Source organism: Streptomyces apocyni, assembly GCF_009739465.1.
Lineage (GTDB): Bacteria > Actinomycetota > Actinomycetes > Streptomycetales > Streptomycetaceae > Streptomyces > Streptomyces apocyni.
This window is the reverse complement of record NZ_WHOM01000067.1, coordinates 340,035-388,015: the sequence shown is the minus strand read 5'-3', so window position 1 is coordinate 388,015 and position 47,981 is coordinate 340,035. Positions and strand designations below refer to the sequence as shown.

The 47,981-nt window shown below is 70.9% G+C and carries 45 protein-coding genes (1 of these 45 only partly in view); 20 read left to right on the top strand and 25 right to left on the bottom strand.

From position 1 onward, the window contains the following. Positions 1 to 386 precede the first annotated feature (386 nt). Entirely contained in the window at positions 387 to 2,144 is a 1,758-nt protein-coding gene (locus GCN81_RS23855; RefSeq protein ID WP_156723246.1) for an acetyl/propionyl/methylcrotonyl-CoA carboxylase subunit alpha, read from the top strand. 144 nt (positions 2,145 to 2,288) lie between these two features. Further along, on the top strand, positions 2,289 to 2,894 hold the full coding sequence (locus GCN81_RS23850; RefSeq protein WP_231626497.1) for a TetR/AcrR family transcriptional regulator: 606 nt from the start codon (positions 2,289 to 2,291) through the stop codon (positions 2,892 to 2,894). An 82-nt stretch (positions 2,895 to 2,976) separates the two neighbouring features. Here GCN81_RS23850 and GCN81_RS23845 read toward each other — a convergent pair whose 3' ends face one another. Next, positions 2,977 to 3,936 (bottom strand): DeoR/GlpR family DNA-binding transcription regulator, encoded by a 960-nt coding sequence (locus GCN81_RS23845; protein WP_156723244.1) that lies wholly within the window; start codon positions 3,934 to 3,936, stop codon positions 2,977 to 2,979. Between the two features lie 157 nt (positions 3,937 to 4,093). Next, positions 4,094 to 5,542, bottom strand: coding sequence for an NAD(P)H-quinone dehydrogenase (locus GCN81_RS23840; RefSeq protein ID WP_156723242.1), 1,449 nt, complete (start codon positions 5,540 to 5,542; stop codon positions 4,094 to 4,096). A gap of 158 nt (positions 5,543 to 5,700) precedes the next feature. Between GCN81_RS23840 and GCN81_RS23835 the strand changes: the two genes are divergently transcribed. The 3 genes from GCN81_RS23835 (at position 5,701) to GCN81_RS23825 (ending at position 8,916) form a co-directional block, all read left to right on the top strand. After that, a complete protein-coding gene (locus tag GCN81_RS23835; RefSeq protein WP_156723240.1) occupies positions 5,701 to 6,138 on the top strand; it encodes a gamma-glutamylcyclotransferase in 438 nt (145 codons plus the stop codon). A gap of 180 nt (positions 6,139 to 6,318) precedes the next feature. Continuing rightward, positions 6,319 to 7,149, top strand: coding sequence for a purine-nucleoside phosphorylase (locus GCN81_RS23830; RefSeq protein WP_156723238.1), 831 nt, complete (start codon positions 6,319 to 6,321; stop codon positions 7,147 to 7,149). 102 nt (positions 7,150 to 7,251) lie between these two features. Beyond that, complete coding sequence (locus tag GCN81_RS23825) at positions 7,252 to 8,916, top strand: phospho-sugar mutase (protein WP_156723237.1); 1,665 nt, start codon at positions 7,252 to 7,254, stop codon at positions 8,914 to 8,916. A 435-nt stretch (positions 8,917 to 9,351) separates the two neighbouring features. Here the strand turns inward: GCN81_RS23825 and GCN81_RS23820 are convergent, their stop codons facing one another. From GCN81_RS23820 to GCN81_RS23810, 3 genes are all read right to left on the bottom strand, one after another. After that, a complete protein-coding gene (locus tag GCN81_RS23820; protein ID WP_197287528.1) occupies positions 9,352 to 9,732 on the bottom strand; it encodes a PIN domain-containing protein in 381 nt (126 codons plus the stop codon). Then, the gene (locus GCN81_RS23815; protein WP_156723235.1) at positions 9,729 to 9,986 is read right to left on the bottom strand and encodes a hypothetical protein; all 258 of its coding nucleotides are present in this window, start codon (positions 9,984 to 9,986) and stop codon (positions 9,729 to 9,731) included. Before GCN81_RS23815 ends, GCN81_RS23820 begins: the two co-directional genes overlap by 4 nt. A gap of 64 nt (positions 9,987 to 10,050) precedes the next feature. Beyond that, positions 10,051 to 10,638 (bottom strand): PH domain-containing protein, encoded by a 588-nt coding sequence (locus GCN81_RS23810; protein WP_156723233.1) that lies wholly within the window; start codon positions 10,636 to 10,638, stop codon positions 10,051 to 10,053. A gap of 90 nt (positions 10,639 to 10,728) precedes the next feature. On the opposite strand from GCN81_RS23810, the gene deoC reads away from it, so the two are divergent. Genes deoC through GCN81_RS23795 form a run of 3 tightly spaced genes read left to right on the top strand, consistent with a single transcriptional unit; the run spans position 10,729 to position 14,107 of the window. Continuing rightward, the gene (gene deoC, locus GCN81_RS23805; RefSeq protein WP_156723231.1) at positions 10,729 to 11,703 is read left to right on the top strand and encodes a deoxyribose-phosphate aldolase; all 975 of its coding nucleotides are present in this window, start codon (positions 10,729 to 10,731) and stop codon (positions 11,701 to 11,703) included. A 5-nt stretch (positions 11,704 to 11,708) separates the two neighbouring features. After that, entirely contained in the window at positions 11,709 to 13,205 is a 1,497-nt protein-coding gene (locus GCN81_RS23800; protein ID WP_156723229.1) for an aldehyde dehydrogenase family protein, read from the top strand. Beyond that, positions 13,202 to 14,107: an aldehyde dehydrogenase family protein gene (locus GCN81_RS23795; RefSeq protein WP_156723227.1), complete on the top strand. Its 906-nt coding sequence runs from the start codon at positions 13,202 to 13,204 to the stop codon at positions 14,105 to 14,107. Before GCN81_RS23800 ends, GCN81_RS23795 begins: the two co-directional genes overlap by 4 nt. A gap of 143 nt (positions 14,108 to 14,250) precedes the next feature. Here GCN81_RS23795 and GCN81_RS23790 read toward each other — a convergent pair whose 3' ends face one another. Further along, positions 14,251 to 14,682, bottom strand: coding sequence for a hypothetical protein (locus tag GCN81_RS23790; RefSeq protein WP_156723225.1), 432 nt, complete (start codon positions 14,680 to 14,682; stop codon positions 14,251 to 14,253). Between the two features lie 112 nt (positions 14,683 to 14,794). On the opposite strand from GCN81_RS23790, the gene GCN81_RS23785 reads away from it, so the two are divergent. Then, a complete protein-coding gene (locus GCN81_RS23785; protein WP_156723223.1) occupies positions 14,795 to 15,463 on the top strand; it encodes a uridine kinase family protein in 669 nt (222 codons plus the stop codon). A gap of 258 nt (positions 15,464 to 15,721) precedes the next feature. Here GCN81_RS23785 and GCN81_RS23780 read toward each other — a convergent pair whose 3' ends face one another. Continuing rightward, the gene (locus tag GCN81_RS23780; RefSeq protein ID WP_156723221.1) at positions 15,722 to 16,492 is read right to left on the bottom strand and encodes a SigE family RNA polymerase sigma factor; all 771 of its coding nucleotides are present in this window, start codon (positions 16,490 to 16,492) and stop codon (positions 15,722 to 15,724) included. A 178-nt stretch (positions 16,493 to 16,670) separates the two neighbouring features. Between GCN81_RS23780 and afsQ1 the strand changes: the two genes are divergently transcribed. The 5 genes from afsQ1 (at position 16,671) to GCN81_RS23755 (ending at position 20,764) form a co-directional block, all read left to right on the top strand. Further along, positions 16,671 to 17,348 carry a two-component system response regulator AfsQ1 gene (gene afsQ1 / locus GCN81_RS23775; RefSeq protein WP_197287538.1) on the top strand — a complete coding sequence of 226 codons (678 nt, stop codon included), beginning with the start codon at positions 16,671 to 16,673 and terminating at the stop codon, positions 17,346 to 17,348. Further along, positions 17,345 to 19,123 carry an ATP-binding protein gene (locus GCN81_RS23770; RefSeq protein WP_197287527.1) on the top strand — a complete coding sequence of 593 codons (1,779 nt, stop codon included), beginning with the start codon at positions 17,345 to 17,347 and terminating at the stop codon, positions 19,121 to 19,123. The genes afsQ1 and GCN81_RS23770 overlap by 4 nt, the downstream gene beginning before the upstream one ends. Further along, positions 19,120 to 19,749, top strand: coding sequence for a hypothetical protein (locus tag GCN81_RS23765; RefSeq protein ID WP_156723215.1), 630 nt, complete (start codon positions 19,120 to 19,122; stop codon positions 19,747 to 19,749). Before GCN81_RS23770 ends, GCN81_RS23765 begins: the two co-directional genes overlap by 4 nt. A gap of 123 nt (positions 19,750 to 19,872) precedes the next feature. Further along, positions 19,873 to 20,490: a VanZ family protein gene (locus tag GCN81_RS23760; RefSeq protein ID WP_156723214.1), complete on the top strand. Its 618-nt coding sequence runs from the start codon at positions 19,873 to 19,875 to the stop codon at positions 20,488 to 20,490. Between the two features lie 67 nt (positions 20,491 to 20,557). After that, positions 20,558 to 20,764, top strand: a complete 207-nt coding sequence (locus GCN81_RS23755) for a PspC domain-containing protein (RefSeq protein WP_156723212.1) — start codon at positions 20,558 to 20,560, stop codon at positions 20,762 to 20,764. Positions 20,765 to 20,879: 115 nt separating this feature from the next. Here GCN81_RS23755 and GCN81_RS23750 read toward each other — a convergent pair whose 3' ends face one another. Both GCN81_RS23750 and GCN81_RS23745 read right to left on the bottom strand, forming a co-directional pair. After that, a complete protein-coding gene (locus tag GCN81_RS23750; protein ID WP_156723210.1) occupies positions 20,880 to 21,191 on the bottom strand; it encodes an ATP-binding protein in 312 nt (103 codons plus the stop codon). A 148-nt stretch (positions 21,192 to 21,339) separates the two neighbouring features. Beyond that, positions 21,340 to 22,515: an adenosine deaminase gene (locus GCN81_RS23745; protein ID WP_156723208.1), complete on the bottom strand. Its 1,176-nt coding sequence runs from the start codon at positions 22,513 to 22,515 to the stop codon at positions 21,340 to 21,342. 123 nt (positions 22,516 to 22,638) lie between these two features. On the opposite strand from GCN81_RS23745, the gene GCN81_RS23740 reads away from it, so the two are divergent. After that, positions 22,639 to 23,538 (top strand): alpha/beta hydrolase family protein, encoded by a 900-nt coding sequence (locus GCN81_RS23740; protein WP_156723207.1) that lies wholly within the window; start codon positions 22,639 to 22,641, stop codon positions 23,536 to 23,538. Between the two features lie 13 nt (positions 23,539 to 23,551). Here GCN81_RS23740 and GCN81_RS23735 read toward each other — a convergent pair whose 3' ends face one another. Then, a complete protein-coding gene (locus GCN81_RS23735; RefSeq protein ID WP_156723205.1) occupies positions 23,552 to 24,586 on the bottom strand; it encodes a LysR family transcriptional regulator in 1,035 nt (344 codons plus the stop codon). Between the two features lie 62 nt (positions 24,587 to 24,648). On the opposite strand from GCN81_RS23735, the gene GCN81_RS23730 reads away from it, so the two are divergent. The 3 genes from GCN81_RS23730 (at position 24,649) to GCN81_RS23720 (ending at position 27,610) form a co-directional block, all read left to right on the top strand. Continuing rightward, entirely contained in the window at positions 24,649 to 25,971 is a 1,323-nt protein-coding gene (locus GCN81_RS23730) for an MFS transporter (protein ID WP_156723203.1), read from the top strand. A gap of 18 nt (positions 25,972 to 25,989) precedes the next feature. Beyond that, on the top strand, positions 25,990 to 26,544 hold the full coding sequence (locus GCN81_RS23725; RefSeq protein WP_156723201.1) for a methyltransferase domain-containing protein: 555 nt from the start codon (positions 25,990 to 25,992) through the stop codon (positions 26,542 to 26,544). A 79-nt stretch (positions 26,545 to 26,623) separates the two neighbouring features. Next, positions 26,624 to 27,610: a sigma-70 family RNA polymerase sigma factor gene (locus GCN81_RS23720; protein WP_156723199.1), complete on the top strand. Its 987-nt coding sequence runs from the start codon at positions 26,624 to 26,626 to the stop codon at positions 27,608 to 27,610. Here the strand turns inward: GCN81_RS23720 and GCN81_RS23715 are convergent. The 12 genes from GCN81_RS23715 to GCN81_RS23655 form a co-directional block, all read right to left on the bottom strand. Beyond that, the gene (locus GCN81_RS23715) at positions 27,515 to 27,865 is read right to left on the bottom strand and encodes an STAS domain-containing protein (protein WP_231626495.1); all 351 of its coding nucleotides are present in this window, start codon (positions 27,863 to 27,865) and stop codon (positions 27,515 to 27,517) included. The two genes, GCN81_RS23720 and GCN81_RS23715, sit on opposite strands and share 96 nt — an antisense overlap. Before the next feature lie 60 nt (positions 27,866 to 27,925). Then, complete coding sequence (locus GCN81_RS23710) at positions 27,926 to 29,206, bottom strand: thymidine phosphorylase (protein ID WP_156723196.1); 1,281 nt, start codon at positions 29,204 to 29,206, stop codon at positions 27,926 to 27,928. Positions 29,207 to 29,432: 226 nt separating this feature from the next. After that, the gene (locus tag GCN81_RS23705; RefSeq protein ID WP_156723194.1) at positions 29,433 to 29,828 is read right to left on the bottom strand and encodes a cytidine deaminase; all 396 of its coding nucleotides are present in this window, start codon (positions 29,826 to 29,828) and stop codon (positions 29,433 to 29,435) included. Beyond that, on the bottom strand, positions 29,825 to 31,087 hold the full coding sequence (locus GCN81_RS23700; protein WP_156723192.1) for an ABC transporter permease: 1,263 nt from the start codon (positions 31,085 to 31,087) through the stop codon (positions 29,825 to 29,827). Before GCN81_RS23700 ends, GCN81_RS23705 begins: the two co-directional genes overlap by 4 nt. Next, the gene (locus tag GCN81_RS23695) at positions 31,087 to 32,223 is read right to left on the bottom strand and encodes an ABC transporter permease (RefSeq protein ID WP_156723190.1); all 1,137 of its coding nucleotides are present in this window, start codon (positions 32,221 to 32,223) and stop codon (positions 31,087 to 31,089) included. Before GCN81_RS23695 ends, GCN81_RS23700 begins: the two co-directional genes overlap by 1 nt. Beyond that, positions 32,220 to 33,815, bottom strand: a complete 1,596-nt coding sequence (locus GCN81_RS23690) for an ABC transporter ATP-binding protein (RefSeq protein ID WP_156723429.1) — start codon at positions 33,813 to 33,815, stop codon at positions 32,220 to 32,222. The genes GCN81_RS23695 and GCN81_RS23690 overlap by 4 nt, the downstream gene beginning before the upstream one ends. A gap of 279 nt (positions 33,816 to 34,094) precedes the next feature. After that, positions 34,095 to 35,159, bottom strand: coding sequence for a BMP family lipoprotein (locus GCN81_RS23685; protein ID WP_156723188.1), 1,065 nt, complete (start codon positions 35,157 to 35,159; stop codon positions 34,095 to 34,097). A gap of 214 nt (positions 35,160 to 35,373) precedes the next feature. Further along, positions 35,374 to 36,657: an amidohydrolase gene (locus GCN81_RS23680; RefSeq protein ID WP_231626493.1), complete on the bottom strand. Its 1,284-nt coding sequence runs from the start codon at positions 36,655 to 36,657 to the stop codon at positions 35,374 to 35,376. 136 nt (positions 36,658 to 36,793) lie between these two features. Beyond that, positions 36,794 to 37,957, bottom strand: coding sequence for a hypothetical protein (locus GCN81_RS23675; protein WP_231626491.1), 1,164 nt, complete (start codon positions 37,955 to 37,957; stop codon positions 36,794 to 36,796). A 24-nt stretch (positions 37,958 to 37,981) separates the two neighbouring features. Then, positions 37,982 to 38,923 (bottom strand): N-acetylneuraminate synthase family protein, encoded by a 942-nt coding sequence (locus tag GCN81_RS23670; protein WP_156723184.1) that lies wholly within the window; start codon positions 38,921 to 38,923, stop codon positions 37,982 to 37,984. Positions 38,924 to 39,001: 78 nt separating this feature from the next. Continuing rightward, the gene (locus GCN81_RS32545) at positions 39,002 to 40,441 is read right to left on the bottom strand and encodes an acylneuraminate cytidylyltransferase (RefSeq protein ID WP_231626524.1); all 1,440 of its coding nucleotides are present in this window, start codon (positions 40,439 to 40,441) and stop codon (positions 39,002 to 39,004) included. A 100-nt stretch (positions 40,442 to 40,541) separates the two neighbouring features. Continuing rightward, positions 40,542 to 41,855: a DUF6716 putative glycosyltransferase gene (locus tag GCN81_RS23655; protein ID WP_156723183.1), complete on the bottom strand. Its 1,314-nt coding sequence runs from the start codon at positions 41,853 to 41,855 to the stop codon at positions 40,542 to 40,544. A gap of 243 nt (positions 41,856 to 42,098) precedes the next feature. Here GCN81_RS23655 and GCN81_RS23650 point away from each other — a divergent pair, with 243 nt between their 5' ends. After that, the gene (locus GCN81_RS23650; protein WP_156723181.1) at positions 42,099 to 43,304 is read left to right on the top strand and encodes an acyltransferase family protein; all 1,206 of its coding nucleotides are present in this window, start codon (positions 42,099 to 42,101) and stop codon (positions 43,302 to 43,304) included. Between the two features lie 12 nt (positions 43,305 to 43,316). On the opposite strand, the gene GCN81_RS23645 is transcribed toward GCN81_RS23650, so the two are convergent. Beyond that, on the bottom strand, positions 43,317 to 44,900 hold the full coding sequence (locus GCN81_RS23645; RefSeq protein ID WP_156723178.1) for an acyl-CoA mutase large subunit family protein: 1,584 nt from the start codon (positions 44,898 to 44,900) through the stop codon (positions 43,317 to 43,319). A gap of 194 nt (positions 44,901 to 45,094) precedes the next feature. Between GCN81_RS23645 and GCN81_RS23640 the strand changes: the two genes are divergently transcribed. Next, complete coding sequence (locus GCN81_RS23640) at positions 45,095 to 46,021, top strand: L,D-transpeptidase family protein (RefSeq protein WP_156723176.1); 927 nt, start codon at positions 45,095 to 45,097, stop codon at positions 46,019 to 46,021. A 169-nt stretch (positions 46,022 to 46,190) separates the two neighbouring features. Here the strand turns inward: GCN81_RS23640 and GCN81_RS23635 are convergent, their stop codons facing one another. Together GCN81_RS23635 and GCN81_RS23630 are read right to left on the bottom strand one after the other, a co-directional pair. Beyond that, positions 46,191 to 47,330 carry a hypothetical protein gene (locus tag GCN81_RS23635; protein ID WP_156723175.1) on the bottom strand — a complete coding sequence of 380 codons (1,140 nt, stop codon included), beginning with the start codon at positions 47,328 to 47,330 and terminating at the stop codon, positions 46,191 to 46,193. Further along, a protein-coding gene (locus tag GCN81_RS23630) for an RNA polymerase sigma factor (protein WP_156723173.1) crosses the window boundary here: on the bottom strand, positions 47,330 to 47,981 show its 3' portion. 23 nt of this gene lie beyond the right edge of the window; 652 of the gene's 675 nt are visible here — the last part of the coding sequence; the start codon falls outside the window, past its right edge; the stop codon is at positions 47,330 to 47,332. The genes GCN81_RS23635 and GCN81_RS23630 overlap by 1 nt, the downstream gene beginning before the upstream one ends.

The following is a 47,981-nucleotide window of genomic DNA, read 5'->3' as shown; positions in this document are numbered from 1 at the left end:
CGCCACGGCGCTCCACCCTCTTTCGACTGATTCCGCTGCTTTGGCCGCCATGGTGAGTGCGTGGGGACAGCCCAAACGTTACTAACGGGTAAACCTTCGGACAAGGGGCAGCCGCGTGGCAAAGACTGAGCTGCTGATTCGTCGACTCCCCACAAAGAATCGTGAACAGCCGCTGACCTCACCGACAGAGACCTTCACCACACCGGAGAGTTACTCTGCACTTCCAGAAGCCCGCGTACGGTGGGGCGACAAGGGATTTCGCGGGTTCGGCGAACCCGAACCAAGCGCAGCCCAAGCCAGTGTGGGCAAACTCACCGCAGGGGACGGGTCGTGGTGCCGTGTCGGCAGTCCCTAAACTCGGCTTGTTTCAAGGAGAGGGAGCCATCGTGCGCAAGGTGCTCATCGCCAACCGTGGCGAAATCGCTGTTCGGGTGGCCCGGGCGTGCCGGGACGCGGGGATCGCGAGCGTTGCCGTATACGCCGACCCGGACCGGGACGCGCTGCATGTACGGGCCGCGGACGAGGCGTTCGCGCTGGGTGGTGACACCCCCGCCAGCAGCTATCTGGACATGGCCAAGGTGCTGGCCGCGGCGAAGGACTCCGGGGCGGACGCGATCCACCCTGGTTATGGATTCCTTTCCGAGAACGCGGAGTTCGCGCAGGCCGTGCTGGACGCGGACCTGATCTGGATCGGCCCGCCGCCGCAGGCCATCCGCGACCTGGGCGACAAGGTCGCCGCCCGGCACATCGCGCAGCGCGCCGGTGCCCCGCTGGTCGCCGGTACGCCGGACCCGGTGTCGGGTTCGGACGAGGTGGTGGCCTTCGCCGAGGAGCACGGGCTGCCGATCGCGATCAAGGCCGCCTTCGGTGGCGGCGGCCGCGGCCTGAAGGTCGCCCGCACCCTCGAAGAGGTCCCCGAGCTGTACGACTCGGCGGTACGCGAGGCGGTGGCCGCGTTCGGCCGTGGCGAGTGCTTCGTGGAGCGCTACCTGGACAAGCCGCGCCACGTCGAGACCCAGTGCCTGGCCGACACGCACGGCAATGTGGTGGTTGTGTCCACCCGTGACTGCTCGCTGCAGCGCCGCCACCAGAAGCTGGTGGAGGAGGCTCCGGCGCCGTTCCTGTCCGCCGAGCAGAACGCCGAGCTGTACGCGGCGTCCAAGGCGATCCTCAAGGAGGCCGGGTACGTCGGTGCGGGCACCGTGGAGTTCCTGGTCGGCGTGGACGGCACGATCTCCTTCCTGGAGGTCAACACCCGCCTCCAGGTCGAGCACCCGGTCACCGAGGAGGTCACCGGCATCGACCTGGTCCGCGAGATGTTCCGCATCGCCGACGGCGAGGAGCTGGGCTACGGCGACCCGGCCATCCGCGGCCACTCCATCGAGTTCCGCATCAACGGCGAGGACCCCGGCCGCAACTTCCTCCCGGCTCCCGGCACGGTGACCACGTTCGCCCCGCCGTCGGGACCGGGTGTGCGCCTGGACGCGGGCGTGGAGTCCGGTGCGGTGATCGGCCCGGCCTGGGACTCGCTGCTGGCCAAGCTGATCGTCACCGGCGCGACGCGTGAGCAGGCGCTGCAGCGCGCGGCACGTGCCCTGGCCGAGTTCAAGGTCGAGGGCATGGCCACGGCCATCCCGTTCCACCAGGCCGTGGTGGTCGATCCGGCCTTCACCGCCGACCCCTTCAGGGTCCACACCCGCTGGATCGAGACCGAGTTCGTCAACGAGATCACCCCGTTCGCCGCTCCGCCCGCCGACGCCGACGCGGAGGAGGAAGCGGGCCGCGAGACGGTCGTCGTCGAGGTCGGCGGCAAGCGCCTGGAGGTCTCGCTGCCGTCGTCGCTGGGCATGTCGCTGGCCCGTACGGGCCTGGCGGCGGGCGCCAAGCCCAAGCGGCGGGCGGCCAAGAAGTCCGGCTCGGCCGCGTCCGGTGACACCCTCGCCTCGCCGATGCAGGGCACCATCGTCAAGGTCGCGGTGGAGGAGGGCCAGGAGGTCAAGGAAGGCGACCTGGTCGTCGTCCTGGAGGCCATGAAGATGGAGCAGCCGCTCAACGCGCACAAGTCGGGCACGGTCAAGGGCCTGTCCGCCGAGATCGGCGCGTCGCTCACCTCGGGCGCCGCCATCTGCGAGATCAAGGACTGACGTCCGGTACGCCTACGGATGCCGGGGCCCCGCTGAGACCTCTCGGCGGGGCCCCGTCCGTTGGTGGACTGGGTGGACGGGCGTGGCCCTTGGTGCGGCGGTGGCATGCTGGAGGGACGCGCAGGCCCAGAGAGGACGGCGGCGATGACCACCGATTCAGCGCGGAGCCCGGCACGCCCCATGCGCGCCGACGCCCGGCGCAACTACGAGCGACTGCTCGCCGTGGCCCGGACCGCCTTCGCGGAGCACGGCACGGACGCCTCGCTTGAGGACATCGCACGCCGCGCCGGGGTTGGTATCGGCACGCTGTACCGGCACTTCCCGAACCGGCACGCGCTGATGAGCGCGATCTTCGAGGACGCGGTGAGCGATCTGCTCGCGCGCTCCCGTGAACTGCTCGACGCTCCGCAGCCGTGTGCCGCGCTGGTCGCGTGGCTGCGGGACATCATCACGCATGCGAGCGAGTACCGGGGTCTGTCCCGGGCTCTGATGTCCGTGTCGAGCATGCCGGTGTCGAGCAACGAGAGTTCGGCGCTCTCGCGGTGCAGCATGCCGATGCGTGAGGCGGGTGGGGCGCTGCTCGCGCGGGCGCAGGAGGCTGGATCTGTCCGGTCCGATGTCACTATCGGTGACCTGCTTCAGCTGACCAACGCGATCGCGTTGGCCGCCGAAGAGACGCCGTCGGACCCGGGGTTGGCCGACCGCCTGCTGACGCTGACCCTTCAGGGTCTGGCGCCACGGTGCGAGTAGCCGGGTAGGCGGCTAGCCACCCACGGCCCTGCCGTGCCCCGCCTTGCCCTGCCGTGCCCCGCCTTGCCCCGCCGCGCTCCGCTCAGCGGCGGCGCAGGTCCGCCACGCGTACCCGCTCCGGACCGGGCGGCTGCTCGGTGAGCGAGGTGGCGCTACGCAACTGGGGCGCGGTGCCACGGCGTTGACCTGGGAGGGGGACGTCCCGGCGTGGCTGACGCCCCGCCGGGACCGGATCACCGCCCGCCCCCTGTCCGGTAGGACCCGGCCCCGCGGTCACGACCTGGACGCCCTGGTCGGCCAGCGCCTGGAGCTCCGTCGCGGCCCGCTCGTCGTGCGCGGGCGGCTCGTCGGTGACCAGCCGGGTGATCACGTCCGTGGGCACCGTCTGGAACATCGTGTCGGTGCCGAGCTTGGAGTGGTCGGCTAGGACGACGACCTCCGCGGCGGCCTGCACCAGTGCGCGGTCGACGCTGGCCGAGAGCATGTTGGACGTGGACAGACCGCGCTCGGCGGTGAGTCCACTGCCGGAGAGGAAGGCACGGGACACCCGCAGCCCCTGGAGGGACTGCTCGGCACCGCTGCCCACCAGGGCGTAGTTGGACCCGCGCAGGGTGCCTCCGGTCATCACGACTTCCACCCGGTTGGCATGGGCCAGCGCCTGGGCCACCAGCAGGGAGTTCGTGACGACCGTGAGACCGGGTACCCGCGCGAGCCGGCGGGCCAGCTCCTGGGTGGTGGTACCCGCTCCGACCACGATGGCCTCGCCCTCCTGGACGAGACTCGCGGCCAGGTCGGCGATGGCGGTCTTCTCGGCGGTCGCGAGATGGGACTTCTGCGGGAAGCCGGACTCCCGCGTGAAGCCACCCGGCAGTACCGCACCGCCATGTCGGCGGTCGAGGAGTCCTTCTGCCTCCAGCGCCCGCACGTCCCGCCGTACGGTCACTTCGGAGGTCTGGACGACGCGGGCGAGCTCACGGAGCGATACAGCTCCGTTGGCGCGCACCATTTCGAGGATCAATTGGCGACGTTCTGCAGCGAACACGAAACTGACAGTAACCCCAACGACCGTCTGCTTTCAGCAGTTTGCGCCGAATAGCGGAAGTTGTTCGCACGGAGATGCCTGAAGTGGTATAAGCGCGCCCAGCCTTCCGGTCACTCCCGGAAACCTGGGCCACGAGCGCCTCACCAGGCACTTTTCCTCACGCGTCGCCGGTGGCCTTGCGCGTGTGCAACTGCCGTGCGACCTCGGCGATCGAGCCCGACAGAGACGGGTACACGGTGAACGCGTTCGCGATCTGTTCCACCGTCAGATTGTTGTCGACGGCGATCGACATGGGGTGGATCAGTTCCGAGGCGCGCGGCGAGACGACCACACCGCCGACGACGATGCCCGTACCGGGGCGGCAGAAGATCTTGACGAAGCCGTCCCTGATGCCCTGCATCTTGGCGCGCGGGTTGCGCAGCAGCGGCAGCTTGACCACGCGCGCGTCAATCTTGCCCGCGTCGATGTCGGCCTGGCTGTAGCCGACGGTGGCGATCTCCGGGTCGGTGAAGATGTTCGCCGACACGGTCTTGAGGTTCAGCGGCGTCACCGTCTCGCCCAGGAAGTGGTACATCGCGATCCGGCCCTGCATGGCCGCGACGGAGGCGAGCGCGAAGATCCCGGTGACGTCACCGGCCGCGTACACGCCGGGCGCGGAGGTCCTGGACACCTTGTCGGTCCAGATGTGGCCCGAGTCCTTCAGCCTGACCCCGGCCTCGTCCAGGCCCATGCCCGCGCTGTTGGGGATCGCGCCGACCGCCATCAGGCAGTGCGAGCCGGTGATGACCCGGCCGTCGGCGAGGGTGACCTCGACGCCGTCGCCGACGCGCTTGGCGGAGGCGGCACGGGAGCGCGCCATGACGTTCATGCCGCGGCGCCGGAAGACGTCCTCCAGTACGGCGGCGGCGTCCGGGTCCTCGCCCGGCAGCACCCGGTCGCGGGACGAGACCAGGGTGACCCGGGAGCCCAGCGCCTGGTAGGCGCCCGCGAACTCGGCGCCGGTGACACCGGAGCCGACCACGATCAGCTCTTCGGGGAGCTCGTTGAGGTCGTAGACCTGGGTCCAGTTGAGGATGCGCTCGCCGTCCGGCTGGGCGTCGGGGATCTCGCGCGGGTGGCCGCCGGTGGCGATCAGTACGGCGTCCGCGGTGAGGGTCTCCTCGGTGCCGTCGGCGGCGCGGACGACGACCTTGCGCGAGCCGTCCATGGCCTGCTGGCCCTCGAGCCTGCCGCGGCCGCGCATGACGCGAGCACCGGCGCGGGTGACCGAGGCGGTGATGTCGTGCGACTGCGCGAGGGCGAGCCGCTTCACGCGTCGGTTGACCTTGCCCAGGTCGACCCCGACCACCCGGGCGGCCTCTTTGTCCGGGGGTGTGTCGTCCGCGACGATGATGCCCAGTTCCTCGTACGAGGAGTCGAAGGTCGTCATCACCTCGGCCGTCGCGATCAGGGTCTTCGACGGTACGCAGTCGGTGAGCACCGACGCCCCGCCCAGACCGTCGCAATCGACGACGGTCACCTCCGCGCCGAGTTGAGCCGCCACCAGGGCCGCTTCGTATCCGCCGGGTCCGCCACCAATGATCACGATCCGAGTCACGTACTCCATTGTCCCGCACCGCTCGGTGCGGTTCGCCCCGGGGGCTCCGTCCGGCCGCGTCAGCGTCCGGTCCGGGGGCACGGAGGGCGCGCGGAGGCCTCACGGAAGGCGCTTCGTGCGGGTTTGTACAACAGGGCCACCACGAGCCACTGACGTACCCTCGACCCATGTCGCTCTACGCCGCGTACGCCGGCAATCTCGACCCGCGGCTCATGTCCCGCCGCGCCCCTTACTCGCCGTTGCGTGCCACCGGATGGCTCAGCGGGTGGCGGCTGACCTTCGGTGGCGAGCACATGGGCTGGGAAGGCTCGCTCGCCACCGTTGTCGAGGCCCCGCGCGCGCAGGTCTTCGTCGCGCTGTACGACATCGCGCCGATGGACGAGGACTCCCTGGACCGGTGGGAGGGCGTCGGCCTGGACATCTACCGGCGGATGCGGGTCCGGGTGCAGACCCTGGAGGGCGAGATGCCCGCCTGGACGTACGTGCTGAACGGCTACGAGGGCGGCCTGCCGTCGGCCCGCTACCTGGGGGAGATCGCCGACGCGGCGGAGTCCGCGGGCGCACCGCACGACTATGTGATGGAGCTCCGCAAGAGACCCTGCTGAGGTGCCGACTGAGGCGCGACCGAGGCGCGGCTGAGGGCCAGCTGGGGCAGCTGAGAGGTCGGCCGAGGAGGCGACCGCGCCTCATCGGACCCCGTTTGGCGGAACACACAAGACAACGATCCAGGCACTGTAGCCCTCAATGTCTACGCGCGTAGGCCAAGAGCGGCTACGCTCGTCCGCGTGAACGCAACTCTTACTCCGGGCATCGACGGCGGATTCGCCGACCCGTACTCCGCCGCCGACGCCGCAGCCGCCCGCCTGCGCGAACTGACCGGCGCCGAGACCCACGACGTCGCCCTGGTGATGGGCTCCGGCTGGGCCCCCGCCGTGGACGCGCTCGGCGAGGCCGAGGCCGAGTTCGCCGTCACCGAGCTGCCCGGCTTCCCGCCGCCGGCGGTAGAGGGGCACGGCGGCAAGGTCCGCTCGTACCAGATCGGTGACAAGCGCGCCCTGGTCTTCCTCGGCCGCACCCACTACTACGAGGGCCGCGGCGTCGCCGCCGTCGTGCACGGCGTGCGTACCGCCGTCGCCGCGGGCGCCAAGACCGTCGTCCTCACCAACGGCTGCGGCGGTCTGCGCGACGGCATGCGCCCCGGCCAGCCGGTCCTGATCAGCGACCACCTCAACATGACGGCCACCTCGCCGATCGTCGGCGCGAACTTCGTCGACCTCACCGACCTGTACTCGTCGCGGCTGCGCGCGCTGTGCAAGGAGGTCGACGAGACGCTGGAGGAGGGCGTGTACGCCCAGTTCCCCGGCCCGCACTACGAGACTCCGGCCGAGATCCGGATGGCCCGCACACTCGGTGCGGACCTGGTCGGCATGTCGACCGTGCTCGAGGCGATCGCGGCCCGCGAGGCCGGAGCCGAGGTGCTCGGGATCTCCCTGGTCACCAACCTGGCCGCGGGCATGACGGGTGAGCCGCTCAACCACGAGGAGGTCCTCCAGGCGGGCCGCGACTCGGCCGCCCGGATGGGCTCCCTCCTGACGCGGGTCCTGGGCCGCATCTAGGCCCGGCCGGGGTGGGGCACGCACCCGCGTCCACCCCACCCCGCCCGCCCCACAACAACGCATCGCAGTGCGACCAGTGCAACACGAGAGGCTGAGGACACGGTGCAGCAGCACGACGACCTGATCGCTCGGGCCAAGGCATGGCTGGCCGAAGACCCCGACACGGAGACCCGCGACGAGCTCGCCAAGCTCATCGACACCGAGGCCACCGACGAACTCGCCGACCGCTTCAGCGGCACCCTCCAGTTCGGCACCGCCGGCCTGCGCGGCGAACTCGGCGCGGGCCCCATGCGGATGAACCGCGCCGTCGTGATCCGCGCCGCGGCCGGTCTCGCCGCGTACCTGAAGGGGCAGGGCAAGAACGGCGGCCTGGTCGTCGTCGGCTACGACGCCCGCTACAAGTCCGCCGACTTCGCCCGTGACACGGCAGCCGTGATGATCGGCGCCGGGCTGCGAGCCGCCGTACTGCCCCGCCCCCTCCCGACCCCCGTGCTCGCCTTCGCCATAAGGCACCTGGGCGCCGTCGCCGGAGTCGAGGTCACCGCGAGCCACAACCCGCCGCGCGACAACGGCTACAAGGTCTACCTCGGCGACGGCTCGCAGATCGTGCCGCCCGCGGACGCCGAGATCGCCGCCGAGATCGCCGCGATCGGCGCGCTCTCCGACGTACCCCGCCCGGACAGCGGCTGGCAGACCCTCGGCGACGAGGTCCTGGACGCCTACCTGGAGCGTACGGACGCGGTCCTGGCCCCGGGCTCCCCGCGCACCGCCCGCGCCGTCTACACGGCCATGCACGGCGTCGGCAAGGACACGGTGCTGGCCGCCTTCGCCCGCGCCGGGTTCCCCGCGCCGGTGCTCGTCGCCGAGCAGGCCGATCCCGACCCGGCGTTCCCGACGGTCGCCTTCCCCAACCCGGAGGAGCCGGGCGCGATGGACCTGGCCTTCGCCACGGCCCGCCGTACGACCCCCTCCCCCGACCTGATCATCGCCAACGACCCGGACGCCGACCGCTGCGCGGTGGCCGTGCCGGACGCGCGCGTGGCGGGCGACGGCGGCTGGCGGATGCTGCGCGGCGACGAGGTCGGCGCGCTGCTCGCCGCGCACCTCGTGCGCCGAGGCGTCACCGGCACCTTCGCCGAGTCGATCGTCTCGTCCTCGCTCCTCGGCCGCATCGCCGATGCCGCCGGTCTCGGCTACGAGGAGACGCTCACCGGCTTCAAGTGGATCGCCCGAGTCGAGAACCTGCGCTACGGCTACGAAGAGGCGCTCGGCTACTGCGTCGACCCCGAAGGCGTACGCGACAAGGACGGCATCACCGCGGCGCTGCTGGTCGCCGAGCTGGCCTCGGAGCTCAAGGAGCAGGGCCGCACGCTCCTCGACCTCCTGGACGAGCTCGCCGTCGAACACGGCCTGCACGCCACCGACCAGCTCTCGGTACGGGTCGAGGACCTCTCGGTGATCGCGGACGCGATGCGCCAGCTGCGCGCCCAGCCGCCGGTGTCCCTCGCGGGCCTCGCGGTGACCCGCGCCGAGGACCTGACCCAGGGCACGGACGCCCTGCCTCCCACGGACGGCCTGCGCTACACGCTGGACGGCGCGCGCGTGATCGTCCGCCCGAGCGGCACCGAGCCCAAGCTCAAGTGCTACCTGGAGGTCGTGGTCCCGGTCGCGGGCAGCGAGCCCGCGGCACTCGACGCGGCACGCGCGCAGGCGACGGACCGCCTGGCGGCACTGAAGCGCGACCTGGCGGCTGCGGCAGGCATCTGACGCGATTGCGGTACGGCGTACGGCACACGGCCCCCTCCCCGGAGCACACTCCGGGGAGGGGGCCGTACGCACAACTCCGCAAGATCCTCGCCGAACAGCGATGAGTCCACGCCGCCCACAAGGTCTGCATCACCAGCAACGGATCGCAGCCTCACGGACTCGGAGCCCTCATGGCCACGCACGGAACAACAAGCACGCCGCACTCACTCCAGGTGCCCGGGGCACGCCTGCACTACGAGGTACGGGGCAGCGGCCCGCTCCGCGTGCTGGTCGGCGCCCCGATGGACGCCGCCGCCTCCCGCGCCTGGCCAAGCTCCTGGACGCCGACCCCACCCTGTTCCCCGGCGACCACATCGGCTTCGTCAACGACCCCGCGGCCTTCGCCACGCGCCTACGCACGGTGCTCGCGGCGACCTGAGGACGTGGGACGCCCTGTCAGGGGTTGAGGTCGATCACGCGAACGGGCTGCCCCTTCCACACCTGCGGGGCCGCGGTAGCGATGACGGCGCCGTCGGTTCGCTCCGGGGTGGGCTGTGCCGCGTACCGGGCGTGTGCCGTGGCCCAGGTGGCGTCGCGGGCGAGGGCGAGAGCGGCAGGCAGGTCGAGGCCGAGGATCGTGACGCCGGGCAGTGCGGCGATGTGCTCAGCCGTACCCGGGCGGGCACGGTCCGCCTCAATCAGCGCGCATGTCGGGGCGTAGAGGAACCAGCCCGGCTCGGCTTGTGCTCGGTGAATCAGACGGGAGGCCAGGACGTTGCCGGTTCCGGCGGCGACCATGGCCGTGTCGTCGAGGACCACGTGTAAGGCGTTGCTCACCGGGCTCCCGCCTCGCCTAGGCGCCGGTCCAGCTCCGCGTCCAACTCGGCCTGCTCGTCCTGCGTGGGGTTGTAGCCGTTCCACGCGTGGAGCGCGGCACGTGTCTGCTCGGCCCGCTCGGCCCGCTCGGCGGGAGTCAGCAGCGAGTCAGCGAGGCGCGAGAGGTAAGCGCGCAGCGAAAGCCCCTCACCGGCCGCTATCTCGGCGAGTCGGTCCCGGGCTTCGGTGGGGATGCGGACGTTCGCGTCAGACATGACGAGGCTCCTTCGGCTCACCCTCACAGGGTACGGGTACGCACCCGTACCCACGCAAGAAGTCCTAACCGATCAGCAGCAGCGCGCCCAGCAGCGCCGCGCCCGCCGCCGCCGGGATCAGGATCTCGTACGCCCAGCGGATCTCCGGGTCGCCCTGGGCCGTCGGGCTCTTCGCCTCACGTTCGGCGATTTCGTTGAGCTCGGTGACCGCCTCGTCGGACGGGGCCTTGTCCGCCCCCGCCCCCGCCTTGCGGGCCTTCTTGCGGGCCCGGATGGATACCGGGATGGCCCAGACCTGGTACTTCGTACCGCCCTTCGCGTACACCTCGGTGGTGTAGCCGGACCGCAGCCCCTCGACCGACGCCCAGGGCAGGGTGATCACCCGGAAGGGGTTACGGACCCGGAGCCGGTCGTTGTTCGCGAAGACCGCGGGCCGCACGGTGTACGCGACCACCAGCGGCACCGCGAACACCAGGGCCGCGAGTGCGACCCAGGGCACCCGGCCCTCGCCACGGATGAGGGCGTCGCCGCCCAGCCACGCTCCGAGGGCCAGGATCAGGACGCCACCGACGATGCCCCCACCGGAACGGTAGGCGCGGTCGGCGTACGCAGGCTCGGCAGGCTCGGTGGGCTGCCGGTCAGAGCTCGTCATGGAATCGATTGTCCACCACCTCGGTTTTGAAGAAGGAGAGCCCAGGGCTTCACAAGCCGCTACGCGCGTAGATATGCTCCCCTCGTGACCATGCCCACCACTGCACCCGCAGCATCCGCAGCACTCGCCGCGCCCGCGTTCGCCGACGCCACCGCGTCGGACCGCGCGCTGCGCCGCTTCCTGCACGGACTGCCCGGCGTCGACACGGTCGGACTCGAAGCCCGCGCCGCCTCGCTAGGCACCCGTTCGATCAAGACCACGGCGAAGGCGTACGCCATCGACCTGGCCATTTCCATGATCGACCTGACCACGCTGGAAGGCGCGGACACCCCGGGCAAGGTCCGGGCGCTCGGCGCCAAGGCGGTCAACCCCGACCCCACCGACCGTACGACCCCGAGAACGGCCGCCGTCTGCGTCTATCCGGACATGGTGGCCGCCGCCAAGGAGGCCGTCGCCGGTTCCGGCGTCAAGGTCGCCTCCGTGGCCACCGCCTTCCCGGCGGGCCGCGCCGCGCTCGACATCAAGCTGGCGGACGTACGGGACGCCGTCGCGGCCGGTGCCGACGAGATCGACATGGTCATCGACCGTGGCGCCTTCCTCTCCGGCCGGTACCTCAAGGTGTACGAGGAGATCGTCGCCGTGAAGGAGGCCTGCGGCGAGGCCCGGCTGAAGGTCATCTTCGAGACCGGCGAGCTGTCGACGTACGACAACATCCGCCGCGCCAGCTGGATCGGCATGCTCGGCGGCGCCGACTTCATCAAGACCTCGACCGGCAAGGTCGGCGTGAACGCCACTCCGGCGAACACCCTGCTGATGCTGGAGGCCGTACGCGACTTCCGCGCCCAGACGGGTATCCAGATCGGTGTGAAGCCCGCTGGCGGCATCCGCACCACCAAGGACGCGATCAAGTTCCTGGTGCTCGTGAACGAGACCGCGGGCGCGGACTGGCTGGACAACCACTGGTTCCGCTTCGGGGCGTCCTCGCTCCTGAACGACCTGCTCATGCAGCGTCAGAAGCTGAGCACCGGCCGTTACTCCGGCCCTGACTACGTGACGGTGGACTGATCACCATGGCATCCCAGACACCACAGGCCGCGGCACAGGCAGCAGCCCAGGCCTTCGACTACGCGCCCGCGCCCGAGTCCCGCTCCGTCGTCGACATCGCCCCCTCCTACGGGCTCTTCATCGACGGCGAGTTCAGCGACGCCGCCGACGGCAAGGTCTTCAAGACCGTCTCGCCCGCCACCGAAGAGGTTCTCTCCGAGGTCGCGCAGGCTGGCGCCGACGACGTCGAGCGCGCCGTGAAGGCCGCCCGTAAGGCCTTCGAGATGTGGTCCGCGCTGCCGGGCGCCGAGCGCGCCAAGTACCTCTTCCGGATCGCCCGGATCATCCAGGAGCGCTCGCGCGAGCTGGCCGTCCTGGAGACCCTCGACAACGGCAAGCCGATCAAGGAGACCCGCGACGCGGACCTCCCCCTGGTCGCCGCGCACTTCTTCTACTACGCGGGCTGGGCCGACAAGCTGGACCACGCTGGCTACGGGGCGGCCCCACGGCCGCTCGGCGTCGCGGGCCAGGTCATTCCCTGGAACTTCCCGCTGCTGATGCTCGCCTGGAAGATCGCGCCAGCGCTCGCCACCGGCAACACGGTCGTCCTGAAGCCCGCCGAGACGACCCCGCTCTCCGCGCTCTTCTTCGCCGACATCTGCCGCCAGGCCGGACTGCCCAAGGGCGTCGTCAACATCCTCACCGGCTACGGCGACAGCGGCGCCGCGCTCGTCGCGCACCCGGACGTCAACAAGGTCGCCTTCACCGGCTCGACCGCCGTCGGCAAGCAGATCGCCCGCACGGTCGCGGGCACCGACAAGAAGCTCACACTCGAACTGGGCGGCAAGGGCGCCAACATCGTCTTCGACGACGCCCCGATCGACCAGGCCGTCGAGGGAATCGTCAGCGGCATCTTCTTCAACCAGGGCCAGGTCTGCTGCGCGGGCTCGCGGCTGCTGGTCCAGGAGTCGATCCAGGACGAGCTGCTCGACTCGCTGAAGCGGCGGCTCTCCACGCTGCGCCTCGGCGACCCGCTCGACAAGAACACCGACATCGGCGCCATCAACTCCGCCGAGCAGCTGGCCCGGATCACGGCCCTGACCGAGACCGGTGAGGCCGAGGGCGCCGAGCGCTGGTCGGCGCCGTGCGAACTGCCCTCCGCTGGCTACTGGTTCGCGCCGACGCTCTTCACGAACGTCACCCAGGCGCACACCATCGCGCGGGACGAGATCTTCGGCCCGGTGCTGTCGGTGCTGTCCTTCCGTACGCCCGACGAGGCGGTCGCGAAGGCCAACAACAGCCAGTACGGCCTGTCGGCGGGCATCTGGACGGAGAAGGGTTCCCGCATCCTCTCGGTGGCCAGCAAGCTCCGCGCCGGGATCGTCTGGGCCAACACATTCAACAAGTTCGACCCGACCTCGCCGTTCGGCGGCTACAAGGAGTCGGGCTTCGGCCGCGAGGGCGGTCGGCATGGCCTGGAGGCGTACCTCGCCCCGTCGAGCCCGAAGGGTGAGCGCAAATGAGCACAGTTGATTCCTCTTCCTCGCGACTGAGCGTCCTCAAGACCTACAAGCTGTACGTCGGGGGCAAGTTCCCCCGCTCCGAAAGCGGCCGGGTGTACGAAGTGAGCGACTCAAAGAACAAGTGGCTCGCCAACGCGCCGCTCTCCTCCCGCAAGGACGCGCGCGACGCCGTCGTGGCCGCGCGCAAGGCCTTCGGCGGCTGGTCGGGGGCGACCGCGTACAACCGCGGCCAGGTGCTCTACCGCGTCGCGGAGATGCTGGAGGGCCGCCGGGACCAGTTCGTGCGCGAGGTGGCCGACGCCGAGGGTCTGTCGAAGTCCAAGGCCGCGGCGGTCGTGGACGCGGCGGTCGACCGCTGGGTCTGGTACGCGGGCTGGACCGACAAGATCGCCCAGGTGGTCGGCGGTGCCAACCCGGTGGCTGGACCGTTCTTCAACCTCTCCACGCCCGAGCCGACCGGTGTCGTCACCGTCGTCGCGCCACAGGAGTCGTCGTTCCTGGGGCTGGTCTCGGTGCTCGCCCCGGTCATCGCGACCGGTAACACCGCCGTCGTCATCGCCTCCGAGCAGGCACCGCTCCCGGCGCTGTCACTCGGCGAGGTGCTGGCCACGTCCGATGTGCCCGGCGGCGTCGTCAACATCCTGTCCGGCCGTACGGCGGAGCTCGCGGCCCCGCTGGCCGCGCACCAGGACGTCAACGCGATCGATCTGACGGGCGTGACGGACGACGCACTGGCGAAGGAGCTGGAGATCGCGGCCGCGGACAACCTCAAGCGCGTCCTCCGTCCACAGCCTGTGGATTTCGCCGCCGACCCGGGCACTCACCGCCTGACGGCGTTCCTGGAGACCAAGACGGTCTGGCACCCGACGGGGTCGCTGGGCGCGTCGGGCTCGGCGTACTGACCGGCTGACGGGCTGACCGGCTGACCACGTACTGGCCGGACGCCCAAAGACCAGCCCCGCCTTCCTCCGTCCAGGAAGGCGGGGCTCCTGTCATTCCGGGGCACCCCGGCCGCACCCGGTCGCACCCGGCCGGGCCCCTGGCGTCACCCAGGCAGCACGCCCAGCACGTCGCCCGTCACCGGCAGGCTGCCCAGGGACCCGCCGTCGGTCAGCGGCCCCGTCGCGGCGGCCGTGGAGACCGGCTGGAAGTCGGCCACCTGGGTGCCCGCGGCGTTGTCCAGCGGGTCGACGCCCGTGTTCGCCAGGGGGTCCAGCTGGAGGTTCTTCGCCGGGGCCAGGGCGCTGGCCGCCGTGTCCGTGACGGTCTTGGTCAGCGGCTGGTCCGGGCTGGTGGAGACGATGCCGTCGAGCGGCTCCGCGTTCGCCGCGCCGCCGCCCACGCCGAGCGCCGCGCCCGCGGCCGCCAGGGTCAGTCCCGTACGCAACAGGGCGCGGGCCTGCCTCCCGGGCGCCGCGTGCCGTGCCGTGCGTCCTGCCGCCTGCCCCGCTGCCTGCCCTGCTGCCTGTCGTGCCATGGGTGCGCCACCTATCCGACTCTGATCCGAACCTGCCCTGCGGTAACCGAGTGCGCACGGATAGTAGTTGTCGTGTGACGCTGGTTTCAAAGGCTGTCCCCCGGGGTCGCCCATGCGGCCGAATGCCTCACACTGGTGTCCCGTGAGCTCCCATCCCTCGATACCGACCCGGGTCGTGCTGCTGACCGGCCCGTCCGGCTCCGGAAAGTCGTCACTCGCCGCCCGTTCCGGGCTGCCCGTGCTCTGCCTCGACGACTTCTACAAGGAGGGCGACGACCCCTCCTTGCCCCTGGTCAGCGGCAGTACGGACATCGACTGGGACTCCCCGGCGGCCTGGGACGCGAACGCCGCGGTCACCGCGATCGAGGAGCTGTGCCGCACGGGCCGCACCCGGGTGCCGGTGTACGACATCGCCACCAGCGCGCGGACCGGTACCGAGGTGCTCGACATCGAACGCACGCCGCTGTTCGTCGCGGAGGGGATCTTCGCCGCGGACATCGTGGGGCGCTGCCGCGAACTGGGCGTCCTGGCCGACGCCCTGTGCCTGCGGGGCCGCGCCAGCACCACCTTCCGGCGGCGGCTGCTGCGGGACCTCAAGGAGGGGCGCAAGTCAGTGCCGTTCCTGCTCCGCCGCGGCTGGCGGCTGATGCGCGCCGAACGCGCCATCGTCAGCCGCCAGGCGGCACTCGGCGCACACCCGTGCGGCAAGGCCGAGGCCCTGGGCCGCCTCGCCGCGGCGGCGGCGGGCCGCTGTGTAAAGGCCCGCGCCTCAACGCCGTAACCCACCCACACCACATCACCGCAGGCACCACAGCACCGCACCCAGCGCACCTAGCGCACCCACCGCACGCGACAGCGGGACCGTAGGCCCCCAGCCTCCGATCCCGCTGTGCGTTTTCCCCTTAATCCCCCGTGGGGCCCCCACAGGGGACCTGTGGTCCCCCGTTTCCCCACTCCCCCCGATCCCCCAGTCCCCCCACTCCGCCGCCTCCCCCGAAGCGACGCCCCCCTGCTCCCCGTTCCCCCAGCCTTCGGCGTGTTACGCGACCAGCTCGCCGAAGGACTCCTCAAGGTCGCGGCCGAGGCTGAGCGCCTCGTCCTCGCGCAGGCGGCGCAGTGACCGCCAGATGCTCGACTTGACCGTACCGACGCTGATGTCGAGGATGTCCGCGATCTCAGGGTCGGTACGGCCCTCGTAGTAGCGCAGCACCAGCATGGTGCGCTGCAGCTCAGGCAGCCGGGCCAGGGCCTGCCAGAGGACCGCGCGCAGCTCGGTGCCGCGCATCGCGTCCGTGTCGCCCACCGTCTCCGGGAGCTCCTCGGTCGGGTACTCGTTGAGCTTGCGCCGCCGCCAGGCGCTGATGTGCAGGTTAGTCATCGTCCGGCGCAGATAGCCGCCGACGGCCGCCTTGTCGCTGATCCGGTCCCAGGCCCGGTAGGTCGAGAACAGCGCGCTCTGCAGCAGGTCCTCGGCCTCGAACCGGTCGCCGGTCAGGTGGTAGGCGGTGGCGTACAGCGAGGCGCGGCGCTCCTGGACGTAGGCGGTGAAGGCGGCTGCGGCCTCCGTCGCCTGGTCCTGGACCTGGGCCTTACGCTCCCCCGTCGCGGCGGCGCCCCCGTCGCCCGCCACGGCCTGACGTGCGTCAACCACCTTCAGGTACGTGGTGTGCTGACGCCCGGTGCCGCGAGCGCACCCCCGCCCGCTCACAGCACCGGACTTCTCATTCCGCTCATTCCGATCACCCCGTACGACGTCGTGCAGACGCGTGACAACTGCGCTTGAGCTGGTGCGGTGCTGCAGCGTGTTCATCTCGCGCCCCCCGTCGTGGAGTCTGTGTGCGGCTTCGAGAAAAAGACTCTCGCCGCGACTTCATGACGGTGTCCGTCGACTGTCACAGACCTGTCACAAGGTCTCCTTGCCTGGGTGGGAATGATGGGAGCGCTCCAACTGTCGATACCGCACCGCACCATGGGTCAGAATGACCCCTGTGCCTTCCCTGTTGCTGATCGAGGACGATGACGCCATCCGCACGGCCCTGGAGCTGTCGCTGACGCGCCAGGGGCATCGTGTTGCCACCGCCGCCACCGGCGAGGATGGTCTGAAGCTGCTGCGCGAGCAACGGCCCGACCTGATCGTGCTGGATGTGATGCTGCCCGGTATCGACGGTTTTGAGGTGTGTCGTCGCATTCGGCGCACCGACCAGCTGCCGATCATCCTGCTGACCGCGCGTAACGACGACATCGACGTGGTGGTCGGCCTGGAGTCCGGCGCCGACGACTACGTGGTGAAGCCGGTGCAGGGGCGGGTGCTCGACGCCCGTATCCGCGCGGTGCTGCGGCGCGGCGAGCGGGAGGCCAACGACTCGGCGGTCTTCGGCAGCCTGGTCATCGACCGTTCCGCGATGACGGTCACCAAGGATGGCGAGGACCTCCAGCTGACGCCCACCGAGCTGCGGCTGCTGCTTGAGCTGAGCCGCAGGCCGGGGCAGGCGCTCTCCCGCCAGCAGCTGCTGCGGCTGGTCTGGGAGCACGACTACCTCGGGGACTCCCGTCTGGTGGACGCCTGTGTGCAGCGGCTGCGCGCGAAGGTGGAGGACGTACCGTCCTCGCCCACGCTGATCCGTACGGTGCGCGGGGTCGGCTACCGATTGGACAGCCCTCAGTGACACGGGCGGAGACTCAGGCGGAGTCACGGGCGCGGACACCGGCGGACGACGTCGAGGACGGCGACGGCGGCGGCGCGCGGCGCGGGCCACGTAGGACGGTGCTCGCCCGGCTGCGGTTCACCAGCCTGCGGCTGCGGCTGGTCGTGGTGTTCGGCCTGGTGGCGCTGACCGCCGCGGTCTCCGCCTCGGGTATCGCGTACTGGCTCAATCGCGAGGCCGTGCTGACCCGCACGCAGGACGCGGCGCTGAACGACTTCAAAGAAGAGATGCAGAACCGCGCGGCGTCGCTTCCGAAGGACCCGACGAAGGACGAACTGCGGCGTGCCGCCGTCCAGATGTCGCTCGGCAGCCAGCGCTACAGCGTGCTGCTGATCGCCAGAGACGCGGACGGCAAGACGGTGGTCGGCAACTCCGACCTGGACACCTTCACCCGGGACGACGTCCCGAAGTCCCTCCGGGACACGGTGAACAAGCGGCAGCCCGTCGGCGGCGGCAACAAGGACGAGTACCACGTCTTCTGGCAGCGGATCGTCACCGACGGCACGCCCTATCTGGTGGGCGGGGCGCGGGTGATCGGGGACGGCGGGCCGACCGGGTACATGCTCAAGTCCCTGGAGGCGGAGGAGCAGGACCTCAGTTCGCTGGGCTGGTCGCTGGGGATCGCCACCGCGCTGGCACTGGTCGGCGCGGCGCTGCTGGCGCAGGCCGCGGCGACGACGGTGCTCAAGCCGGTGCACCGGCTGGGGGTCGCCGCGCGGCGGCTCGGCGAGGGCGAGCTGCACACCCGGCTGCGGGTCTCGGGCACCGACGAACTGGCCGAGCTGTCCCGTACGTTCAACAGCACGGCGGCCGCGCTGGAGAAGAAGGTCGCGGACATGAGCGCGCGGGAGGAGTCCAGTCGGCGGTTCGTCGCGGACATGTCGCACGAGCTGCGGACGCCGCTGACCGCGATCACGGCGGTGACGGAGGTCCTGGAGGAGGAAGAGGACAGCCTCGACCCGATGATCGCTCCGGCGGTACGTCTGGTGGTCAGCGAGACGCGACGGCTGAACGACCTGGTGGAGAACCTGATGGAGGTCACCCGCTTTGACGCGGGCACCGCGCGGCTGGTCCTGGACGACGTGGACATCGCGGACCAGATCACCGCGTGTATCGACGCCCGTGCCTGGCTGGACGCGGTCGACCTGGACGCGGAGCGCGGGATCATGGCGCGGCTCGATCCGCGGCGCCTCGACGTCATCCTGGCGAACCTGATCGGCAACGCGCTCAAGCACGGCGGATCTCCGGTGCGGGTGTCCGTACGGGAGACCCGTTCCGCGGCACGAGGAGCGGAGCTGACCATCGAGGTGCGCGACAACGGCCCGGGTATTCCGCAGGACGTACTGCCGCATGTCTTCGACCGTTTCTACAAGGCGAGCGCGTCCCGGCCGAGGTCTGAGGGCAGCGGGCTCGGGCTGTCCATCGCGCTGGAGAACGCGCATATCCACGGCGGTGAGATCACCGCCGCCAACTCGCCCGCGGGGGGCGCGGTGTTCACCCTGCGGCTGCCACAGGACCCGTCGGACGGGGAGGCGGACGGCGAGGACGGCTGCGACCGTGCGGGTCGCGAGGGTCGCGAGGGCGGCGGCGGGGGCTTCAGGGGGCGCCCCGGTGACCGCGTCGATGTCGATGTCGACACTGACGCCGATACCGCGGGCGGTACCACTGGCGGTACCGCTCACGACAGCACTCACGACAGCGCTCACGACGCCGCGACCAGGGGGGCCGACCGATGAGCCGGTGGCGCGTGCGGCGGGCGGGTGCGGTACTCGCGGGCTGTGGGGTCCTGCTGCTCGCCGGGTGCGGGATCAGGGCGACGGAGGTGCCGACCGACTTCGGGCCCGCGCCCTCGCGGGTGGCGTGTGTGACCACGGCGCAGGGCGTCGAGGCGCGCGCGGCGGGGGGCACGCTGGCGCAGGTCTTCCTGGTGTGTGGTTCGCAGCTGGTGGCGGTGGACCGGACGGTGGAGCTCCCCCAGGCCCCGGACGGGGACGCGGGAGCGGGTGAGAACGAACGCGTACCGGTGGCGCAGGCGCTGCTCGACGCGTTGCGGCAGCCGACATCCGAGGAGGAGGCGCAGGCGGGTTTCGCCACGGACCTGCGCGCTCGGGCGACCGTCACGGGCCCGCGCGAGGGCGACCCGAAGACCGCGCTCCGGCTGAGCACACCACCCGAAGGGCTCTCCCCGTTCGCCCTGGCCCAGGTCGTCTGCACCTTCGCGCACAGCGCGGTGGCGAGCGGCGAGGACACCGTGATCCTGGGCGGCCGTGGCTCCGACCCCCTCCGCAGCTACGCGTGCACGGACGCGCTCCGCGCCCGCCCCGGCACGGTGCCCGTACCGACGGAGACAGTCGGCGGTTAGGGCTGCCCGCCGGACAGGCCCTAACGCTTGTCTCCACAGCCGCGCCAGGGCGCGTGGTGGGCGGAGATGGAGCGCGTGGGGGCACGCGGAACCGATCCTGGCCGTGCTGGCGTCTTGGGGGACGTGCAGCGTCATGGCTCGCGCGGCGGCAACGTCGCCACTCGCTTCCGTGCGGCAGGAGTGCTCCTCCTGGCCGTACACCTTCTGCTCGTCGGCTGGCTCACCCTGCGTCCCCTGGACGTGCCGTGGATGAGCGCCGCCAATTTGCAGCCCCTGGCCGGGATCAAGGCCGACCTCGCCCTGGGACCCGAGGCGGCCGTGCGCAGTCTGGGCCGGGAACTGCTGCTGCTCGCCCCGCTCGGGGTGCTGCTTCCGATGGTCGGCGGGCGGCTTCAGGTGTCGCCGCTGGCGTCGCTGACCCGTACGGTCGCCGCCGGTGCGCTGCTGTCGCTGGGTATCGCGCTGGCGCAGACCGGGGTGCCGGGCCAGGTCGTCGATGTGGACTCGCTGTTCCTGAACACCGTGGGCGTCGCACTGGCCCATCTCGCCGTGGTGCCAGCCGCCAGGGCCCGGCTGCGTCGTCGCGTACGTGTGGGTCATCGCGTGCGTGATCGCGTGGGTGATCGTGTGCGTGGCGGGGTCGGTGAGGTCGGGATGCGGCGGCTGTCCGTGCCGCCGCGGGACGAGGCCGCTTCTCAGGGGTCGACCCCGACGATTCCCAGGGTCGGGATCGCCCCCTAGCGGGACGCTTTGGCCCCCTTCGCGCTCGTACGGTGGAAAACATCAGACACCGCGTGAAGGAGCGACCATGACGGCACTTGCCCGCCCCCAGAACGGACGGATGATTGGCGGAGTGTGCGCGGCGCTGGCACGGCGCTTCGGCACCTCGGCGACCACGATGCGGGTGATCTTCGTGGTGTCCTGCCTGCTGCCAGGACCACAGTTTCTGATCTACCTCGCGATGTGGATCATGATCCCGAACGAGAAGCCGGAGCCGGCCGCCGCGAGCTGGTGAACCGCCAACCGCCGCGTACACGGCGAACGGGGTGCGCACCGTGTGGTGCGCACCCCGTTCGTGTGCCGGGTGCCGGTCGCCCGTACGCCGGGTGCCGATCGGTCTACCAGGGAGGTCAGCCGAGGGGGAGACCGGTCCCGACGGGGAGACCGCCCGGCGCCACACCCTCCAGCGGGAGGCCGCCGAGCAGGCCGGTGACCGGGTCAGTGCCCTTCGCCAGCGCGTCCTGGCCGACACCCAGGGCCTCGGGGGCACCGGCCGGGAGCGTCCCAGCCGTGTCGCCGATCGGCAGTACGCCGGACACGGGGCCGAGCCCCTGCGCGACGTCCGGGATCGCCGGGGCGGCCGTTGCGGTACCGGCAGCGGCGGCGGCGAACGCGGCGCCGATCGCGGCGACACCGAGGGTCTTGGCGGCAGACTGCTTCATCTTGGATATGTCCTCTGAGCCGGGGGTCTTCGGGGATCTTTGCGCGGTCCCGCAAGCTATCCAGGCGCCGATGAGCTTCGCAACGCATACAAAACGGCCGGAAGGTTCCCCTTCCGGCCGTTCGTGTGAGGTGCGGGTGGCGGTCGACTCAGCCCAGGATCGCGGTAGAAGCGCTGGTCGAGGCGGTCTGCTGGAAAAGCCACTCGGATTTGAGCTCGGCGTAACCGGGCTTGATGACGTCATTGATCATGGCGAGACGTTCATCGAAAGGAATGAATGCTGATTTCATCGCATTGACTGTGAACCACTGCATGTCATCGAGCGTGTAGCCGAAGGCCGAGATCAGGTGTTCGAACTCCTGGCTCATGCTCGTGCCGGACATCAGGCGGTTGTCGGTGTTCACCGTGATGCGGAAGTGCAGCTTGCGCAGCAGACCCAGCGGGTGGTCGGCGTAGGAGCTCGCCGCTCCCGTCTGCAGGTTGGACGACGGGCACATCTCCAGCGGGATGCGCTTGTCGCGTACGTAGGAGGCGAGGCGGCCGAGCTGCACGGTGCCGTCGTCGGCGACCTCGATGTCGTCGATGATGCGGACGCCGTGGCCGAGGCGGTCCGCGCCGCACCACTGGAGGGCCTGCCAAATGGACGGCAGGCCGAAGGCCTCACCCGCGTGGATGGTGAAGTGGTTGTTCTCGCGCTTGAGGTACTCGAAGGCGTCCAGGTGGCGGGTGGGAGGGAAGCCCGCTTCCGCGCCCGCGATGTCGAAGCCCACGACGCCGTGGTCGCGGTAGCGGTTGGCGAGTTCGGCGATCTCCAGCGCGCGGGCGGCGTGCCGCATCGCGGTGAGCAGGGCGCCGACGCGGATGCGGTGGCCGCTGGCCTTGGCGCGGCGCTCGCCCTCGCGGAAGCCGTCGTTGACCGCCTCGACGACCTCTTCGAGAGTGAGGCCGTTCTCCAGGTGCTGCTCGGGGGCGTACCGGATCTCGGCGTAGACGACGCCGTCTTCGGCGAGGTCCTCGGCGCACTCCGCGGCTACCCGGTAGAGGGCTTCCTTGGTCTGCATGACGGCGCAGGTGTGCGAGAACGTCTCCAGGTAGCGCTCCAGGGAGCCGGAGTCGGCGGCGTCCCTGAACCAGGTGCCGAGCTTGTCGGGCTCGGTCTCGGGGAGACCCTGATAGCCCGTCTCGCGGGCGATGTCGATGATCGTCCCGGGGCGGAGGCCACCGTCAAGGTGGTCGTGCAGCAGCACCTTGGGTGCGCGGCGGATCTGGTCCGGGGTCGGGGTGGGAGCGCTCTGGCTGGCCTGGCTCCTGGTCTGGCTCGTCATTGGCGCACTCTACCGCCTACGCGCGTAGAGCGCGCCTGCGACGGCGGGGCGGCTCCGTGTCGATACCCAACAGTGACCCCGCGGCCCGGCTCCGTACATCTGGGGTTCTGAGACTCTGCTGTCATGGCGCAGCAAGCAACACCGGTACGTGATGCCCGACTTGGGCGGGTTCTGGGCGGCAGGGCGGCAGGGTCCGGGGTCAACGGGGTGGTGCTGGTGCTGCCCGGCGGCGCTGAGGTGTCGGCGCGGCGAGCGTCTTCGGTGGCCCTGGCGGGGGCGTGGGGTGTGGCGCGGCGGGTGGTACGGGGGTCGGGGGCGTGGCCCGGAGTGGGGTCGGGGTCCGCATCGGGGTCGAGGTCGGGGCCCGGGTCAGGGTCGGGGTCGGGGGCGGGGGCGGAACCCGGGTCGGGGCTGGTCGCGCATGTGGTGCGCTACCGGTGTCGTGGGTGGAACGGCCCGGAGGCGGGGCCTGCGCGGGACGCGGAGTGGGCTGTGGACGAGGTCGTACGCCGGTACGGGGACGTTCCGGTGTGCCTCGTCGGGGTCGGCATGGGCGGCCGGGCGGCGCTGCACGCGGCAGGACACCCCGCCGTGCACTCCGTGGTGGCGCTGGCGCCCTGGCTTCCGGGCGGCGCGAGCGATGCGGGCGGCGCGAGCGATGCGGGCGACGAGGGCGCGTCGGCGCGGGAGCCCGTGGCGGAGCCGGTGGGGCAGTTGCGTGGACGGCGGGTGCTGATCGTGCACGGGACGGTTGACACGCGGAGCGATCCGGAGCTGTCCTTCCGGCTGGCGGAGCGAGCGAAGAAGGTCAACGGCGAGGTGTGCCGGTTCGAGGTGCACACGGACGGACACCGGCTGCGTCAGCACCGGGACGAGGTGCTGGCGCTGGTGACCGACTTCGTACAGGGGTCGCTGTACGAGCGGGGCTTCTCGCGGCCCGTCGCCGACGCGCTCGCGGCGCCACCGCCGCTGGGGCTGCGGATGCCGTTGGCGGCGGGGTTCGGGCGGGCGTTGCGCAGGTAGCGCCGGACAGGCCCTACGGGAGGAGGGAGCCCGCGGGGGCGGCGATCGTGCCCTTGCGGGTGAGCAGGAAGCGCTTGAAGGCCGCTACGGGTGGGGTGTCGGGATGGCCCGCCAGCCAGGCGACGCCGATCTCGCGCACCGCCCGCGGCGCCGTCACCGCGAGTTCGACCACCCCGGGCCGGGCGAACGCCGGAGGGGGCAGCAGCGCCACCCCGAGCCCCGCCGCGACCAGCCCGCGCAGGGTCTCCGCGTCCTCGCCCTCGAAGGCGACCCGTGGGCGGAACCCGGCCTCGGCGCACAGCGCGTCGGCGATGCGGCGCAGCCCGTAAGGGGGTTCGAGGGTGACGAACGCTTCGTCGGCGGCCTCGGCGAGCCGGATGCGCTTGCGCGTGGCCAGCCGGTGGTCGGCGGGGACGACCAGGTTCAGGCGCTGCTCGGCCAGCCGTCGGGCGACCAGGTCCGGGGCGTCGGGGACCGGCGAGGTCAGGCAGAGGTCGAGTTCGCCGGTGCGGAGGCGTTCGATCATCCACTCGCCGTAGTTCTGGACGAGGCTGAAGCGCACCCGGGGGTGGTCCACACGAAAGGCCCGGATGAGTTCGGGGACCGCTTCGGAGCCCATGGTGTGCAGGAAGCCGAAGGCGACCTTCCCGGTGGCGGGGTCCGCGTCCGCGCGTACGTCGTCAGCGGAGCGGTCGATCTCGCCGAGTGACCGCTCGACGGAGGCCAGGAAGGTGCGGCCCGCCGCCGTGAGCGACAGGGTGCGGCCGCGGCGGGCGAACAGGTCGACGCCGAGGTCCTGTTCGAGCCTGGCCAGGGCGCGGGAGAGCGTGGACTGCGGGATGCCCAGCTGCTGCGCGGCGCGCGTGACGTGTTCGGTACGGGCCACGGCGGCGAAGTACGCGAGGCGGGGGGCGAGGAGGGCGGACCAGGAGTCGGGACTCAGGTCGCTCAGGTCGCTGGGGTCGCTGGGGTCGCTGGGGTCGCTGGGATAGTTTTTCGCCTCAACAAAAGGGGGTCGTGTGGGGCGTGTGCTGCGGTCATGCGCCATGGGATTGATTATGGCCTGTTTATGCATTGGACGCATGAACTGCACCTCCTTAGATTCAAAGCATGCCTCCTGCCAGTAGCAGGGCGTTCGCAAGGCACGCGGACGCCCCTGCCTCCGATTCCTCTGCTCCCTTTGACTCTCGCCTGGCACCGGGCGGGGCCGGTTACCTCCGGATGAACCTCGCGCTGTTCGCCGCGGGGCTCGCCACCTTCGCGGTGCTGTACTCCACGCAGGCGCTACTGCCCCTGATCTCCGCCGAGTTCGCCGTCACGGCCGACACCGCGAGCTGGACGGTCTCCGCCGCCACGGGGGCGCTCGCGCTGTGCGTCCTGCCGCTGAGCGCGCTCTCCGAGCGGTTCGGGCGGCGGACGCTGATGACGGTTTCGCTGGCGGTCGCCGTGGTGGTCGGGCTGCTCATCCCGTTCGCGCCCAGCCTGGGCTGGCTGGTGGGCCTGCGGGCGGTGCAGGGTGCGGCGCTGGCGGGGCTGCCCGCGTCGGCGATGGCGTATCTGGCCGAGGAGGTACGGCCCAAGGCGCTGGTCGCGGCGATCGGACTCTTCGTCGCGGGCAACAGCATCGGCGGGATGAGCGGCCGGGTGCTGACCGGCTGGGTCGCGCAGGCCTGGGGGTGGCGGGCGGGGCTCGCCGCCGTGGGTCTGATGGCGCTGGTGTGCGCGGTCCTGTTCCGCGTCCTGCTGCCCCGGCCCCAGCACTTCACGGCCGGTTCGCTGCGGCCCCGGGAGCTGGCACGGACCGTACGCGGGCACCTGGCCAATCCGCTGCTGTGCCGTCTGTACGTCATCGGGGCGCTGTTCATGGTGGTCTTCGGCGCCGTCTACACGGTGATCGGATACCGGCTCGTCGACGAGCCGTTCTCGCTGCCGCAGGGAATCGTCGGCTCGATCTTCCTGATCTACCTGGTCGGTACGGTGTCATCGGCCGCGGCCGGACAGCTGGTCGCGCGGATCGGGCGGCGCGGGGCGCTGTATCTGGCGGTGGGTACGACGACCGCCGGGCTGCTGCTGTCGCTCGCCGATGTGCTGGCCCTGGTGCTGGCGGGGCTGGTGCTGATCACCGCCGGGTTCTTCGCCGGGCATACGGTCGCGTCCTCCGCGGTGAGCCGGACGGCCGAGGTGGGGCGGGCGCAGGCGTCGGCTCTCTATCAGTCGGCGTACTACCTGGGCAGCAGCGTGGGCGGCATACTCGGCGCGGTCGCCTTCCACACCCTGGGCTGGCAGGGCACGGTGCTGCTGGGCCTGGTGGCGGTGCTCGGGGTGGTGTCGGTGACGCTGTACGGCACCCATGCGGCACGGGTGGAGCGCGCGCACGCGGCACGGGCGCGGGCGCGGGCCGGTCAGCGGCCGGTGCTGGCCTCGCACGCGTAATCCCGCTAGAGAAGGTGCATGCGGGTTCCTGAGCGGTTGTCGGTGGCGGTCGAGCTGCTGGGTGTGCGGGCGGACGAGCGGATTCTGGAGGTCGGCTGCGGGCGTGGGGTCGCCGCCGCGCTGATCTGTGAGCGGCTCACGGGCGGGGACGGGCAGCTGGTGGCTATCGACCGGTCGGCCGCCGCGATCGCCGCCGCCCGGGCGCGCAACGCGGCGGTGGTGGACGCCGGACGGGCCGAGTTCCGGCAGCTGGCGCTGGCCGATGTGGACCCGGCGTCGCTGGGGACGTACGACAAGATCCTGGCCAGTGACGTCAACCTCTTCTGGACCGGGCCCGCGACGCGGGAGGTGGCTGCCATCGGCCGGCTCCTGGAGCCGGACGGGCAGGTGCTGCTGTGCTTCGCGCCGCCTCGCGGGCGGGCCGTCGGTCCGCTGGAGTCGGCGGTGCTCGGGCGGCTCCGGGACGGCGGATTCCGGGCCACGGCGGTGCGGCGGCCCCTGGGTGAGGGCGGGACGCTGCTCGCGGTGCGCGCCAGGCATAGGGCTTCCGCCGCTGGTGGGACGGGCCGCTGAGTTCTTCGGGCGCCATTGTCAGTGGGGTGCGGTAGCTTCCGAGGTGTTGGTTTCGGAGGCTCGGCAGGGGTGTGGACCGATGAGTGACAGCGCGACGAAAACCGATCTGGACGCGGGCCTGGAGAAGCACAGGACCGAGCTGACGGGGTACTGCTACCGCATGCTCGGCTCCGGCTTCGAGGCCGAGGACGCGGTGCAGGACACCTTCGTCCGCGCGTGGCGGGCGTACGACCGCTTCGAAGGGCGCTCGTCCCTGCGTTCCTGGCTGTACCGCATCGCCACCAACGTCTGCCTGGACATGCTGAACGCGGGCAACAAGCGCGCCCGGCCGATGGACCTGACCGCAGCGCAGCCGGTCGCCGCCGCGGTGCTCAGTGAGCGCTCCGAGATCACCTGGCTGGAGCCGGTGCCGGACGGCCGGGTGCTGCCGTCCACCGCCGACCCGGCGGAGACGGCGGTGGCGCGCGAGTCGGTGCGGCTCGCCTTTGTGGCGGCGCTACAGCATCTGCCCGCCAAGCAGCGTGCGGTGCTCATCCTGCGCGAGGTGCTGGCCTGGAAGGCCAGCGAGGTCGCCGAGCTGCTCGACACCTCGGTCGCCTCGGTCAACAGCGCCTTGCAACGGGCGCGGGCCACCATCGGCGAGCGGGAGATGCGCGAGACGGACCTCGCCGACCCGCTGGACGAGGATCAGAAGAAACTCCTCGACCGCTATGTCGCGGCCTTCGAGGGCTACGACATGGACGCCCTGACCTCGCTGCTGCACGAGGACGCCGTACTGTCCATGCCGCCCTACGACCTGTGGCTCACGGGGTACGACAACATCACCGGCTGGATGCTCGGCCATGGCGCGGTCTGCCGCGGCTCCCTGCTGGTCCCGACGGTGGCGAACGGCACGCCGGCCTTCGGCCAGTACCACCCGACCGAGACACCCGGGCGGTACGAGCCGTGGGCGCTCCAGGTCGTCGAGATGTCAGGGGGAAGGATCGTCGAGATCACCAACTTCCTGGACACCGACCGCTGGTTCCCGATGTTCGACCTCCCCCAGCACCTCGACAAGTCCCACTAGGAGCAGCAACTCGCAGAGCCGGGTGCTGGGGTCGCGGACGCGCATCCTCGCCCCGGCCGTGCGGGTGGTGATCCGTAGCCGGGCGAGGGCGTCCACGGCGGCCAGGTTGGGTTCGGAGACGGCCGCGGCGTCGCAGATGAGTTCGTCGGCGCCGGAGTGCTCCAGTGCCGCTCTCACCCGCTCGCACAGCAGGGGCACCTCGGCCGGGGAGACGCGGGGGCCGAGGGCGACGACGATTGGTTGGGTAGCTGTCACACAGGGGTGACCCGTGGGCGGGGCGGAACTCATCGCCCCGCCCACGGGTCACCGACCGGATCAGGCGATGCGGTCCAGGACGATCGGGTTCGGGGTGAAGCCGTTCGCGCCCTGCGTGTCGATGTCGTACGCGCCCTGGAGGGACTTGATCGCGTACTCGAACCGCTCCGGGGTGTCCGTGTGCAGGGTGAGCAGCGGCTGGCCCTCGGTGACCCGCTCGCCCGGCTTGGCATGCAGCTCGACACCGGCGCCCGCCTGGACCGGGTCCTCCTTGCGGGCCCGGCCCGCGCCGAGCCGCCAGGCGGCGACGCCGACGTCGTAGGCGTCGAGGCGGGTGAGGGTGCCGGAGGCGGGGGCGGTGATGACGTGCTGCTCACGGGCCGTGGGCAGGGTGGCGTCCGGGTCACCGCCCTGGGCGGCGATCATGCGACGCCAGACGTCCATCGCGGAGCCGTCGGCGAGGGCCTTGGCCGGGTCGGCGTCCTTGATCCCGGCCGCGTCCAGCATCTCGCGGGCGAGGGCGAGGGTGAGCTCGACGACGTCCGCCGGGCCGCCGCCCGCCAGGACCTCGACGGACTCGCGCACCTCAAGGGCGTTGCCCGCCGTCAGGCCGAGCGGCGTGGCCATGTCGGTGAGCAGGGCCACGGTCTTCACGCCGTGGTCCGTGCCGAGACCGACCATCGTGGAGGCCAGTTCGCGGGCGTCGTCGATGTTCTTCATGAAGGCGCCGGAGCCGACCTTCACGTCCAGCACCAGGGAGCCCGTACCCTCGGCGATCTTCTTCGACATGATGGACGAGGCGATCAGCGGGATCGCCTCGACCGTGCCGGTGACGTCGCGCAGCGCGTACAGCTTCTTGTCGGCGGGGGCCAGGCCGTCGCCCGCCGCGCAGATCACCGCGCCGGTGGTGTCCAGTACGTCCAGCATCTCGGCGTTGGACAGCAGGGCGCGCCAGCCGGGGATGGACTCCAGCTTGTCCAGGGTGCCGCCGGTGTGGCCGAGCCCCCGGCCGCTGAGCTGCGGCACGGCGGCGCCGCAGGCGGCGACGAGGGGGGCGAGCGGGAGGGTGATCTTGTCGCCCACGCCTCCGGTGGAGTGCTTGTCGGCGGTGGGGCGGGTGAGAGCGCTGAAGTTCATCCGCTCGCCGGAGTTGATCATCGCGGCGGTCCAGCGGGCGATCTCCGCGCGGGTCATTCCGTTCAGGAGGATCGCCATGGCCAGGGCCGACATCTGTTCGTCGGCGACCTCGCCGCGGGTGTAGGCGTCGATGACCCAGTCGATCTGGTCATCGCTGAGTACGCCTCGGTCCCGCTTGGTGCGGATGACGGAGATGACGTCCATGGGGTTGGGTCCCTTCCAGGGGAGTGGGTGGGGTGCGCGTCAGAGATATGTCCCCCACCCCGCCCCTTCCCGAAAGGCCTCGCCGGCCGGGCTCAAAGATGGCCTCAAACGCCGGCCGGGCTGGATTGCGGAATCTTTAGCCCGTCCGGCGTTTGAGGACCGGGGTCTGGGGCGGAGCCCCGGTTACGGGAAGGGGCGGGGTAGGGGAGAAGGAAGCGTGGCGCGGCTACGCCAGGTGCTCCGGGCCGAACGCGTCGGGGAGGAGTTCCGACAGCGGGCGGACGCCGCTCGCGGTGTCGACCAACAGGGTGGGGCCGCCGAACTCGTACAGCAGCTGGCGGCAGCGGCCGCACGGCATCAGGATCCCGCCGCTGCCGTCCACGCAGGTGAAGTGGGTGAGGCGGCCGCCCCCCGAGAGCTGGAGCGCGGAGACCAGGCCGCACTCCGCGCACAGGCCAAGCCCGTACGAGGCGTTCTCGACGTTGCAGCCGGTGACGGTGCGGCCGTCGTCCACCACGGCCGCCGCGCCGACCGGGAAGCCCGAGTACGGGGCGTACGCGCGGGACATGGCGTCGCGCGCCGCATCGCGCAGGGCTTCCCAGTCGACGTCGGCGTCCGTCACTTGCCTTGCCCCTTCCGGTACGGCTTGCCGTTCGCCTTCGGCATCCGCAGGTTCTGCGCCGCCAGGGCCAGGACCAGCAGGGTCGCGATATACGGGGCCGCGCCGATGAACTGCCTGGGCACCTCGTCCACCGTCAGATACGTCAGTACACCGGCGAGCGCGGCCAGCGCGGCCAGCCCGGACTGGAGGTACTTCTTCCGCGTGAACTGCCACACCGCGACGACCGCCAGCAGGATGCCGAGCAGCAGGAACATCGCCATGACGTTCTCCGCGCCGCGCTCCTTGAGCGAGCCGGTGAAGCCGAAGAGCAGGGCGCCCATCGCGACACCCACCGGCCGCCAGTTACCGAAGATCATCGCGGCCAGGCCGATGTAGCCGAGGCCGACGGTCTGGCCCTCGCGGTAGAAGGGGGCGGCCACCTCGGAGAGGAAGACGCCGCCGAGGCCCGCGAGCGCGCCGGAGATCAGCACGGCGACGTACTTGTAGAGGTAGACGTTGACGCCGAGGGACTCGGCCGCGATCGGGTTCTCGCCGCAGGACCGCAGGCGCAGGCCGAAGGCGGAGCGCCACAGGATGAAGTACGTCGCGACCAGCAGCACGATCGCGAGGACCGACAGCCAGGACAGCCGGGTGGTCAGCGCGCCGAGGAAGCCCGCCAGGTCGGAGATCAGGAACCAGTGTTTGCCGTTGAGTGAGACCAGCCAGTCGGACAGGCCTGGCACGGTCAGCGAGCCGAGCGGGTCGACCTGTGGGGACTGGGTGGTGCTGCCGCCCTCTTCCGCGCCGAAGGTCAGCTTGGACAGGAAGCGGGTCGCGCCGAGCGCCAGGATGTTGATGGCGACACCGGAGACGATGTGGTTCACGCCGAAGGTGACGGTGGCGATGGCGTGCAGCAGCGCGCCGAGCGCGCCGCCCAGCAGGCCCACGACGACGCCGGTCCACGGGCCCCACTGGTAGCCGGCCCAGGCGCCGAACCAGGTACCGAAGATCATCATGCCTTCGAGACCGAGGTTGATCACACCGGCGCGCTCGGACCACAGACCGCCGAGACCGGCGAGCAGGATCGGGACGGCGACGGAGATCGCGGCGGCCACCTGGCCGACGGAGGTGATGTCGTTGGTGCCGGTGAGGGTGCGGACGAGCGAGAAGAGGACCAGGCCGCCGAGGACGTAGTAGAGCGTGCGGTGCCAGTCGAAGCCCGACTTGCGGCGGGCGTGCCCGGCTTCGGGCTGGCCGAGAGCGGATGCCGTGGCGGCCATCAGAGCGCCACCTCCTCGTTCTTCTTCGCAGCGGCGGCCAGCTCGGCCCCGACCTTCTGCTGCTGGCGCTTCAGGCCCCAGCGCTGCACGGACTCGTACGCGATGACGACGGCGAGGACGATGATGCCCTGCATGATCACGGAGATCTCGGACTCGTAGCCGTTGTCGTCGAGGGTGGTGGACGCCTTGTCGAGGAAGGCCCACAGGAGCGCGCCGAAGGCCATGCCCAGCGGGTGGTTACGGCCGAGCAGCGCGATGGCGATGCCGGTGAAGCCGTAACCGGCCGGGAAGTCGGACATGAAGGTGTGGGACTCGCCGAGCAGGACGGGCATGCCGATCAGGCCCGCGAGGGCGCCGGAGGCGAGCATCGCGATGACGACCATCTTGCGGCCGCTGACACCGGAGGCGAGGGCCGCGGACTCCGAGGCACCGGCGGCGCGCAGGTCGAAGCCGAAGCGGGTGCGATTGAGCATCACCCAGTAGCCGACGCCGCACAGCACCGCGATGACCAGGAAGCCGTAGATCTCGTAGTCGCCGTACGGAATGCCGGGGAACCAGGCGGACTCGGGGAGTTCACCGGTGTTGATGGCGTTGGAGCCCTCGGGCTGGTGGCCGAAGACGTCCCGCTGGATCAGGTAGCCGATGATCGCGGCGGCGATGGCGTTGAGCATGATCGTGGCGATCACCTCGCTGACACCGCGGGTGACCTTGAGCAGTGCCGCGATGCCCGCCCAGAGCGCACCGACCACCATGGCCGTGACGATGACCGCGATCATCTTCAGGACACCGGGGGCCGGGAGGTTGAAGCCGACGATGCCGCCGATGCACGCGCCGAGGCGGTACTGCCCCTCGACGCCGATGTTGAAGAGGTTCATGCGGAAGCCGATGGCGACCGCGAGCGCCGCGAAGTAGTACGTGACGGTCTGGTTGATGACCAGGACCTGCACATCGGGCCACTCGGCGACGTAGTTCACCATCAGCGAGTACGGCTCGAACGGGTTCTTGCCGGTGGCGAGCAGGATGACCGACGTCAGGGCGACGGCCACGGCGAGGGCGAGCACCGGCGCGGCGGTCGCCAGGATCACCCGCTCCTTGAGGAGCTCCCGCTTCAGCTCCTTGGGGGTCTGCTGTGTCATCGGTCCTCTCCCCCGGTCTGCGCGGAGTTCTGGTCGGCGATGTTCCCGGGCGGGGAGTCCTCGGGATGCTCCAGGTGGCCGGAGGCGGCACCGGTCATGGCAGAACCCAGCTCCTGCGGGGTGATGGTGGCGGGGTCGGCGTCGGCGACCAGACGGCCGTCGAAGATGACCCGCAGGGTGTCGGACAGGCCGATCAGCTCGTCCAGGTCGGCGGAGATCAGCAGCACGGCAAGGCCTTCGTGCCGTGCCTGGCGGATCGCGTCCCAGATCTGGGCCTGCGCGCCGACGTCCACACCCCGGGTGGGGTGGGCGGCGATCAGGAAGCGCGGGGTGTGGCTCATCTCGCGGCCGACGATCAGCTTCTGCTGGTTACCGCCGGAGAGCGAGGCCGCGGTGACCTCGATGCCGGGGGTGCGGACGTCGTACTCCTCGACGATCCGCTCCGTGTCGGCCTTGGCGCCCTTGGGGTCGAGCCAGAAACCTTTGGAGTTGGGTGCTTCGGTGACGTGGCCGAGGATGCGGTTCTCCCAGAGGGGGGCCTCCAGGAGCAGGCCGTGCCGGTGGCGGTCCTCGGGGATGTAGCCGACGCCCTGCTCGCGGCGCTTGCGCGTCGGCCAGGCGGTGACGTCCTCGCCGTCCAGCGTGATGGTGCCGGAGTCGGCGTGCTTCATGCCGATCAGGGTCTCGATCAGCTCGGTCTGGCCGTTGCCCTCGACGCCCGCGATACCGAGGACCTCGCCCGCGCGGATGGCGAAGGTGAGGTGGTCGAGGAGCGGCTTGCGGCCCTCGGCGCCCAGGGTGAGGCCCTTGACGTCCAGGACGACGCGGTCGGTGACCGTGGACTCGGTGGTCTCCGGGACCGGCAGCTCACTGCCGACCATCAGCTCGGCGAGGGCACGCGGGGTCGTCTCGGACGGGATGGCCGTGCCGACCGTGGTGCCGCGCCGGATGACCGTGATGTCGTCGGCGACGCTCAGCACCTCGCCCAGCTTGTGCGAGATGAAGATGACCGCCAGGCCCTCGGCCTTGAGTTCGCGCAGGTTGGTGAAGAGCGCGTCGACCTCCTGCGGGACCAGCACGGCGGTCGGCTCGTCGAGGATCAGGGTGCGGGCGCCGCGGTAGAGGACCTTGAGGATCTCCACGCGCTGGCGGTCGGCGACGCCGAGGTGCTCGACGAGGGCGTCGGGGTTGACCCCGAGACCGTAGGCCTTGGAGATCTCCAGGATCTTCTTGCGGGCCCTGGAGCCGATGCCGTACAGCTTCTCGCCGCCGAGGACGACGTTCTCCAGGACGGTGAGATTGTCGGCGAGCATGAAGTGCTGGTGCACCATGCCGATGCCGCGGGCGATCGCGTCACCGGGGCTGCTGAAGGAGACCTGCTCGCCGTCGATGGTGATGGTGCCCTCGTCCGGCTTCTGCATGCCGTAGAGGATCTTCATCAGCGTCGACTTGCCGGCCCCGTTCTCACCGACCAGAGCGTGGACGCTGCTCCTGCGGACGGTGATGTCGATGTCGTGGTTGGCCACGACGCCGGGGAATCGCTTGGTGATGCCGCGGAGCTCGACGGCCGCGGTCTCGGTGGAGGCTGTGATGGCGCACTCCCTCGGGGCGGAGGAAAGGAGGTGACGGAGGAGGTGGTGGTGCGGGTGAGGCGGTGGTGCGGGTGAGGCGGTGCCGTTCAGGACTCGTACGGGCCTCACTGCGGGAACCGCCGGGGGGACCGTATCCTGTCATGCACATGCTACGCGCGTAGAGTTAACGAGAAAAGGCGCGAACACCCTCCAGGGGATCAAGTCCCCTGGAGGGTCGGCCCGCTGAGCCCTGGGAGCTGCTCCCTGAGCCCTCGGGCTACTTCTCGCTGAGCCCTGGGACTACTTCTTGGGCTGGGTCGCGACCTTGATCTCGCCGTCGGCGATCTTCTTCTTCGCCTCGTCGACCGCGGCGATGGTCTCCGTCATCTTGACGAACTCCGGGTTCGACTTGGAGTAGCCGACGCCGTCCTGGGCCAGGTCGGCGGAGACGATGCCGGACTGCGGCTTACCGTCCTGGACCGACTTGACGAAGTCGTACACCGAGCCTTCGACGTTCTTGAGCATCGAGGTCAGGATGACCTCCTTGACGCCCGAGAGTGCCGGGATCTTGTACTGGTCCGAGTCGACACCGAGGCCCCAGGCGTCGCCCTTGGTCTTGATCGCCTCGAAGGCACCGCCGCCGGAGCCACCGGCCGCCGGGTAGATGACGTCGGCCTTCTTGGAGAGCATGCCGCTGGCGATGCGCTTACCACCGGCCGGGTCCGCGAAGCCCTTGAAGTCGGGCATCTGCGTGATGTACTCGGTCAGCACCGTGACATCGGAGTTGGTGTCCGCGACGCCCTGCTTGAAGCCGGCCTCGAACTTCTTGATCAGCGGAGTGTCCACACCGCCGATGAAGCCGACCGTGTCGGTCTTGGTGGTCTTGGCGGCGACCACGCCCATCAGGTACGAACCCTGCTCCTCGGTGAAGACCAGGTTCGCGACGTTCTTGGTCTGCAGCGACGAGTCGTCGACGACCGCGAAGCTCGTCTTCGGGAACTTCTTGGCCACCTCGTCGATGGACTTGGCGTACGCGAAGCCGACACCGATGACCGGGTTGTAGCCCTGGCGCGCCATCTCGGTCAGGCGCTGCACCTTGTCAGCGTCGGACTCGCCATCCTTCGGCTCCTTCTCGGTGCCGCCGATGTCGAATTCCTTCTTCGCCTTGTCAAAGCCCGCGGCGGCCGCGTCGTTGAACGACTGGTCACCACGGCCGCCGACGTCGTAGGCGAGGCCGATGCCCTTCCCGTTCGAGTTCGAGCTGCTGCTGGACTTGTCACCACTGTCGTTGCCACACGCGGTGGCAGCGAAGGCAAGAGCAGTGGTGGCTACACCACTGACGACGATCTTGGTCACCCGGCGCACGATGGGTCCCCTTCACTCAAGGAAGCGCCCCGACCGGGGCTGACTTACCGGGAGCTTAACGCGCGTAGATGTCGCGTAAAGAGGGGTTCAGAGCCTGTTATCCAATCGAAGCGTTTCGGACAGGTGCCAGTTGGCTTCGGAGAGGTAAAACCGCAGGTCACCATTTGTTCCGGGCGGGAACAAGCGGGGGCGACAGCGCGCCCACGCCGCGCCGTCAGCGAGTTCGGCCCCTGGTCTCCGCGTCGAGGAGCGCCGCGGCGGTGAAGAGTTCGACGCCGACCTCGATGGCTGATTCGTCTGCGTCGAAGTCGCCCTGGTGGAGGTCGCGGACCGTGTGCTCGCCCGGTGTGCGCACGCCCAGGCGGGCCATCGCGCCCGGTACGTGCTCCAGGTACCAGGAGAAGTCCTCGCCGCCGAGGCTCTGTTCGGTGCCCTCGACCGCGTGGGGCCCTCGGCGGGCCGTCATGGCGTCGTGCAGCAGGTCCGTGACGGCCGGGTCGTTGACGACCGGGGGGACGCCACGGATGTAGTTGATCTCCGACTTGGCGCGGTACAGGTCGGAGATCTCCTGGATGGCGGCGTGCACCAGGTCCGGCGCCTGTCGCCAGGCGGCCAGGTCCAAGCAGCGGACGGTGCCGGAGAGCTCGGCGTGCTGCGGGATGACGTTGCAGGCGTGGCCTGCCTCGATCCGGCCCCAGGTGACGGCGAGCCCGGAGCGTGTGTCGATCCGGCGCGAGACCAGGGCGGGAACCTCCGTGACGACCTTGGCGGCGGCGGTGACCAGGTCGGTGGTGAGGTGCGGGCGCGCGGTGTGCCCGCCCGCGCCATCCAGGGAGACCTCCAGGCGGTCGCAGGCGGAGGTGATCGGGCCGTGGCGTAGTCCGATGCGTCCGGCGTCGACCCGTGGGTCGCAGTGCACCGCGATGATCCGGCCGACCCCCTCCAGGACGCCGGACTCGATGGCGTCGGCCGCCCCGCCGGGCAGCACCTCCTCGGCGGGCTGGAAGATCAGCCGTACGGGAGCGGGGAGGCGGCCCTCACGGTCGAGCTCGGCCAGGACCAGGCCCGCGCCGAGCACGGCGGTGGTGTGCACGTCGTGGCCGCAGGCGTGGGCGCGGCCCGGGACGGTGGACCGGTAGGGGCTGCTGGTCTTGGCGTCCGGGATGGGCAGGGCGTCGATGTCGGCGCGGAGGGCGAGCATGGGGCGCGTTCCGTCGTGCGTTCCTTCGGGCGTACGTGCGTGCGTGCCGATGTCGCACATCAGACCGGTGCCGGTGTCCAGGACCCTGGGTCTGAGCCCCGCGCGTTCCAGGCGTTCCTTGAGAGCCGCGGTCGTCCGGAACTCCTGGTTGCCGAGTTCGGGGTGCATATGCAAGTCGCGGCGGAAGGCGATGAGTTCGGCGCGCAGCGGCTCGGGCAGCGCGCCGGGGAGTGCCTCCGCTGGCGCGGACTCAGTATCGGACTCGGCTTCGGACTCGCGCGACTTCAGTTGGTTCACCCTGTGAAGGGTAGAGCGACGCATGGGCCAACTCACCCACGATCAACAAAAGTTAATCCGGATTGGCGTAAGAAAATGGGTCGAGGCACGCATGAGCCGCTTGCCTGGAGGGTATGACCTCTTGTTCGCTCTCTGTCTATGCCATGCGTACGGACTGGAGTCGATGCACGTCACGGGCCGTTCCGGTGACGCCGGACAGGAAGCCCTGGGCGCGCGGCGAGGCGTGGTTCGTCAGCCAGCTGGGGTCGATATCACAGACCGCGACCTCGACGCCGGTGCCGACCAGCGCGCGGGGCAGGGTGTGTACCACGGTTGACGGGAAGCTCAGGATCGTACGCCCGATGGGGCCTCGGCGAGCGATCAGCTCCAGCGGGAGGTCGGGACGTACCACCTCTAGTCCGGTCGCGGTAGACAGCGCGTGCAGCTTCTCGGGGAGCTCTCTACGGTGGGCGAAGTAGCGCGTCGCACCGTGGGTGCGGGCGAGTCGGCTGACCGCTTCGAGGTAGCGGTCACGGTCGACGACGCCCGTTTCGACCAGTGAAGTGCCCACCAGGTCCGCGCTCTTGGTGATCCTCGGCGGGCCGAAGCGGGAGCGAGTCCAGGAGAAGTCGTTCTCGGTGACGCGGATACCCGTGGGGGCGTCCGTCGGTATCGGCATGGAGGAGAAGATCTCGACGGTGCGTTCGCCGGACGGGATGAGACGGCGTCGGGCCGAAGCGGAGAAGGGCGCGAAGGCCAGGTCCCGCGCGCCGGGGCGGCCGCCGCGCCGGTGCCAGCGCACCAGGCGCTCGCCGCTGGCGAGTTGGGCGATGAACTCCATGGTCGCCGTGCCGTCGTCGACCACGACCAGGTCGCGGGCGGTGGTGAGGGTGAGCAGCAGTTGCACGTAGCGCGAGAACGGGTCGCCGATGACCACCCGGCGTGCGGTGCGCAGCATCCGGGTGAGCGCGCTGATGGTCTTCACCGGCGCGCTGGCGCCGCCCCGAGCCTCCTCCCAGCGCACGGTGTGCCCCTCGTCGCGCGCCAGCTCGGCCATCCGGCGCAGCTGGCCGCGTGACATGGGGTCGACCGGGGACAGCACGATGAGGGTGAGGCCGGTACGAGCCCGGGGGTGGTCGCTGGACGGAGCCTCGCACGCGGCGTCGGTGTGCGCCCACTCCAGCACGTTGAGCAGCTGGACCGGGCTCTCCACGAACGCGAGGGTGTCGGCCGGGTCGGCTGCGGCCGGGTCAGCGGGGCGAGCGGACGGGGCTGGCGCCCCCGAGAGCTCGGGGGCGCCAGCGGGTCCGTGCGAGTTCATCACCGTGAGGTGTCCGGCTGCCCGTCAGACCGCGGCCGGCTCGCGGTCGGTGAGCTGCGCCTCCGCCTCGGCGATCACACCGCTGACGCGGCGGAGCTTCTTCATCGGGCCGAGCTCGGACTCGTACACCTTCTTGACGCCGTCGCCGAGCGAGGCCTCGATGGTGCGGATGTCGCGGACCAGGCGCGACAGGCCCTGCGGCTCGACGGACGCGGCCTGGTCGGAGCCCCACATGGCGCGGTCCAGGGTGATGTGGCGCTCCACGAAGGTGGCGCCGAGCGCGACGGCGGCGAGGGTGGTCTGCAGGCCCGTCTCGTGGCCCGAGTAGCCGATCGGGACGTTCGGGAACTCGCCCTGAAGCGTGTTGATGACGCGCAGGTTGAGCTCCTCGGCCTTCGCCGGGTACGTGGAGGTGGCGTGGCAGAGCAGGATGTTGTCGCTGCCCAGGACCTCGACCGCGTGGCGGATCTGCTTCGGGGTCGACATGCCGGTGGAGAGGATGATCGTGCGGCCGGTGGCGCGCAGGGAGCGCAGCAGCTCGTCGTCGGTGAGCGAGGCCGAGGCGACCTTGTGGGCGGGGATGTCGAACTTCTCCAGGAAGGCGACGGCCTCGGTGTCCCACGGGGAGGCGAACCAGTCGATGCCGCGCTTCTTGCAGTGCTCGTCGATGGCCTGGTAGTCGGTCTCGTTGAACTCGACGCGGTGCCGGTAGTCGATGTACGTCATCCGGCCCCAGGGGGTGTCGCGCTCGATGTCCCACTGGTCGCGCGGGGTGCAGATCTCCGGGGTGCGCTTTTGGAACTTGACCGCGTCGCAGCCCGCTTCGGCGGCCACGTCGATCAGCTTGAAGGCGTTCTCAAGGTCGCCGTTGTGGTTGATGCCGATCTCGCCGGTGATGTAGACGGGGCGGCCGGGGCCCGCGGTCTTGTTGCCGAGGGTGCGGAGGCGGGACGTGGACGTGCTCATGGCGGGGGTTCCTTACGTGGCTCGGTGATGCTGAGAGGTGGGGAAGAGAGGAAGAGAAAGAAGAGGTGAGAGGGAAAGTCAGGGGGTCGTCAGGGACGGGCCGAGGAGCCAGGTCGCGATCTCCCGGATGGCGCCGTCGCCGCCCGCCGTGGTCGTGACGGACCTGGCGGCGTCCCGTACGACGTCGTGGGCGCTGGCGACCGCGACCGGCCAGCCGACCAGGCCGAAGCAGGGAAGGTCGTTGACGTCGTTGCCCGCGTAGAGGACGCGCTCGGGTGCGACGCTCTGCTCCTCGCACCACTGTTTGAGCGCGAGGTCCTTGCGGTCGATGCCGTGCAGGACGGGGATCTGGAGCTTCTTGGCGCGGGCCGCGACGACCGGGTTCTGCTCGGTGGACAGGATCAGCAGCTTGAGGCCCGCCTTGCGCAGGGCCGCGATGCCGAGTCCGTCGCCACGGTGTACGGCGACGATCTCGCGGCCGTCGGCGTCGATCAGCACCCGGTCGTCGGTCTGGGTGCCGTCGAAGTCGATGACCACGGCGTCGATGTCGTCGCCGGTGGGGCGGGCGGACGCGGGCTCCTCCAGGTCCGTGGGACCGGTAGGGCTGGTGGGGCTGGTGGGGCCGGTGGAGTCTGTGGGGCCCGTGGGGCCCGTGGGGCCCGTGGGGCCCGTGGGGCCCGTGGGGCCCGTGGGGCCCGTGGGGCCCGTGGTGTCGGCTCGGTCGAGCAGCGGGGCCAGGGCGCGGGCGCGGGCCAGGTCGTGCGGGTCGTCGACCTCCAGGACGCGGGCCGGGTCGGTCCGTACCAGCGCGGTGTGGCCGAAGAACCGGTGCTTGTGCTCGCGGAACCCGACGGCCGCCATGGCGTAGGCCGCGCCGGTCTCCAGCAGGTCCTGGGGGCGGTCCTGGCGGCGGGGGCGGAAGGACTTGTCGTGGTTGACGCCGTATCCACCCGTGGTGGAGGTGGCGGCGGCGGTGGCGGTTCCGGTGGCCTGGGCGGCGCCGGAGGCCGCCCGTACCGGCCGTTCCTCCGGGGCGAGTTCGTCCGCGCTGTCGCGCCAGACGAAGCCGTGGAAGCTGGCCACCGTCAGCGCGGTGTCGGCGCCGTGCTCGACGACCTCCGCCGCGACCCCGTCGATGTCCTCGCGGACCAGGAAGGGGCTGGTGCACTGGACCAGCAGCACCACGTCCATCGACGCGCCGTGCAGCGACTCGTGGGCGTCCATCGCGTGCAGCACCGCGGCCTCGCTGGTGGCCGTGTCACCGGCGATCGCGGCGGGGCGCAACACCACGTCGGCGCCTGCCGTGCGGGCCACGTCCGCGATGGCCGGGTCGTCGGTGGAGACGACGACGTCGGTGACCAGGCGGGCGGCCAGGCATTCCCGTACGGCCCTGGCGACCAGCGGTAGGCCGCTGACCGGGGCGAGGTTCTTGGCGGGTACGCCCTTGGAGCCGCCGCGCGCGGGGATCACGGCGAGTACCCGGCGTCTTGGCTTCACGTCCGCTTCCTGGTGGTTCATGTTCATGGGGTGGCCTCCTCGCGGGCCTGGGGTGACGTCGTCGGGGCCCTGAGGCCGGGGTGCTGGGGCCCGGGATACTGGGGCCGGGATGCTGGGGAGGTCACAACTTGCCCAGGCGGCGCAGGGCGGGGGCCACGCGCTGAGCCCCGTAGCGGTAGGCGCCGCGGGCCGCGCCGCGGGTGACCTTGCGCATGGTGTGCCGGATACCCCGGGCCGCGACCGGCTCGGGGGCCTGGGGCAGCGGGGTGCCGTCGGGTGCGAGCCGGTGCCTGGCCAGCAGCGACGGCAGGTATCCGGGGGCGGTCACCGGGTTGTAGTACGGGGCGACAGGCGGCAGTTCGGGGGCCTGGCGGAGTTCGGCGATGCGCTTGCGGGCCGCGTCGAAGCAGCTCTCGTACCCGCCGTCGGCGGCGACGCCCTGCACCGCCACCCAGTCCGGGTTCGGCTCCGGGATGTGCCCCTGGTCGAGCTGGTCCCAGGAGGCCAGGCAGCCGGAGCCGATGAAGTGGTGGTTGCCCAGCCGCTCGCGTACGCCGAGGTCGGTGAGGATGGCGGTGGGGATACGGCGGTGCAGCGACTCCAGCGCGGCCGTGGAGCTGACCGTCACGAGCAGCGAGGTGCGGTCGAGTACCTCGCCCATGTTCCCGTAGACGAGACGGCAGTTGTCCGGCAGGCCCACATCCTCGGCCAGCCGCTGGTACGGCAGGTTCTCCACGTGCGTGGTGTGCTCACCCGGCAGCGAGCGCAGCTTGATCAGGACCTCGCGGTCCGGATGCGCCCGTGCGTGGTCCGCCATCCGGTTCAGCAGGTACAGCCGGTCCGTACGGGTCTTCGGCACGGAGGGCTGGACCGCGAAGGTGACCGTGTACGGGTCGTGGTCCTGGTGCGGGGCGCCGCCGAGGAACGGCAGCGCGGCCTCCACCACGCTGTCGGCGCTGGCGCCCACCCCCTCGTACACCGCGCGGAAACGCTCCGCGTCCTGGCGGGAGTTGGCGAGCACGATGTCCGCGCCGTGCCGCAGCAGCAGGCCGTCGGCCAGCTTCTCGTACACCACGCCGACATAGCCGGTGACGAGTACCGGGCGCCTCCCGCGTCCCTGCCAGACCTTGGCGAGCCCGTGCAGCATCGCCTGCACCCCGCCGCCGACGAGCGCCAGCACGACCACGTCGTACTGCTCCGGGTCCTGCTCCATCTCGCTGAGGAACTCGGCCGACGTGAGCTCGCGCAGGCTGTCCGCCTGGACGCCGACCTCCTCCAGCTGACGCGCGGTGGGCGTGGCCCGGCCGCGGAGCAGGAGGCCGTCGAGCCGGCTCTCCGGAGCGATCCGGTGCGCGGTGAGCGCCCCCCACTTCCAACGCGTGTCGGAATCGGCGAGTACGGCGACGCGCTGCGTTCGTTCATTGCTTTCTGGCACGTCGAAGAAGCTAGAAAGGAATTCACGTGGATGGCCCAACTCGGGCGCAACAAAGGGTTAACAGCACCTCGACAATTAACCAACCAGCCTTGCTTACCTGGGAGTTAACCACCCGTCCACATATCGTTCACGAGGCATCTCCTCGCGGGTCAATGCGAATGCCGGTCGACTGACTAACGTCGCCTCAATGAAGCTCTTCGTCATACCTCTGTTCCCCCTCGACTCGCCGCGGATGACGCTCCCGTGACGCGCGACCTCGGCAACACCACACTCCCGAAGCCCTCTCCGGGAGTGAGTTCCACCGGTACACAGGACACCCGCGCACAGAACACCCGCGCCCCGGACACCCGCGCCCCGGCCTCCCGGTCCGCGCCCCGGCTGCGCGCGCTGGACGCGCTGCGGCTGCTGGCCGCGCTGATGGTCGCTGGCTTTCACTACGGCGGCCGGGGCGACGGCGATGTGGCCGTCGCCTGGGGTACCTCGACCCAGGTTCAGTTTCCCACCGCGCACGGCTGGTTGGCCTTCGGCAACCTGGGCGTGCAGATCTTCTTCGTGATCAGCGGTTTCGTGATCTGTATGAGCGGCTGGGGCAAACCCCTGCGCGCCTTCTTCGCCTCCCGGGCCGCGCGGCTGCTGCCCTCGTACTGGGTGGCGGTCGTCCTGGTCACCGTGGTCTTCGCGCTCCCCTCGGTGGCGTACGAGACGGTCTCGGCCAGCGACGCGCTGCTCAACCTCACCCTGCTCCAACAGCCACTCGGCGCCGATCGGGTGCTCGGGGTGTGCTGGACGCTCTGGGTGGAGTTGCGGTTTTACGCCCTGTTCGCGCTGTGCGTCATGTTGCCGGGCGCCAACAGACAGCGCATCGTGCTGTTCTGCGCGGTGTGGACGCTGGCCGCGGCGATCACCGAGCAGGCGGACCACGAGCTGCTACGGCTGGTGGTGATGCCGCAGCACGCGCCGTTCTTCATCGGCGGCATCGGGCTGTACCTGGTGTACCGCAACCGGCGGGACGTCACCGCCTGGGGCATCGTGGCGGTCAGTTGGCTGACCGGCCAGCACCACGCCGTTGACCGGCTCATGGACGGGGCTGACGCGGCGGCCTACCCGCCGCACCCGTCGCTGGTCGCCATCGCGATCGTCACGGCCGGTTTCGCGGCCGTCGCGGCGATCGCGCTGGGTGCGCTGGACTGGGCGGACTGGGGCTGGCTGACCACCGCGGGGGCGCTGACGTACCCGTTCTACCTGGTGCACGAGCATCTGGGCTGGGTGGTGATCGGTCTGCTGCACCGGGGGCTCGGGCTTCCGTCGTCCGTGACGGTCGCGGTGACGGTGGCGCTGATGCTGCTGGTGGCCTGGGCGCTGCACCGTGGCGTGGAGCGGCGGCTCACGCCGCTGCTGCGGGCGCGGCTGACGTCTGGTGGTGCTTCCCCACGCCGCCCCTTCCCGTGACGTGACCGGTGCTCAGAACGCGTCCGTGGGGACGTAAGTCCCCCACACCTCGCGCAGCGCGTCGCAGACCTCGCCCACCGTGGCCCGCGCCTTCAGCGCGTCCTTCATCGGGTACAGCACGTTCGCGTCGCCCCTGGCCGCGTCCCGCAGCGCCGCCAGCGCCGCGTCCACCGCCCGCTGGTCGCGCTCGGCGCGCAGCTTGGCCAGGCGTTCGGCCTGCTGGGCCTCGATCGCGGGGTCGACGCGCAGCGGCTCGTACGGCTCCTCCTCTTCGAGCTGGAAGCGGTTGACGCCGACCACGACGCGCTCGCCGGAGTCGGTCTCCTGGGCGATGCGGTACGCGCTGCGCTCGATCTCGTTCTTCTGGAAGCCGTGCTCGATGGCGCTGACCGCGCCGCCGAGGTCCTCGACCCTCGCCATCAGGTCCAGCGCGGCCGCCTCCACGTCGTCGGTCATCTTCTCGACGACGTACGAACCCGCGAACGGGTCGACGGTGGCGGTCACATCGGTCTCGTACGCCAGGACCTGCTGGGTGCGCAGCGCGAGCCGGGCCGACTTGTCCGTCGGCAGCGCGATCGCCTCGTCGAAGGAGTTGGTGTGCAGCGACTGCGTACCGCCGAGCACCGCCGCCAGCCCCTGGACCGCGACCCGTACGAGATTGACCTCGGGCTGCTGGGCGGTGAGCTGGACGCCCGCGGTCTGCGTGTGGAAGCGCAGCATCAGCGACTTGGGGTTCTTGGCGCCGAACTCCTCCCTCATCACCTTCGCCCAGATCCGGCGCGCGGCACGGAACTTGGCGACCTCTTCGAGGATCGTCGTACGGGAGACGAAGAAGAAGGAGAGCCGGGGCGCGAAGGCGTCGACGTCCATTCCGGCCGCCACCGCCGTACGGACGTACTCGATGCCGTCCGCGAGCGTGAACGCGATCTCCTGCGCGGGCGAGGCACCCGCCTCGGCCATGTGGTAGCCGGAGATCGAGATGGTGTTCCACTTCGGGATCTCGGCCTTGCAGTACTTGAAGATGTCCGCGATCAGCCGCAGTGACGGCTTGGGCGGGAAGATGTACGTGCCGCGGGCGATGTACTCCTTGAGTACATCGTTCTGGATGGTGCCGGTGAGCTGGTCGGCGGCGACACCCTGCTCCTCGCCGACGAGCTGGTACAGGAGCAGCAGCAGCGCGCCGGGGGCGTTGATCGTCATCGACGTGGAGACCTTGTCCAGCGGAATGCCGCCGAACAGAATCCGCATGTCGTCGATCGAGTCGATGGCGACACCGACCTTGCCGACCTCGCCGGACGCGATCGGCGCGTCGCTGTCATGGCCCATCTGGGTCGGCAGGTCGAAGGCGACCGAGAGCCCCATCGTGCCGTTGGCGATCAGCTGCTTGTAGCGGGCGTTGGACTCGACGGCCGTGCCGAAGCCCGCGTACTGACGCATCGTCCAGGGGCGCCCGGTGTACATCGACGGGTAGACACCCCGGGTGAAGGGGTACGTGCCCGGTTCGCCCAGCTTCTCGGCCGGGTCCCAGTCGTCGCCCAGGGCCTCAGGTCCGTAGACCGGCTCGATGGGCAGTCCGGACTCAGACTCGCGCGCCATGTGCTGTGCCTCCTGCTACTCGCCGGTAATCGTTGGCCTCGCGACGGACTGTAGCGGCGGAGGCGCGTCGGGTGGAGGTCACCTCGCTGGGACCTTGCTCACAAGCACCTCACCGGGTGGGCGCGTCGCGTTCGCCTTCCATGATGCGCGGGAAGTCTCTCCGTATGGGGGGGCAGCGGCAGTGGGGGGAACACATGCGCGGAAGAGCCGTGATCCGTCGGGCGTCTGCCACGGCGGTCGTGGCGGTCGCCGTGGGGGCCGTCGTGACGGGCTGTAAGGCCGATGTGGTGGACGGGGCGGCGGGTGGCGGCGAGGACGGGGTGGGGGGCAAACGACCGCCACCGCTGACGTCGTCGCCGAGCCCGCCGAGCCCGCCGGGGACGCGGCCCGCGAAGACTCCGACAACCGCCCCGACGGCCACTCCGACGGCCAGTCCGACGACCGCCCCGACCACCGCCCCCGCGCGGTCCAAGGCGGCCCCGGCCCTGAAGGTCCTGCTCGCCGAGGGTGATCAGGGCGAGCGCGTACGGGAGCTCCAGGCGCGGCTGCGGCAGATCGGCTGGTTCGGTGGGCCCGGGCCCACCGGGCGGTACGACGCGGCCACGGTCTCCGCGGTCAAGGGCTTCCAGGCCAAGCGCGGCCTGCCCGCGACCGGCGAGACCGACGAGGCCAGCTGGCGGCGGCTGCTCGACATGACCCGTAAGCCAGGCTTCTTCGAGCGGTACGCGGCGGGCGACCAGCCGCCCGCCAAGCCTGATCCGCGGTGCCTGGAGGGCCGGGTCCTGTGCATCAGCAAGAAGAGCCGCACCCTGACGTGGATGGTCGACGGCAGGGCCCTGTCGACGGTGGACGTGCGGTTCGGCTCGCAGTACACACCGACGCGCGACGGCGAGTTCACCGTGTACTGGAAGTCCCGGCACCATCACTCGACGCTGTACGACACTCCGATGCCGTACGCGATGTTCTTCAGCGGCGGCCAGGCGGTGCACTACTCGTCGGACTTCGCGGACCGCGGCTACGGCGGGACGTCGCACGGCTGCGTGAACGTACGCCAGGAGAAGAAGATCGCCGACCTCTTCGCGCAAGTGCGGACGGGCGACAGGGTGGTCATCTACTGGTGACCCGGGGTGCTCAGAGGGCGAGGGTGGGACCGGGGGAACGTGTCCCACCCTCGCCTGATGCACAGAGCCGGGGGTACGGGGGGAACCTCGGCTCGTGCAATCGCCGATGACCAGTCGGCTCACTTCATACTGCGCCATGGGGGCCGAAAGTGTTACACCCCCCGGAAAATCAGGAGCTGAGTGGCTCCACGGCCAGCCCGTCCGGGGCGGTTCCGAGGTGGCTGGTGACCGAGGAGCCGCCGTCGTCCAGGCTCCGTTCGGCGGTGTCCACCTGGTCCTTGCCCGCGCCTCGGCTGGTCTGGGGCGCGGGGCGACGGTCAGCGCCGGGCCCGCCACTGCCGCGCTTGTCCTTGTCGTCGGCGTCGGCGCCGTCGTTACGAGGAGCACCGTCGCTGCCGCCGCCCTGTGCCGCGAGGGCGCGGTCGCAGAGCTTCGCCACGTTCCCGGCGCCGTTGGCCGCACGCTCAAGGAGGCGCCGCTTGTCCGCGGCCAGTGGCTTGCCGCTCTGGTAGTCGCGGCAGACGCTGACCACCCGCTGGTACAGGTCGCGCTTCTGCTCGGGGGTGAGCTCGTCGGTCGGGTCGGGCTTCCTGGTGCTGGGGCCGCCCTGCTGGTCCTGCTCGCCCCGCTGGTCCTGCTGGTCGTCGTCTGGGGTGCTGGCGCCGGGCGCCGGGGATTCCGTACGGCCGTCGGGTGCGGTGGGCTCCGTACTGCCGCCGCTGGACGGGGCATCGTCGGTGTCGTCGCCGTCGCTCTCGACGGGGTGCGGCTGGCTCGGGTGCGGCGAGACGTGGGACGGGGGTGTGCCGGCCACCGAGACGGAGGCGCCGGGCTTCGGCTCGCCGCTGGTGCCGCCTCCGCCGTCAAACGGCGTGGGCAGCACTCCGGTGCCGGCCGCGACGGCGACGCCGCCGAGCGTGCAGGCGGCGAGCGCCGCGGCGGCCGCGAAGCGCACGACGGGCAGGCGGCGGGCGCCGCGCCGCCGCAGGCCCCAGTGGGCACGGGCTGGCAGCCCGTCGGAGGGGTTGCCCACGACGGAACCGGGAGCGGCGGCGCCGGGAGCGGCGGCGGCTGCCGCGCGAGCCTGCCGGAACGCGGCCAGCGCGGCGGCCTCTCCAGGCACCTCACCGGCTGGGGGCTCGCCGTGCGGCGGCAGTCCGCCGCGCGCGGCACCGAGTGCCTCGGCGAGCCGCTGGGCTCGCATCCGCGAAGAGGTGTCCGAGGCGTCGAGTACGGCGTCGAGGGGCTCGCCGCGCAGCAAAAGCTCCGCGGCGTCCTCGTCCAGCCACTTGTCGTACTCCTCGGCCATCACATGTCCTTCTGCGTCCGCGAACGCGAATGCGTCACACCATCGGGGCCCGCCGGAGAGCTCGCCGGGTGCCCGTCGCGCCCCCGCTGCGGCGGTACGGCGGCCAGCCCTTCGGCGTCGTCAGCTGCCTCACCGAGCAGCTCCGCGAGGCGCTTGAGGCCGCGGTGCGCGGAGGTGCGTACGGCACCGGGACGCTTGCCCAGCGTCTCCGCCGCGCTCTTCGCGTCGAGGCCGACGACCACGCGCAGGACGACGGCCTCGGCCTGGTCCTGGGGCAGCTGGGATATCAGCGCGAAGGTGTCGCCGGTGGCGAGGGCCTCCAGTGCCTCGCCCGCGGTGTCCGCGTCACCGGGCTTCACGGTGAGCTCCGTCTCGTCGCCGCCGACGGCGGGGCGGCGGCTGCGCATCCGGATGTGGTCGAGCGCGCGGTTGCGGGCGATACGGGCCGCCCAGCCGCGGAACCGGTCCGCGTCGCCGTCGAACCGGTCGAGGTCGCGGGCGATCTGTAGCCAGGCCTCCGACGTCACGTCCTCGGCGTCGACGTCGCCGACGAGTGTCCGCACGTACCCCAGGAGCCGCGGGTGCACAGCGCGGTACACAGAACGGAACCCACTCTCGTCCCCGCCCTGTGCCGCGAGCACCGCGGTGGTC

What these genes read in the sequence shown, in the direction of transcription:
- GCN81_RS23670 (WP_156723184.1), bottom strand. Translation starts at nt 38,923, where the DNA reads ATGAGCACGTCCACGTCCCGCCTCCGCACCCTCGGCAACAAGACCGCG.
- GCN81_RS23745 (WP_156723208.1), bottom strand. Translation starts at nt 22,515, where the DNA reads ATGACGAGCCAGACCAGGAGCCAGGCCAGCCAGAGCGCTCCCACCCCG.
- GCN81_RS23730 (WP_156723203.1), top strand. Translation starts at nt 24,649, where the DNA reads ATGCCTCCTGCCAGTAGCAGGGCGTTCGCAAGGCACGCGGACGCCCCT.
- deoC (WP_156723231.1), top strand. Translation starts at nt 10,729, where the DNA reads ATGCCCACCACTGCACCCGCAGCATCCGCAGCACTCGCCGCGCCCGCG.
- GCN81_RS23720 (WP_156723199.1), top strand. Translation starts at nt 26,624, where the DNA reads ATGAGTGACAGCGCGACGAAAACCGATCTGGACGCGGGCCTGGAGAAG.
- GCN81_RS23810 (WP_156723233.1), bottom strand. Translation starts at nt 10,638, where the DNA reads ATGACGAGCTCTGACCGGCAGCCCACCGAGCCTGCCGAGCCTGCGTAC.
- GCN81_RS23695 (WP_156723190.1), bottom strand. Translation starts at nt 32,223, where the DNA reads ATGACACAGCAGACCCCCAAGGAGCTGAAGCGGGAGCTCCTCAAGGAG.
- GCN81_RS23635 (WP_156723175.1), bottom strand. Translation starts at nt 47,330, where the DNA reads ATGGCCGAGGAGTACGACAAGTGGCTGGACGAGGACGCCGCGGAGCTT.
- GCN81_RS23645 (WP_156723178.1), bottom strand. Translation starts at nt 44,900, where the DNA reads ATGGCGCGCGAGTCTGAGTCCGGACTGCCCATCGAGCCGGTCTACGGA.
- GCN81_RS23835 (WP_156723240.1), top strand. Translation starts at nt 5,701, where the DNA reads ATGTCGCTCTACGCCGCGTACGCCGGCAATCTCGACCCGCGGCTCATG.
- GCN81_RS23675 (WP_231626491.1), bottom strand. Translation starts at nt 37,957, where the DNA reads ATGAACTCGCACGGACCCGCTGGCGCCCCCGAGCTCTCGGGGGCGCCA.
- GCN81_RS23795 (WP_156723227.1), top strand. Translation starts at nt 13,202, where the DNA reads ATGAGCACAGTTGATTCCTCTTCCTCGCGACTGAGCGTCCTCAAGACC.
- GCN81_RS23790 (WP_156723225.1), bottom strand. Translation starts at nt 14,682, where the DNA reads ATGGCACGACAGGCAGCAGGGCAGGCAGCGGGGCAGGCGGCAGGACGC.
- GCN81_RS23840 (WP_156723242.1), bottom strand. Translation starts at nt 5,542, where the DNA reads ATGGAGTACGTGACTCGGATCGTGATCATTGGTGGCGGACCCGGCGGA.
- GCN81_RS23785 (WP_156723223.1), top strand. Translation starts at nt 14,795, where the DNA reads ATGCGGCCGAATGCCTCACACTGGTGTCCCGTGAGCTCCCATCCCTCG.
- GCN81_RS23700 (WP_156723192.1), bottom strand. Translation starts at nt 31,087, where the DNA reads ATGGCCGCCACGGCATCCGCTCTCGGCCAGCCCGAAGCCGGGCACGCC.
- GCN81_RS23740 (WP_156723207.1), top strand. Translation starts at nt 22,639, where the DNA reads ATGGCGCAGCAAGCAACACCGGTACGTGATGCCCGACTTGGGCGGGTT.
- GCN81_RS23710 (WP_156723196.1), bottom strand. Translation starts at nt 29,206, where the DNA reads ATGGACGTCATCTCCGTCATCCGCACCAAGCGGGACCGAGGCGTACTC.
- GCN81_RS23780 (WP_156723221.1), bottom strand. Translation starts at nt 16,492, where the DNA reads ATGAACACGCTGCAGCACCGCACCAGCTCAAGCGCAGTTGTCACGCGT.
- GCN81_RS23755 (WP_156723212.1), top strand. Translation starts at nt 20,558, where the DNA reads ATGACGGCACTTGCCCGCCCCCAGAACGGACGGATGATTGGCGGAGTG.
- GCN81_RS23850 (WP_231626497.1), top strand. Translation starts at nt 2,289, where the DNA reads ATGACCACCGATTCAGCGCGGAGCCCGGCACGCCCCATGCGCGCCGAC.
- GCN81_RS23735 (WP_156723205.1), bottom strand. Translation starts at nt 24,586, where the DNA reads ATGGCGCATGACCGCAGCACACGCCCCACACGACCCCCTTTTGTTGAG.
- GCN81_RS32545 (WP_231626524.1), bottom strand. Translation starts at nt 40,441, where the DNA reads ATGAACCACCAGGAAGCGGACGTGAAGCCAAGACGCCGGGTACTCGCC.
- GCN81_RS23750 (WP_156723210.1), bottom strand. Translation starts at nt 21,191, where the DNA reads ATGAAGCAGTCTGCCGCCAAGACCCTCGGTGTCGCCGCGATCGGCGCC.
- GCN81_RS23640 (WP_156723176.1), top strand. Translation starts at nt 45,095, where the DNA reads ATGCGCGGAAGAGCCGTGATCCGTCGGGCGTCTGCCACGGCGGTCGTG.
- GCN81_RS23765 (WP_156723215.1), top strand. Translation starts at nt 19,120, where the DNA reads ATGAGCCGGTGGCGCGTGCGGCGGGCGGGTGCGGTACTCGCGGGCTGT.
- GCN81_RS23815 (WP_156723235.1), bottom strand. Translation starts at nt 9,986, where the DNA reads ATGTCTGACGCGAACGTCCGCATCCCCACCGAAGCCCGGGACCGACTC.
- GCN81_RS23800 (WP_156723229.1), top strand. Translation starts at nt 11,709, where the DNA reads ATGGCATCCCAGACACCACAGGCCGCGGCACAGGCAGCAGCCCAGGCC.
- GCN81_RS23725 (WP_156723201.1), top strand. Translation starts at nt 25,990, where the DNA reads ATGCGGGTTCCTGAGCGGTTGTCGGTGGCGGTCGAGCTGCTGGGTGTG.